The following is a 55433-nucleotide window of genomic DNA, read 5'->3' as shown; positions in this document are numbered from 1 at the left end:
AGCGAGATCGACGGCGTGGAGGGGCTGGAGAACGTCATCGTCATCGGCGCCTCCAACCGGGAAGACATGATCGACCCGGCCATCCTGCGCCCGGGCCGGCTTGACGTGAAGATCAAGATCGAGCGGCCGGACGCCGAGGCGGCCAAGGACATCTTCTCGAAGTACATCCTCTCCGGGCTGCCGCTGCACCCGGACGACCTGGCCGAGCACGGCAGCGACCCGCAGGCCACCGTCGCGGCCATGATCGACGCGGTCGTGCTGCGGATGTACTCGGAGACCGAGGAGAACCGCTTCCTCGAGGTCACCTACGCCAACGGTGACAAGGAAGTGCTCTACTTCAAGGACTTCAACTCCGGCGCGATGATCCAGAACATCGTCGACCGGGGCAAGAAGATGGCCATCAAGGAGTTCCTCACCTCGGGCCGCAAGGGCCTGCGCCTGCAGCACCTCCTCGACGCCTGCGTCGACGAGTTCCGGGAGAACGAGGACCTGCCCAACACCACCAACCCGGACGACTGGGCCCGGATCTCCGGCAAGAAGGGCGAGCGGATCGTCTACATCCGCACGCTCGTCTCCGGCGGCAAGGGCACCGAGGCCGGCCGCTCCATCGAAACGGCGAGCAACACCGGCCAGTACCTCTGACGGTCCAGGCCGGCGGGGCCCGTGGCGCGACACGCGCCGCGGGCCCCGCGACCAGGTCACCACCGGTTCACCCTGCCGGGTCCGCACCTCGATGGGCGAAATGCCGGGCCGATCGGTAAGCTGCGTTCGCCGCTTCGTCGAACCGCCGAGGACCCGCGTGCCGTCCGAGCTCACCGTCATCGACCCGCCGGTCCCCCCGGCGGCCGCTGCGCCACAGCCCTCGTCGCCCGCCCGCCGCTGGCGCATGCCCGCGTTGGTGGCAGCGGCCCTGCTGGCTGCCTGGGCGGTGCCCGTCGCGGCGCATCTGCTGCACCGCGACTGGCTGCTGCCCCCGCTGGTCCTGCTCACCACCGCCAGCCTGCTGCGCGGCGGCCGCACCCTGCTCGACCGGCTGATGCTGGCGACCATGCTCCTGCTGGGTGCCACCACCGGCGTCGGACTGCTCTTCGCGGTCTGGCCGTGGGGACTGCACCCGGTGCCGGTCGCCGGCACCGCGTTGACCGTGCTCGTCGGCGTCGCCCTCGGCACCCGTCGCCGCCCGAAGCTGCCCCGGCCCGGCTGGCCCGACCTGTTCTGTGTCCTCGGCACCGCCGCGCTCGTCGTTTACCTCGCCCAACCCCTGCTGCGCGCCGGCGACCTCGCCACCCAGCTGACCCTGCTGGGCCGCGGCGAGGACAACTACCGCCACCTCGCCCTCTTCGACGCCATCGGCCGAGCCGGCGGCTACCTCTTCGTCGACCCCGCCGCGGCCCGCGAACAGATCGTCTCCGCCCTCGTCTACTACCCGCAGGGCTGGCACCTGGTCACCGCCCTGCTCGACGGGCACCTGACCCCGATCGACGGCGCCCCTGGCGGCACCCACGTCGCCGGGCACTACCTGTGGTGGTGCATCGCCGGCTTCGGCCTGCTGGCACTGACCATGCAGTGGGCCGCCCAACGGATACCCGGCCCGCTGCACCCGCTGCACCGCACGGTGCTCACCGTCGTCGTCGGCGCACTCATCCTCGGCACCCAACTGCCCCGCCTGCTCATCGCCGGCTACCCCGCCGAGGTGCTGGGACTGGCGTTCACCGTCGCCCTGGCCGGCCTCGTCGCCCGCCCGTTGGGCGGCACGCGGGAGCAACTGGTGCTGCTGGGCGCCCTGCTGACCGGCATCGGCTTCACCTACTACCTGTTCCTGCCGGCCGCCGCCGTCCTGGCGCTCTGCTGGTTCGCCGGCCACTGGCGGGAGGCGCTGCGGGTCTGGCCGACCCTGCTGGCCGTCGCCCTTGCCACCGTCGCCCTCGCCTCGACCGCGCCCCTGCTGGGGGTGCTGCGCGCCGGCCAGACCGAGGCGCTCACCGCCCTGATCGGCCGGAACGTCACCCAGACCTGGCGCGCCCTGCTCTGGCTGGGCGGCGTCGTGGTGTTCGCCCTGGCCGTGCAGGTCCGGCGCACCGACCGCGCCTGGCGCCGCACCCTGCTCGTGATGCTCGTCGGCATCCTGTTCGCCCTCGTCATCGCGCAGCTCAGCATCAACTCCGGCGGACAACCCGCGTACTACTTCAACAAGGCGGGCCACCTGGCCACCGTGCTGCTGATCGTCGGCACGGTCGGCCTGGTCCGGCTGTTGCCCGCCCCGCAGCGCGGTCGGGGCCTGCTCCGGCGGATCCTCACCACCGCCGCGGCCATCCTCACCGCGGTCGCGCTCGCCGTCACCGCCGTGGCCGTCTGCGGCGTCACCGGCTGGCATTCCAGCGTCCTGCTCACCGACAAGCAGAGCTGGGCCCAACGCTGGGTGCACCAGAAACTCGACCAACCGGTCCGGGCAGCGGTGGTCTGCCAGGAGGCCAGCCGTCGCTACCCGCCGGTGCCCTGGGCCACCACGCTGGTGCTCGACCGCGGCCCCTACCGCTCCTACCTCGAAGGGCTCTGCGTCTCCGCCCTGCAGGGCACCACCGCGCAGACCGAGCACGGGGTCTACGGCATGGTGTTCTTCGAACCGGACCGGACCCGGGAGATGCTGCGCCGGGTGCCCGGCCCGGTCCGGTTCGTGGTGTCCGACCCCGGCTCCCGGCGCCGCGTCGAGAAACTGCTCGAGGCTGAACCGGAGCTTCGCCCCCGGGTCACCGTCGAGGTCATGATCATCGCCGACCCGTACAGCTGAGCTGCCCGCCACCGCGCGACCGCGACACCGCGACCGACCGCACCGCCACGCCCCCATCCGCCGTGCGGCCGACTACGCTCGACGGGACGGGGGACCGGACGGGCGAGCGGGAGCGGGCAGTCGATGAGCGTTAGACGGATCATGGGCACCGAGGTCGAGTACGGCATCTCCGTGCCCGGCCAGGCCGGGGCCAACCCGATGGTCACCTCCTCGCAGGTGGTCAACGCCTACGGGGCGCGCCCGGAACTCAACCGTGGTGGGCGGGCCCGTTGGGACTACGAGGAGGAGTCGCCGCTGCGCGACGCCCGCGGCTTCACCTACTCCGGCGCCGCCTACGACCCGGCCGAGGCGCTCGCCGACGAGGACCTCGGGCTGGCCAACGTGATACTCACCAACGGCGCCCGCCTCTACGTCGACCACGCCCACCCGGAGTACTCCACTCCCGAGGTGACCAACCCGCTGGACGTGGTGCGCTGGGACAAGGCCGGCGAGCGGGTGATGGCCGAGGCGTCCCGCCGGGCCGCCACCATCCCCGGCACCCAGCCGATCCACCTCTACAAGAACAACACCGACAACAAGGGCGCCAGCTACGGCGCGCACGAGAACTACCTGATGCGGCGGCAGACCCCGTTCGCCGACATCGTGGCGTACCTGACCCCGTTCTTCGTCACCCGGCAGATCGTCTGCGGCGCCGGCCGGGTCGGCATCGGGCAGGACGGCGGCCAGAACGGCTTCCAGATCTCCCAGCGGGCCGACTTCTTCGAGGTCGAGGTGGGTCTGGAGACCACCCTCAAGCGACCGATCATCAACACCCGCGACGAGCCGCACGCCGACGCGGACAAGTACCGGCGGCTGCACGTCATCATCGGCGACGCCAACCTCTCGGAGATCTCCACCTACCTCAAGGTCGGCACCACCGCCCTGATCCTCAGCATGATCGAGGAGAAGGCGCTCGGCGCGGACCTGGGCATCGCCGACCCGGTCGGGGAGCTGCGGGCGGTCAGCCACGACCCGTCGCTGACCCACCTCATGCGGCTGCGCGACGGGCGGCGGTTGACTGCGCTGGACGTGCAGTGGGCGTACCTCGAACGGGTCCGGTCCTTTGTCGACGACCGGTACGGCGCGGACGTGGACGCGCAGACCGCCGACGTGCTGGACCGGTGGGAGAGCGTGCTGGACCGGCTCGGCCGCGACGCGTTCCTCTGCGCCGACGAGCTGGACTGGGTGGCCAAGCTGCGGCTGCTGGAGGGCTACCGGGAGCGCGAGCAGCTCGGTTGGGGCTCGCACAAGCTCCAGCTTGTCGACCTGCAGTACTCCGACGTCCGCCCGGAGAAGGGCCTCTACCACCGGTTGGTAACCCGTGGGGCGATGAAGACGCTGCTCAGCGACGAGGAGACGCGGGCCGCGATGACCGAGCCGCCGGAGGACACCAGGGCCTACTTCCGCGGTCGCTGCCTGGCCCAGTACGCCTCGGAGGTGGTGGCGGCGAGCTGGGACTCGGTCATCTTCGACGTCGGCCGCGAGTCGCTGGTCCGGGTGCCGATGATGGAGCCGGAGCGTGGCACCCGCAAGCACGTCGGCGCGCTCTTCGACCGGTGCCCGAGCGCGAAGGACCTGCTCGAGACGCTGACCGGGGGCTGACCCGCGCCGCGAGGGCCCGTCGTACGCCGACAACGGCGCGCGGCGGGCCCTTTCGTCACTCCCGCGAGGTAAGTTTCTCGCAAGAGATCGTGGAGGAGGCAGCAGATGGCCACTCGTGACAGCGGCGGTCAGTCGCAGTCGGGCAAGTCGCGCCAGGGCGAGGAGATCGAGGACGTCACCACCGAGGCGAACCCGGAGGTCGCCGAGCGGCACGCCGAGATCACCGAGGACGTCGACGACCTGCTCGACGAGATCGACTCCGTCCTGGAGGAGAACGCCGAGGAGTTCGTCCGGGGCTATGTGCAGAAGGGCGGTCAGTGAGGCATATGTCCGGTTCGTTGTGAACGCCGGACGAGATGTGCCCTCATGGCGGAAAGTCGCCCCCCGCGTCGGCCTTCCGCCGCAACACGCGTCGGGTCGACGGGCCCGCGCTCTACTGTTGAGATCTGTGCGGCGGCCCGCTCCGAGGCGAGCCGCCGCAAGCGCGGGGTGGCCCAGCCACGCCGGGCCGCCGACCGGGTCGGGGAGGGTCTCAAGTGGTGCCCGGGCTGCCGGCAGGCAGCGGCCGCACGGTGGCAGCCGTGAGGACCACCTGTGCTGGCGTTCCAGCATCGGGCAGCGAGAGTTCGACGAGCTGCTGGCCGGGCAGGGCGGGGTCTGCGCGGTCTGCGGCGACCCCGATCCGGAACATGTGGACCACGATCATCGCACCGGATGGGTGCGCGGGATACTCTGCTTCAACTGCAACGGTGGTCTTGGCCAGTTCCGTGACAGTCCCACGAGGCTGGCCAGGGCGATCACGTACCTGAGAGGAACCACGTGGCAGCGGGCTTTGATCCATCCGGGCGTCTACCAGATGTGTTCACCAACGCGGGGACGTCCTCCTTCACCACGTTTCTGAGCAGAGTGGCTCCCGAGATGCTGCCCGGACGCCGGCCGCTGCCCCCGGGCATGGCCGCCGACATGGCGCCGCACGCGACCACCATCGTGGCCATCGCCGCCGCCGACGGTGTGGTGATGGCGGGCGACCGGCGGGCCACCATGGGCAACCTGATCGCCCAGCGCGACATCGAGAAGGTGCACCCGGCCGACGCCTACTCGCTGGTGGGCATCGCCGGCACCGCCGGCATCGGCATCGAGCTGATGCGACTGTTCCAGGTGGAGCTGGAGCACTACGAGAAGATCGAGGGCGCGATGCTCTCGCTCGACGGCAAGGCCAACCGGCTCGCCTCGATGATCCGGGGCAACCTCGGCGCGGCGATGCAGGGCCTCGCGGTTATTCCGCTCTTCGCCGGCTTCGACCTGGCCGCCAGTGACCCGGCGCGGGCCGGCCGGATCTTCAGCTTCGACGTCACCGGCGGTCCCTACGAGGAGACCGGCTACGACGCGATCGGCTCCGGCTCGCTCTTCGCCAAGTCGGCGTTGAAGAAGCGGTTCCGGGCCGGGCTGTCGACCGACGAGGCCGCCCGGCTGGCGGTCGAGGCGCTCTACGACGCCGCCGACGACGACACCGCCACCGGTGGCCCCGACCTGACCCGCCGCATCTACCCGGTGGTGATGACCGCGACCGCGGAGGGCACCCACCGGCTCACCGACGCCGAGACGGCGGCGATCGCGGAGAGCGTGGTCTCCAGCCGGATGGAGAACCCGGGCGGCTGAACCGCCGTTCGCACCGTCAGCAGTCGTCCGCACAGCGCTAAGGAGAACCAGCCGCCGTGGCCATGCAGTTCTACGCCTCGCCCGAGCAGATCATGCGCGACCGCTCCGAGCTGGCCCGCAAGGGCATCGCTCGGGGGCGCAGCGCGGTGGTCCTCAGCTACGAGGGCGGGGTGCTCTTCGTCGCCGAGAACCTCTCCAGCGCCCTGCACAAGGTCAGTGAGATCTACGACCGGATCGGGTTCGCCGCCGTCGGTCGCTACAACGAGTTCGAAAACCTGCGCCGCGCCGGCGTCCGGATGGCCGATCTCAACGGCCTCAGCTACGACCGGCGGGACGTCACCGGCCGGGGCCTGGCGAACGCGTTCGCGCAGACGCTGGGCGCGATCTTCACCGAGCAGTCGAAGCCGTTCGAGGTGGAGATCTGCGTGGCCGAGGTGGGCGCCACCGCCGACGCCGACGAGCTCTACCGGCTCACCTACGACGGCTCCGTCAACGACGAGCCGGGCCGGATGGCGATGGGCGGGCAGGCCGAGTCGATCACCGGCGTGCTCAAGTCCGAGCACCGCGCCGACATGTCGCTCGGCGAGGCGATCCGGGTGGCCGTACGCGCGCTGGGCAGCGTGGGCGGCGAGAACGGCGCCGCCCGGACCATCGCCGCCAACCAGCTCGAGGTGGCCGTGCTCGACCGCCGCCGGGTGGGCCGGACGTTCCGCCGGATCACCGGTGCCGCGCTGACCGCGCTGCTGGACGGGGAGGCGGCGAAGGCCGAGGGCCCCGCCGCCGGCGGTCCGGAGACGCCGGCGACGCCGACCGAGGAGGCGCAGAAGCCGACCACCTCCGCGGCCTCCGCGGACCTGGAGGACAAGCCCGGCAACCAGGCCGAGTAGACCGTCGCACTGCCGCCGGGGTCCGGGTCCGCCCGGGCCCCGGCGTTCGTGTCCTGGCACCGCGTCGTCCTGGGGCCACTGCCGAGCAGGGTGGGTGAGCGTCGGCCGGCCTCGACCAGCCCGCAGGGAAGGCCAGGAGGCCCTTGCCGGCCCTCGCCGGGCGGCGCCAGCGAGCGGCCTGTGGGAGCCCTCAGCGCGGTCTGAGCGAGCCCTCAGCGCCGTCTGTGCGAGCCCCCAGCGCGGCTTGCGCGAGCCTCAGAGCGGCCTGCCAGGGTCACACGGCGGCCGCGAAGGCCCGGGTGACACCCCGGCGGATCAGCGGGCGCCTGCCGGGTCTGAGGCGTCGGCAGGGGCGGCGCAGCGGGTGGCCCGGACCCGGGCCACCCGCGGACGGGTCAGCGGCGGCGCAGGAGCGGCTTGGCCAGGGCCCAGTAGCCGGCCGCGACCGCGTTGAAGATCCCCATGCCGGGGGGCGAGTCGACGTTCGAGGGGGCGACCCGGGCGGTCATCAGCTCGGCGATGACGCCGTCCGGGACGGTGCGTTCGGTCTGCAACTGCCGCCGGCGGGCCCGCAGCCAGCCCCGGTTGCTCCAGAGCCAGCCCCAGCCCCGGAACTTCTGCTTCGGCCAGCCACCGGCGAGGGCCGCGGCCAGCATCGCGGCCTCGGTCAGCAGCAGCACCGGGGCGAGCACCACCAGGGTCCGCGTCTCGTACGCGGTGAGCAGGGTGACCAGCCGGTTCCGCTCCACCAGGTAGAGCTTGAGCTGGTTGCGGGAGAACTCGTAGTGGTGCCGGACGACGGCGTCGGGCACGTACTCCAGGCGCAGCCCGCGCTGCCAGAGCCGGAGGCTCAGCTCGGTGTCCTCGTGGTAGGCGAAGTACTCGGCGGCGAAGCCGTCGAGCTCCTGCCAGCGCTGCCGGCTGATCACGAAGCAGCAGCCGCTCAGCGACGGCACGCTGGTGCGCACCGCGTGCGCGGTGGCCGGCTCGCCGTTGCCGCCGGCCCAGGAGAGGCCGGTGAAGTGCAGCGGGTTGCCGGAGGTGTTGATCAGCTCGGGGGTGTCGGCGAGCCGGATGGACGCCATCGCGGCGCCGACCCCCGGCTCGGCGGCGACCGCGACCGTCTTGGCCAGGGCGTCCGGCGCGACGATCGCGTCGGAGTTGACGAAGGCGAGCCAGTCGCCGGTCGCCTCGGCGGCACCGACCCGGCAGCCGCCGGAGTAGCCGGTGTTCTCCTCGGGCCGCAGCACCCGGACGCCGGGGAGGCCCTTGACGATGTCGATGCCGTCGCCGGTGCAGCCGTTGTCGACGACGATCAGCTCGACCTCGATGTCGGTGCTGACCAGCACCGCCTGGGCGGCGTCGACCAGGTACGGCTCGGCGCCGTAGGCGAGCATCACTGCGGTCACCTGTGGGCGGGTCATCGGATGCCTCCGGATACGGCGGGGGTGACGGCGTCGGCGGGGGACGGGGTGGGGGTGGTGGGTCGGCGGACGCCACCGCGCAGCATCGCCGCCATGGTGGCGGCGACGATGACGGAGCCGATGGCGTACGCCAGCTCGACCCGGAGGACCACCGGGGCGGGGAGCAACGTCACGGCGATCAGTGCGGCGACGCCGGCGGTCCAGGCGATGGCCTGGGCGCGGTGCCGGTCGAGGGCGAGCAGGGCCTGGCCGAGCACCATCGCCCACAGGTAGGCGAGGGTGGCGGCGGCCAGCCAGGCGAAATCGCCGTGGCCGAGGACGCCGGGGGCGTCGAACAGGGCGCCGACCAGCCAGGGGCCGAGCAGCACGGCGCCGAGGGCACCGGTGAGGCCGAGTGCGGTGACGATGCCGAGGGCGCGGCGCAGCAGGCTGTGGAAGCCGGCCTGGTCGCCGGTGGTGGCGGTGGTGGCCAGGCCGGGTAGCAGGGACGCCTGCATCGAGCCGAAGACGAACAGCGGGATGCGGACGAGCACGAGGGCGGAGAGCAGCGCGCCGGCGGCGGCGGTCTGGGTGGGCGCGAGCAGCTGCACGTTGATCACGCCGATGTTGACCACGACCTGGGAGAGCAGGCTGGAGGCGGTGAGCAGGCCGAGGCCGCGCAGCAGGGTGGTCCAGGCCACTGGTGTTCCCCCGCCGATGGCGCGGAGCACCGGGGGCAGGGTGAGCAGGACGCTGACCAGCGGGGCGGCGACGAGGACGACGCCGTACCAGACGGGCGAGGTCACTCCGGCGAGCCCGAGCAGGGCGACCATGACGATGCGCAGGCCGCCGTCGATGCCGAGTTGGGTGCCGTACCAGGGGAAGAGTTGCAGGCCGGAGAGGACGCCGCGGGTGGCGTAGGCGACCGCCATCGCGGCGAGCGCGCCGACGAGCACGGTGACCATGGTGCCGTCGCCGCCGAAGAGTTTGTCGGCGAGGAGGTGGCGGCCGGCGGTGACGGCGAGCACCAGCACGGCGAGCGTCACGGCGGCCACTGTGACACCGCGGGCCAGCACCGGCCCCGGGGGCAGCCCCTGGCTGTGCCGGGCGGCGACGACCCGGGCGACCTCCTGCTCGATCGGCATGAACACGCCGATGCCGAGGGTGAACACGATCGACCAGAGCACCGACAGGGAGTTGTAGTCGGCCGCGGTGAGGCTGTGGCCGGCGACGGCGAGGTGGACGTAGGAGGCGAGGCCGAGAAGACCCAGCCCGGCACCAACAGCGATGGTGCCGGGCGGGATCAGGCGCAGGAGACGACGGATCACCGGCGGATGAGCGCCAGGGTGAGCACGGCGAAGGCCCGGCCGAGGTAGATCATCGCCTTGGCGGGGGAGTGGCTGGGCGTGCCGGCCATCCGCTTGCGCATGGCCACCGGCACCTGACGGATCCGGTAGCCGCGCCGGGCGGTGTGCACCAGCGTCTCGACCGTGTCGCCGAGGTACTCCACCGGGTACCAGGTGGCGAACATGTCGATGACCCGCCGGTTGGCGGCGCGGAAGCCCGAGGTGGTGTCGGTGAGCTTGGTCTTGGCGACCCGGGAGAGCACCGCGGAGAGCATCACCATGGCCCAGCGGCGGGGGCCGCGGACCGAGTAGTCGCCCTCGCCGGCGAACCGGGCGCCGATCACCAGGTCGTTCTCGTCGAGCAGGTCGACGAGCTTCGGCACGTAACGGGGATCGTGCTGGCCGTCGGCGTCGATCTGGATGGCGACGTCGAAGTCGTGCTCCCGGGCGTACCGGTAGCCGAGCCGCATGGCCCCGCCCACCCCGAGGTTGTAGGGCAGCTGGGCGACGCGGGCGCCGGCGGCGGCCGCGACGGCCGCGGTGCGGTCGGTGGAGCCGTCGTCGACCACGAGCACCTCGACGCCGGGCAGCTCGCCGCGGACCTCGCCGACCACGTCGGCGATGGATCCGGACTCGTTGAGCGCCGGAATGATGATCAGGACGCGCTTGCCGTTAACCATCGTTGGACACCAGTTCGTTCCGGGCCGCCCGCTCGGCGTCGATCTCGGCGCGGAGCAGGGCGAAGTCTTCGGCCAGGGTGCGGGTCTCCTCCTCGAGAGCACTGACCTCCCAGCTCAGGTGCACGCACACCAGCAGCAGGAAGACGATGCCGAGGAAGAGCACGAGGCTGACGCCGGCGGCGACGCCGAGCAGCTCGGCGACGTTGTCCAGCAGTCGGGGGAAGAGCGACAGCGGGATCACGATCAGCAGGACGCCGAGCCAGAGCATGCCGTACTTCTCGCGGAGCTGGCGGCGGCGCAGCAGCTCGACGATGGTTGCCAGCAATATCAGGCCGGTCAGACCGGTGACAAGGGTGAGCTTCATGTGACCTTCCACGGGGGAGCGGAGGGGGCAAAGGCGGCTGCCAGGGTGGCTTGCCAGTCCGGCATCGCTGACAGGCCCGCGGCGTTCCAGCGGCTGTGCCCTAGCACACTGTACGCCGGTCGGGGTGCGGGACGCGGAAACCGGTCGCTCGTGGTGGGGCGGATCCGCTCGGGATCGAGCCCGTGCAGGGTGAACGCGGCCCGGGCCAGCCCGTACCAGGTGGTCTGGCCGGAGCAGGTGCCGTGGTAGATCCCGGGCGCGGCGCGGCCGGCGAGCGCCGCGTCGGCGAGCGCGACCAGTTGGGTGGCGAGGGCGTACGACCAGGTGGGCTGGCCGTGCTGGTCGTCGACCACGTCGAGGTGCTCACGTTGCCGGGCCAACCGCAGCATGGTGGCCACGAAGTTCGGCCCGTGCGCGCCGTAGAGCCAGGCGGTGCGCACGACGTAGCCGGCGTCGGGCAGCAGCCGGGTGACGCTCTGCTCGCCGACGAGCTTGCCGCGGCCGTACGCGTTGACCGGCGCGGTGGGCGCGTCCTCCGGGTAGGGCTGGTCGGCGTCGCCGGCGAAGACGTAGTCCGTGGAGACCTGGATGAGCCGCGCGCCGGTGTCCGCGCAGGACCGGGCGAGGTGGGTCACGGCGTGGCCGTTGACCGCGGTGGCGGCCTCCTCCTGCTGCTCGGCGCCGTCGACGTCGGTCCACGCCGCGCAGTTGATCACCACGTCGTGCCCGGTGACGGCGGCGCGGACCGCGTCGCCGTCGGTGATGTCGACCTCGGCTCGGGTGGCGGCGGTCACCTTCAGGTCGGGCCGGTCGGCGAGCACGTCGAGCAGGTCCCGGCCGAGCATGCCGCCCGCGCCGGTGACGAGCACCCGGGTCATGCGGCCGGCGCCGACTTCAGCGGCTCCCACCAGGCCCGGTTCTCCCGGTACCAGCGCACGGTCTCGGCGAGCCCGCGGTTCAGGTCGATGCTCGGGGCGTACCCCAGCTCGTCGCTGATCTTGGTGATGTCCAGCGAGTAGCGGCGGTCGTGGCCCTTGCGGTCGGCGACCGGGACGACCCGGTCCCAGCCGGCGCCGCAGGCCTCCAGGAGCAGGCCGGTGAGCTCCTTGTTGGTCAGCTCGGTGCCGCCGCCGATGTTGTAGACCTCACCGGCGCGGCCCTTCTGCTGGGCCAGCGCGATGCCCCGGCAGTGGTCGTGCACGTGCAGCCAGTCCCGCACGTTCCCGCCGTCGCCGTAGAGCGGCACGGTGCCGCCGTCGAGCAGGTTGGTGACGAAGAGCGGGATGACCTTCTCCGGGAACTGGTACGGCCCGTAGTTGTTGGAGCAGCGGGTGACCACCACGTCCATCCCGTGGGTGCGGTGGTAGGCCAGGGCGAGCAGGTCCGAGCCGGCCTTCGACGCCGAGTAGGGCGAGTTCGGCGCCAGCGGCCAGGTCTCCGTCCAGGAGCCCTCGTCGATCGAGCCGTAGACCTCGTCGGTGGAGACGTGCACGAACCGGCCGGTGCCGTGGCGCAGCGCGGCGTCGAGCAGGGTCTGGGTGCCGAGCACGTTGGTGGTGACGAACGGCGCGGCGCCGGCGATCGAGCGGTCGACGTGCGATTCGGCGGCGAAGTGCACGATCACGTCGTGCCCGGCGACCACCTCGTCGACCACCTGCGGGTCGCAGATGTCACCCTGCACGAAGCGGAACCGCGGGTCGTCGCGGACCGGGTTGAGGTTCGCCAGGTTGCCCGAGTAGGTCAACTTGTCGAGCACGGTGACGGTGGCTGGCTCGATCGTGGGTACGTCGGCGGCGCTGCCCAGGGGCTTGCCCAGCAGCAGGCGAACGTACTCCGACCCGATGAATCCGGCTCCGCCGGTGACGAGGATCCTCACGGGTCCGGAAGTGTACGCGAAGTGAACCGGCGGCCGGGGGACGGCGACCCCGGTGTCCGATTGCTGGCGTGGCCGGTAGGCTCCCCCGGTGCGCGGAATCCTACTCGCCGGCGGCACCGGATCTCGGCTCTGGCCGATCACCCGGGCGGTCTCCAAGCAGCTGATGCCGGTCTTCGACAAGCCGATGATCTACTACCCGCTCTCCACCCTGGTGATGTCCGGGGTCCGGGAGATCCTGGTGATCACCACGCCGGAGGACCAGGACCAGTTCCGCCGGCTGCTCGGCGACGGCAGCCAGTGGGGTCTGCGGCTGGAGTACGTCACCCAGGCCCGGCCGGAGGGCATCGCGCAGGCGTTCGTGCTCGGCGCGGACTTCATCGGCGACGAGGCGGTCGCGCTCGTCCTCGGTGACAACATCTTCCACGGGGTCGGTCTGGGCCGGCAGCTCACCGCGCACGGTGACCTGGTCGGTGGCCGGGTCTTCGCGTACCCGGTGGCCAACCCGGAGGCGTACGGCGTGGTCGACTTCGACGCCGACGGCCGGGTGCTCTCGATCGAGGAGAAGCCGGCCCGGCCGAAGTCCCGCTACGCGGTGCCGGGGCTCTACTTCTACGACAACCGGGTGGTCGACATCGCCCGCAAGCTCACCCCGAGCGCGCGGGGCGAGTTGGAGATCACCGCGGTCAACGAGGCCTACCGCGAGATGGGTGAGTTGTCGGTCACCGTGCTCGACCGGGGCACCGCCTGGCTGGACACCGGCACCTTCACCTCGATGATGCAGGCCGCCGAGTTCGTCCGGGTTATCGAGGAGCGGCAGGGTCTGAAGATCGGTTGTGTGGAGGAGGTGGCCTGGCGGGCCGGCCTGCTCGACGACGCGCAGCTGCGGTCGCTGGCCGAGCCGCTGACCAAGAGCGGCTACGGCGACTACCTGCTCGGGCTGCTGACCGAGAAGACCGAACAGGCGCTGATCAAATGAAGATCGCACCGCTGAGCATCGAGGGCGCCTGGGAGATCATCCCCCAGCAGCACGGTGACCCGCGTGGGCTGTTCATGGAGTGGTACCGCTTCGACCGGCTGGCCGAGGCGGTCGGGCATCCGATGCGGCTGGCGCAGGCCAACCTCTCCGTCTCCGCCCGGGGCGTGGTCCGCGGCATCCACTTCGCCGACGTCCCGCCCGGTCAGGCCAAGTACGTCACCTGCGTACGTGGGGCGGTGCTCGACGTGGTGGTCGACCTGCGGGTCGGCTCGCCCACCTTCGGTCGGTGGGAGGGCGTGCGGCTGGACGACGTGGAGCGCCGCGCGGTCTACCTCAGCGAGGGGCTCGGGCACGGCTTCTGCGCGTTGAGCGACGACGCCACCCTGAGCTACCTCTGCTCGGCCACCTACAACCCGACCGGCGAGCACGCGGTGCACCCGCTCGACGAGGAGCTGGGCATCGAGTGGCCGGCCGACGTCGCGCAGTTGTCCGCCCGGGACGCCGCGGCGCCCACGCTGGCCGAGGCGCGCGAGTCCGGCCTGCTGCCGGACTACCAGGCCTGCCGGGCGTTCGTGGCGTCGCTGGGCCCGGACGGTATGTCGCACTCGGACGGTATTTGACCGTAGCGCCGGCACGACCTGTGGTGTGACAGTGACGAACGGGGCCTCCGGGCGGCTAATGTCACACCATGGAGCGGCGAATCTTCGGCCTCGAGACCGAGTACGGCGTCACCTGTACCTATCGCGGACAGCGGCGGCTGTCCCCTGACGAAGTCGCCCGATACCTCTTCCGTCGAGTGGTGTCCTGGGGCCGGTCCAGCAACGTGTTCCTGCGCAACGGGGCCCGGCTCTACCTGGACGTCGGTTCCCACCCGGAGTACGCCACCCCCGAGTGCGACTCCGTGGTCGACCTGGTCGCCCACGACCGGGCCGGTGAGCGGATCCTGGAAGGGCTGCTCGTCGACGCGGAGAAGCGGCTGCACGACGAGGGCATCGCGGGCGAGATCTACCTGTTCAAGAACAACACCGACTCGGCCGGCAACTCGTACGGCTGCCACGAGAACTACCTGGTCTCCCGGCACGGCGAGTTCGGCCGGCTGGCCGACGTGCTGATCCCGTTCCTGGTCACCCGGCAGCTGATCTGCGGCGCCGGCAAGGTGCTGCAGACCCCGCGGGGGGCGGTCTACTGCCTCTCCCAGCGCGCCGAGCACATCTGGGAGGGCGTCTCGTCGGCGACCACCCGCAGCCGCCCGATCATCAACACCCGCGACGAGCCGCACGCCGACGCCGAGCGCTACCGGCGGCTGCACGTGATCGTCGGCGACTCCAACATGAACGAGGTCACCACCCTGCTCAAGGTGGGTACGGCCGACATCGTGCTGCGGATGATCGAGGCCGGGGTGGTGATGCGCGACCTGTCGCTGGAGAACCCGATCCGGGCGATCCGCGAGGTGTCGCACGACATCACCGGCCGGCGCAAGGTGCGCCTCGCCTCCGGCAAGGAGGTCAGCGCGCTGGAGATCCAGCAGGAGTACCTGGCCAAGGCGACCGAGTTCGTCGAGCGCCGTGGCGGCGACCAGACCGCCAAGCGGGTCGTCGAGCTGTGGGGCCGGGTGTTGAACGCGGTGGAGTCCGGTGACCTGGAGCCGGTCTCCCGCGAGATCGACTGGGTGACCAAGCTGCGGCTGATCGAGCGCTACCAGCGCAAGCACGACCTGCCGCTGTCGCACCCCCGGGTCGCCCAGATGGATCTCGCCTACCACGACGTGCGCCGCGGCCGCGGCCTCTACGGGCTGCTGGAGCGCCGCGGCGAGGTGGACCGGGTGGCCACCGACCCGGAGATCTTCGAGGCCAAGGAGACCCCGCCGCAGACCACCCGGGCCCGGCTGCGGGGCGAGTTCATCCGGCACGCCCAGGAGAAGCGCCGCGACTTCACCGTCGACTGGGTGCACCTGAAGCTCAACGACCAGGCGCAGCGCACCGTGCTGTGCAAGGACCCGTTCCGGGCCTACGACGAGCGCGTCGAGCGGCTGATCGCCAGCATGTGACCCGGCGGACCGGGCCGGCGGCGGTGGCGCCCGTCACCGGCCCGGCCGGCCCGGTAGGCTGGCCGGGCCATGACGACGTCTCCGAGCCCCGAGCCCACCGAGGGCGGCCGCCAGCGACAGAACTGGGTCGAACGCCGCCGCGAGAAGATCCGCGCCGAGATCGAGCGCAACCGGCGCGGTGAGTACACCGTGCCCACCTGGGTGCTGGCTCTCGCGCTGGTGCTGATCGTGGGCGCCTGGCTCGCCCTGATCTTCCTCGCCTGACCCCGCCCGCGCCGGGTCGCCCACAGCCGGGCCCGCCCGCCGGGCCGGCGTCTGTGTCGGGTGACCCGCGCGGGCCAGCGGTTGGCCCGGCCGGGTCGCCGCCGCGGGTACCCGCCCGGCGTCGCCGCCGCGGTTCCGCGTTCCCGTACACCCGCGTCGGCGGTCACCGGGACGCGACGACGCGGGAGGCGATCATGGACGACGACACGAGGGTGCCGCAGCCGGTGCGCGGCGGCAAGGGCTGGCGTGACCCCGGGCCACGCGACGTCACGCGGGACCGGGAGAACCCGGACCTGCTGGTCCCACCGGTCACCGACGCGGGCACGCTGCCCAACATGCGGTTCTCCTTCGCCGACGCGCACACCCGCATAGAGCAGGGCGGCTGGACCCGCGAGATCACCCAGCGGGAGCTGCCGATCGCCACCGAGCTCTCCGGGGTGGACATGGCCCTGGAGCCGGGGGCGTACCGGGAGCTGCACTGGCACAAGCAGTCCGAGTGGGCGTACGTGCTGAGCGGCAGCTGCCGGATCAGCGCCGTCGACCAGGAGGGGCGCAACTTCGTCGACGACGTGCGCGCCGGGGACCTGTGGTTCTTCCCCCAGGGCGTGCCGCACCACATCCAGGCCCTCGACGAGGGGGTGGAGTTCCTGCTGGTCTTCGACGACGGCGCGTTTTCCGAGAACGGCACGTTCCTGATCAGCGACTGGTTCGCGCACACCCCCCGGGACGTGCTGGCGAAGAACTTCGGCTGGGCTCCGGAGCTGCTGGATCGGCTGCCCGAGCGGGAGAAGTACATCTTCGCCGGGCAGGTCCCACCGTCGCTGGACCAGGACCGGGTGATCAGCCCGACCGGCAACGTGCCCAGCACGTTCAGCCACCGGATGCTGGCCCAGCAGCCGCAGCGCTTTCCCGGCGGCACGGTCCGGATCGCCGACGTGGCGAACTTCGCCGCCGCGACCACCATCTGCGCCGCGCTGGTCGAGATCGACCCGGGCGGGCTGCGGGAGATGCACTGGCACCCCAACGACGACGAGTGGCAGTACTACATCTCCGGGCAGGGCCGGATGGGCGTCTTCGCCAGCACCGGGGTGGCGCGGACGTTCGACTTCCGCGCCGGCGACGTCGGGTACGTGCCGTTCGCCTACGGCCACTACATCGAGAACCTCGGGTCGGAGCCGCTGGTCTACCTGGAGATGTTCCGCAAGCCCCGGTTCGCCGACATCTCGCTGACCCAGTGGATGGCGAACACCCCGGCCGAGGTGGTGGCGGACACCCTCAACCTGCCCCGGGAGGTGATCGCCGGGCTGCCCCGCGACAAGCGCCCGGTCGTCCGCTGACCGCCGACGTGGGGGTCACTCCCCGCCGAACAGGGCGGCGGCGTGTCGACCGGCGGCCGCGGCGGCGAGGAAGTAGGCGTAATCGGCGTCCAGGCCGCGGCCCATGGTGGAGAGCGGCACGGCGCTGGCCCGCAGCGCGGCGTCCAGCCCGTCGGTCGGCACCCGGACGATCCGGTGCCGCGTCGCGAGCGGGACGAGGGCCGCGTCGACCTCGGCGGCCAGCGCCGGGTCGAGGCCGTCGGGCACCACCAGCTCCGCGGCGGCAAGCGCCACCCGGCCGTACGCGGTGAGGCTGTGGTGCGACACGCCCCGGTGCCGTGGCCGGGGGTCGGCGGCGGAGACGCGCAGCGAGCCGACCGGCCGCCCGCCCAGCGTGGCGACCGCGTTGACCGCCTCGCCGACCACCACCCCGGAGAAGCCCCAGCGCGTGCCGGTGCCGAGGTTGCCCGGCCCCTGGGCGACGATCGCCACGTCGGCGTCCAGCACGTGCCGGGCGGCGAGCAGCCCGCTGTGCAGGGTGCTGGCCTCCAGGTCACCGCCGAAGGCCTGCCCGACGCTGATCGTGCCGACCAGTTCGTCGCGCAGCCCGGCGAGGGTCCGGGAGAACCAGGCCGGCAGGGCGCCGCCGTCGGTGAGCAGGTACGCCACCCGGGCGTGCGGCGCGTCGGCGCGCACGCCGGCCAGGATCGCCGGCAGGGCCGAGTGCAGGTCGGCGGTGACCACCGGCAGCCCGCCGAGGTCCTCGGCGGTCTCCAACACCGCCCGGTGCGGCGAGGCTTCCTCGTCCACTCCGAGCAGGATCGGCTGCAGCGGCGTGTAGCGGGCCTTCACCAGGTGCCCGCCGTCGCGGCTGTCGCCGGACACGGGCGGGTCCGGCGGTAGCCGGTCGGGCAGCGCGACGACCAGCGCGTACCCGCCGGTGCCGAGCCCCATCAGCAGCGCGCCGGCGTTGAGCAGCACCCGGTCGCCGGGTTCCGGTCGGCCGACCAGCTCCGGGTAGGCCAGCGCCCGCATGGTCGAGCCGTCGGGCAGCGCCACGTCCAGTTCCACCGCCCCGGCCCATCCTCGCCGCAGCGCCGTCACCGTCCCGGACCGCCATCGCACCATGACGGGCACGCTAGTCGGCGCGTCCACCACGGCCCGCGCCCGGGTCGGGGCGCGATCGGCTCAGCGCGGGTCGGTCTCGGCGGGCCCGTCGTCCGGGAAGGGTCGACCGGTCGACTGGGCCGGTGGGTCGGCCTCGGGCAGCGAACCGGTCGGGTCGAGGAAGAGGTAGCGGATCTCCGGGTAGCGTTCCCGCAGCCGCCGCTCCGCCTCGTCGGCGCTGGCCTCGATGGCCGCGCCGGTGGCCTGGTCGTTGAAGTCGACCTTGGCGGCGACCAGGATGTCTGTCGGGCCGAGCTGCATGGTGAGCAGCGTGCCGACCTGCCGCACCTCGGGCAGCCTGGCCAGCGAGTGCTCGATCTCGCGCCGCAGCCGGTCCGACACTCCCCGCCCGACCAGCAGCGACAGGTTGCTGTAGGCCAGGATGCCCGCGACCACCAGCAGCAGCAGGCCGATCAGGACGGAGGCGACGCCGTCCCAGAGCTCGTCGCCGGTGAGCTCGGAGAGGCCCACCCCCAGCCCGGCCAGCAGCAGCCCGATCAGCGCCGCGCTGTCCTCGAGGAAAACCGCCTTGACCGTGGTGTCGGCGGTCAGCCGCAGATACCGGCGCGGGGTTGTCCGCCAGCGCCGCGACTCGCGGCGGACCTGGCGTACCGCCCGGGCCAGCGAGATCGACTCGATCGCGAAGGAGACCGCCAGCACCAGGTACGAGACCAGGTAGTCGCCGCTGTGCTCGTGCACCAGGATGGTGGTCACGCCGTGGGTGATCGCGAAGCCGGCGCCGGCGACGAAGGTGAACAGGGCCGCGAAGAAGGCCCAGATGTAGCTCTCCTTGCCGTAGCCGAAGGGGTGCCGGGCGTCCGGGGGCCGGGCGCCGCGGCGCAGCGCCATGAAGAGCAGCACCTCGGTGGTCGTGTCGGCGACCGAGTGCGCGGCCTCGGAGAGCATCGACGCGGAACCGGAGATCAGGCCGGCGATCAGCTTGGCCACGGCGATGGCGAGGTTCGCCGTGCCGGCGACGACCACGGTGCCGACGCTCTCGCTCTTGACCTCCGGCTGGGACATGAGGCAACCCTATGGCCGCCCGGGGCCACCCGCCGGCCGAGCCGGAGGTGACCGGGCGACAGGACCGGTTCGACGTACCACTCGGCGCGCCCGCGTGGGTGCACGGCTACGGCGCGTCGGCTGCTAGCGTCTACCCGTGTCCCGGACCCGTACCGAACGCCTGGTCAACCTGGTGATCTGTCTGCTCTCCACGCGCCGGTTCCTGACCGCCGCGCAGATCGCCGCGACCGTGCCCGGTTACGAGCACGACCCGAACGACGCCCGCGACCACGAGGCCTTCCAGCGCAAGTTCGAGCGGGACAAGGCCGAGCTGCGCGAGCTGGGCGTCCCGCTGGAGACCGGCACGGCCAGCGTCTTCGACGCCGAGCCCGGTTACCGCATCGCCCCGCGCGAGTACGCCCTGCCGGACATCCCGCTGGAGCCGGACGAGGCGGCCGCGGTGGGCATCGCCGCCCGGCTCTGGCAGCACGCCGGACTGGCCGCCGCCGCGTCCTCCGGGCTGGCCAAGCTGCGCGCCGCCGGGGTGGACGTCGACCCGCAGGCGACCCTCGGCCTGGAGCCGATGGTCACCGTCGACCCGGCCTTCGCGCCGCTCACCGCCGCCGCCCGGGACCGCCGGGAGGTCGGCTTCGACTACCGGGTGCCCGACCGGGACGCGCCGACCCGCCGCCGGCTGCAGCCGTGGGGCGTGGTCTGCTGGCGCGGCCGCTGGTACGTGGTCGGCCACGACCTGGACCGGGCCGCCACCCGCTGTTTCCGGCTCTCCCGGGTGGTCGGCGCGGTGCGGGTCACCGGCGATCCCGGCGGCTACCAGCCGCCGGCCGGGGTCGACCTGATCAGCCACGTCGCCCGCTGGTCGGGCCCGGTGGAGCGGACCGGGCGGGCGACCGTGCTGGCCGCCCCGGGCCGGGCCGCCGGGCTGCGCCGCTGGGCCGTCGATGTCGCCGCCGGGCCGGACGGCGACCGGCTCGTCCTGCCGTACGCCGACCCGGACTCGCTCGCCAGCCAACTCGTGGGCTACGGCCCGGACGTGCGGGTGATCGACCCGCCGGAGGTGCGTGAGGCGGTCATCCAACGGCTGAAGGAGATCGCGGTGCGGCACGACGAGCTGGCGGTGGCCGGGGGCGCGCGGTGACCCGGCCCGCCGCCCGTGGCGGCTCCCGCGCCTCCGCCGACCGGCTGGCCCGGCTGCTCAACCTGGTGCCCTACCTGCTGGCCCGCCCCGGCATCGAGGTCGCCGAGGCGGCCGACGACCTCGGGGTCACCGAGCGGCAGCTGCGTGAGGACCTGGAGCTGCTCTGGGTCTGCGGCCTGCCCGGCTACGGCCCGGGCGACCTGATCGACATGGCCTTCGACGGCGACCGGGTGACCATCACCTACGACGCCGGCATCGACCGGCCGCTGCGGCTCACCCCCGACGAGGCCCTCGCGCTGGTGGTGGCGTTGCGGATGCTCGCCGAGACGCCGGGGGTCACCAACCGGGAGGCGGTGGAGCGGGCCCTCGCCAAGATCGAGGACGCGGCCGGTGACCTGGTCGGCGCGCCGGTGGAGGTGCGGCTGCCGGCGGACACCCGCCGGGTGGAGGCGCTGCGGGCCGCCGTGGAGGGCGGCCGGGCGCTGCGGATCACCTACTACACCGCGGCCCGGGACGAGACCACCGAACGGACCATCGACCCGCTGCGGATGCTGATGGTCGGTGGCCGGGCGTACGTGGAGGCCTGGTGCCGCCGGGTCGAGGCGGTCCGGCTGTTCCGGGCCGACCGGATCGACGCGGTGACCGAGCTGGACGAGCCGGCCGTGGTCCCGCCGCAGGCGCGCCCGCACGACCTCACCGACGGGGTGTTCCGGCCCTCGCCGGACCTGCCGCTGATCACCCTGCGGGTCGGCCGGGGCGAGCGGTGGATCACCGAGTACTACCCCTGCGAGCGGGTGGAGGCCGGCGACGGCGACCACTGGCTGGTCTCGCTGCGGGTCACCGACCTGGCCTGGGCGCGCCGGTTCGTGCTGGGCCTCGGCCCGGACGTGACCGTGGTCGCCCCGGCCGAACTGGCCGAGCAGGTCCGGGCGGCGGCGACGGCGGCGCTCGACGCGTACGCCCGTCCCGCTCCCGCCGCCCGACAGGGTGCCCCAGACGCCGCCGCGCCGCCGGCCGCCGATCCGGCGGTGGCCGCCGGACCCCGGTAGGCTGACCGCCGTGGTGAAGTGGATCGTGCTCGCGGTGGTGCTGTTCGCCCTCCTCGTGCTGGCCCTGGCCGTCCGGGCGGTGCTGGCCCGGCTGCCCGGGCTGCGCCGGGCGGCGGTGGCGTTGCAGCGCCGGCAGGCCGAGGCGGAGGCCCTCGCGGGGTCGGCCGAGGCGCTCCAGGTGCGGGCCGACGCGGTCTCCCGGCAGCTAGCAGACGCGCAGCACCGGGTGGAGCTGATCAGGGCCAAGCGGGGCGACTGATCGACGGGCGTCGCGCCGCCGGGCGGTGCGACGATCGGCCTTGATCGAATCCCGGCCCGAGCGGGTCCGGCATGGGCCGAAACCGACCGGCGACGCCGGTTGACGGAACATCCCAGGTTGGTCAAGACTTCACCGGCCGGGATCAACCATCACCGCCCCGGCGGGTGGCAACGGGCCGATACGCACGTACGATGGGCTCCGACACACCCCACGCTGTCTCACATTCGACTGGAGCTTCCCATGGGTGCCCTCAAGCCGTGGCACATCGCCATTCTCGTGGTCGTGCTGATCCTGCTCTTCGGCGCGAAGCGGCTCCCCGACGCGGCCCGCTCGCTGGGCCGCTCGCTGCGGATCATCAAGGCGGAGACCAAGAGCCTGCAGGACGACGACCGCGACCTGGCCGAGAAGGCCGACGCGCAGGCCGGCTACCAGCCGCTCCCGCCGTACGCGGGTCAGCAGCAGCCGCAGCAGGCCCCGTACCAGGCCCCGCCGCAGCAGCCGGTCGCCGACCCGGTGCAGCGCGTCCGCGACAACTGACCGAAGGGCCCGACGACCGTGGCCTTGGCACTGCGTAAGCGCGGCCCGAGCAAGTTCCAGCAGGCCGCCGACGGCTCGATGACGCTCATCGAGCACGTGCGCGACCTGCGCAACCGGCTGTTCCGCGCCTCCCTGGCGATCGTGGTCGGCTTCGGCGTCGGGATCACCTTGCTGGCCCAGCCCGTGCTGCACGTGTTGCAGCAGCCCTACTGCGACCTGCCCAACTCGCGGCTCGCCGACGGTCGGTGCAACTTCGTCCAGCTCGGCCCAGCCGACCTCTTCCTGCTCAATCTGAAGATCGGGCTCTGGATCGGGCTGATCGTCGCGGCGCCGATCTGGCTTTACCAGCTCTGGGCGTTCATCGCGCCGGGTCTGCACAAGCACGAGCGGCGCTACGCGTACATCTTCACCGGGCTCGCCGCGCCGCTCTTCGCGGCCGGCGCGGTACTGGCCTACTTTGTCACCTCCAAGGGCCTGGAGTTCCTGCTCAACGTCACCAACAGCGAAGAGATCACCACGACGCTGGACATCACCCGCTACATCTCGTTCGTCACCAACCTGATCCTGCTGTTCGGGGTGGCGTTCGAGTTCCCGCTGCTGGTGCTGATGCTCAACTTCGTCGGCATCGCCAGCGCCAAGCGGCTGCTGAGCTGGTGGCGGATCGCGGTCTTCGTGTTCTTCGCCTTCTCCGCGGTGGTCACCCCCACCCCGGACCCGTTCGGCATGACCGCGCTGGCGATCTGCCTCTGCGCGCTCTACTTCGCCGCTGTCGGGGTCGCGTTCATCAACGACAAGCGGCGCGGGCGGGGCAAGGAGGTCTACGCCGGCATCGGCGACGACGAGGTGTCGCCGCTGGAGTTCGACCCGGAGCCGGTCGAGGCCGGGCAGCGGGTCGACGCGACCGCCCCGGTGGCCGCGCCGGACCCGATCGCCGCGCCCGCGCCGATCGACCGCCGCTACGACGACATGACCTGACGTACGGTAGCCACCGCCGTACCGGCCGAAGTGCCGGTCCGGCACGCTGACGAGTGAACGCCGCCCGGCTCGGGCGGCGTTTCTCGTGCCGGTAGGTTCCTCGCCGTGACCGCAGAAGTTCACCCCTCCGTCACCCCCGACGGTCCCGTCGCGGTGCTGGCCAATCCCACCGCCGGCCGGGGCCGGCATCGGGGCCTGTTGACGCCGCTGCTGTCCCGGCTCGCCACCGGCGGCCGGCCGGTCCGGCTGCTGGAGGCGCACACCGCCGACGAGGCCGAGGCCGTCTGCCGCGACGCGGTCGCCGAGGGGGTCGCGGCCCTGGTCGCGGTCGGCGGCGACGGCACGGTGCACCGGGGGATCCAGGCGGTCGCCGGCACCACGATCCCGTTCGGCCCGGTGCCGGCCGGCACCGGCAACGACTTCGCCGCCGACACCGGCTTCCCCACCGATCCGCTCGCCGCCGCCGAGGTGATGGCCGCCGCGCTGCGCGACGGCCGCAGCAGACCGGTGGACCTGGCCCGGATGACCGGCCCGACCGGCCCGCCACGCTGGTACGGGGCGGTGCTCGCCGCGGGTTTCGACGCGATCGTCAACGAGCGAGCCAACCGAATGAGCTGGCCGCGGGGCCCGCGCCGCTACGACCTGGCGATCATGGTCGAGCTGGCCCGGCTGCGCCCGCGCCGGTACAAGCTGCGCCTCGACGGCGAACCGCACGAGGTCGACGCGGTGCTGGTGGCGGTGGGCAACTGCCCGAGCTACGGCGGCGGGATGCGGATCTGCCCGGACGCCGACCCGACCGACGGCCTGCTCGACGTGGTGGTCGGCGGCCGGTTGAACCGGCGCACCCTGATCCGGGTCAAGCCGAGCATCTACCAGGGCACCCACCTGCGGCACCCGCTGGTGCACAGCTACCGGGTCCGCACCGTGGAGCTGGCCGCCGAGGGCATCACCACGTACGCCGACGGGGAGCGGTCGCTGGAGCTGCCGCTGACGGTCACCGCCGTGCCGGGCGCCCTGCGGCTGCTGCGTTGACCCGGACCGCGCCGATGCTGGCCGCGATCACCAGGGCGATGGCCAGCACCTCCACGACGGTCAGCTGCTGCCCCAGCACCAGGTACCCGGCGAGCGAGGCGATCGCCGGACCGAGGCTCATCATGACCGCGAAGGTGGCGGTCGGCAGCCGGCGCAGCGCCAGCAGTTCGAGGGTGTAGGGCAGCCCCGAGGCGAGCACGGCGAGGGCGGCCCCGAGCGCCAGCACCGCCGGGTCCAGCAGCACCGTACCGGCGGTCGCCAGCCCGGGCGGCAGGGTCACCACGGCGGCGACGGCCAACGCCAGGGCCAGCCCGTCGGCGCCCCGGAAGCGGGCGCCGACCCGCGCGCTGAGCACGATGTACGCCGCCCAGAGCGCGCCCGCGGCCAGCGCCAGTCCGGCGCCGAGCGGGTCCAGCCGGTCGAAGCCGCCCTGGCCGAGCAGGGCCACCCCGGCCAGCGCCACCGCCGCGCAGGCCCAGCTGGCAGCCCGGCGGGCGGCGAACACCGACAGCGCCAGCGGGCCGAGCACCTCCAGGGTCACCGCCAGGCCGAGCGGGATCCGCTCGATGGCCTGGTAGAAGATCGAGTTCATGCCGGCCAGGACCAACCCGAACGCGCCGGCCGCCACCCAGTCGGCCCGATCGTGCCCGCGCAGCCTTGGCCGGCAGACGACCAGCAGCAGCACCGCGGAGATGGCCAGCCGCAGGGTGACCGCGCCGAACACGCCGGTACGGGGGAAGAGCAGGGCAGCCACCGCGGAGCCGAACTGCACCGACAGCGCCCCACCGAGCACCAGCCCGACCGGGCCCAGCCCACCCTGCCGGGCCGGCGGGGTGCTGGCGGCAGTCCGGTCGGGAAGCAGCGTGTCGGTCACCCCTGCGACGCTATGAGCCGGCGCACTGCCAGGGAAATGCCGGTTCCGCTGCGCTTATGCTCCCCGGTTATGACCGTCGAGCTGCGGCACCTGCGCGCCTTCCTCGCCATCGCGGAGGAGGGCGGCATCACCCGGGCCGCCGCCCGGCTGCGGGTCAGTCAGCCCGCGCTGTCGCGCACCCTGCGCCAGCTCGAGGACCATCTGGGCGTACGGCTGGTCGAGCGCTCCACCCACCACCTGGCGCTCACCGTGGCCGGCCGCTCGTTCCGCGACCGGGCCGCCGTGGCGGTCGCCGCGGTCGACGACGTGCTGACCCCCGGGCAGGGCGTCGGCTGGCCGCTGCGGCTCGGCCACGCTTGGTCGGCGCTCGGCGGGCACACCGTCACGCTGCTGCGTCGGTGGCGGCAGGAGTACCCGCAGACACCGCTGGAGCTGTTGCGCATCGACGACCGGACGGCCGGGCTGGCCCGGGGCGCGGTGGACGTCGCGGTGCTGCGCCAGCCGGTCGAGCTGCCCGACGTGCGGACGGTGCGGCTGCTGGCCGAGGCGCGGCTGGCCACCGTGCCGGCGGACAGCCCGCTCGCCGGCCAGGCCGAGCTGACCCTGGCCGACCTGGTCGACCAGCCGATCGCGGTGAACAGCGAGACCGGAACCACCACCCTCGGGCTGTGGCCGAACGGCGCCGCCCCGGCCACCGTGGTGCCGGTGGCCAACACCGACGACTGGCTGGCCGCGATCAGCTCCGGCCGCGCCGTCGGGGTGACCACCACCGCCACGGCGGCCATGTATCCCAGCCCGGCGGTGGCGTACCGGCCGCTCGTGGACGCGCCCGCGGTGCCCGTGCTGCTCGCCTGGCGGCACCCGCCGAGCCACCCGGCCGTGCCCGACCTGGTGGCCCTGACCCGGGAGGTCGTGCGCGACTGAGCCTCGTCGGTGGGTGGGTCAGGCCGGCAGGGCCAGGTCGAGGACCGCGCCGAGGCCGTTCTCCCGGCCCGGCTCGGCGGCCGGCAGCACCAGCACCGCGCAGCCGGCGGCGGCCGCGCCCGCGTCGGCCGGGGTGTCACCCACCATCAGCGTCTGCTCCGGGTCGACACCGAGCATCCCGCAGGCGCGCCAGAAGATCGCCGGATCGGGCTTGCAGCGGCCCACCTCGTAGGAGAGCACGAACGCGTCGACCAGCTCGGTGAGCTGCCACGCGTCGAACATCGGCCGCAGGTCGAAGCCGATGTTGCTGACCACCGCCACCTGTATGCCCGCGTCGCGCAGCGCGGCGAGCGTCGGGGCGGCGTCGGGGTAGGGAACCCAGCCCTCGGGGACCAGCACCCGGTCGTAGAGCGCGTCGGCGAACCCCTCGATGCCGGCGTCGACCGCCTCGGCCAGCCCGGTGTAGGCGGCGCGGTGCGCGTGCGGGTAGAGGTCGCGGGTGGACCAGTGCTCGGCCAGCCGGGGCGGCACCCGGGCGGGCAGCGGCCCACCGGCCCGCCCGGCGGTGAGCAGCCGGTCGGCCAGCGCCGTCGCCCGGACCCGCTCCAGCTCGACCCCGCACGCCGCCGCGGCCTGGAGCACCCACTCGCGCGGCTCCTCCACCTGGGCGAGGGTGCCGTGGAAGTCGAAGAGCACCGCCTTGACCTGCCGGCGCGACGGCCGCGACGGGCGGCCGGCGTCGGCGCGGCCCGGGACAGGAGGCTGGGTCGGTTCGGGTTGGTCCGGCACGTCGTGCACCCTACCGACCGCCTCCGACGGCCCTTCCGGTCGGCCTTGTCCGATGTCCGGTCCGGGTACGCATTAATCTTGGTGGCATGTCGAGCCCCGCCGAGCGGTACGCCGCGGCGCGCCGCCGGGCCGCGCAGGCCTCACAGTTCCCGGCGCTGGAAGAGTTCGCCCTCGACCTGGGGTTCGATCTCGACGACTTCCAGCGGGAGGCGTGCCAGGCGTTGGAGCGCGGCAGCGGCGTGCTCGTCTGCGCGCCCACCGGCGCCGGCAAGACGGTGGTCGGTGAGTTCGCCGTACACCTGGCGCTGACCGGTGGGGCGACGACGCCGGCCGACGGCGCCCAGCCCGCGCCCGGCGGCGCCCGGCGCAAGTGCTTCTACACCACGCCGATCAAGGCGCTCTCCAACCAGAAGTACCACGACCTGGTCAACCGCTACGGCGCCGAGCAGGTCGGGCTGCTCACCGGCGACAACGCGATCAACGGCGACGCGCCCGTGGTGGTGATGACCACCGAGGTGCTGCGCAACATGCTCTACGCCGGCTCCAGCACCCTGGAGGGGCTGGCGTACGTCGTGATGGACGAGGTGCACTACCTCGCCGACCGGTTCCGGGGCGGCGTGTGGGAAGAGGTGATCATCCACCTGCCCGCCTCGGTCACCCTGGTCTCGCTCTCGGCGACCGTCTCCAACGCCGAGGAGTTCGCCGACTGGCTGGTCACCGTGCGCGGCGAGACGGCGGTGGTGGTCAGCGAGCACCGGCCGGTGCCGCTGTGGCAGCACATGCTGGTCGGCAAGCGGATGTTCGACCTCTTCCACGACGCCGACGCGGCCCGCAAGCACGACGTGCACCCGGAGCTGCTGCGCTACACCCGGGAGACGGCGCGCCGGCTGGAGCTGGGTGAGGGGCGCAGCGCCGGTCCGGGCGGCGGCCGGCGCGGGCCGCGCTGGCGCGGCCCGCTGCGACCGGACATCGTCGAACGGTTGGACCGCGAGGGGCTGCTGCCGGCGATCCTGTTCATCTTCAGCCGGGCCGGCTGCGCCGCGGCGGTGCAGCAGTGCCTCGCCGCCGGCCTGCGGCTCACCTCGCCCGAGGAGCGGGCGGAGATCCGTCGGGTGGTCGAGTCCCGGGTCACCGCGATCCCCGGCGAGGACCTGACCGTGCTCGGCTACTGGGAGTGGCTCGACGGGCTGGAGCGCGGCCTCGCCGCCCACCACGCCGGCATGCTGCCGGTGTTCAAGGAGATCGTCGAGGAGCTCTTCGTCCGGGGCCTGGTCAAGGCGGTCTTCGCGACCGAGACGCTGGCCCTGGGGATCAACATGCCGGCCCGCTGCGTGGTGCTGGAGCGGCTGGTCAAGTACAACGGCGAGGCGCACGTCGACCTCACCCCGGGGGAGTACACGCAGCTCACCGGGCGGGCCGGGCGGCGGGGCATCGACGTCGAGGGGCACGCCGTGGTGGTGTGGTCCCCGGAGACCGACCCGCGGCACGTGGCGGGGCTGGCCTCCACCCGCACCTACCCGCTGCGGTCCAGCTTCCGGCCCTCGTACAACATGGCGGTGAACCTGGTCGGCACGGTCGGCGCGGATCCGGCCCGGGCGCTGCTGGAGTCCTCCTTCGCCCAGTTCCAGGCGGACCGCTCGGTGGTCGGCCTGGCACGGCAGGTGCAGCGCAACACCGAGACCATCGAGGCGTACGGCGCGGAGGCGGCCTGCCACCACGGCGACTTCGACGAGTACTTCGCGCTGCGAGTGGCGATCGCCGACCGGGAGCGGGCGATCGCCCGGCAGGGGCAGAGCCAGCGCAAGGCGGCCGCCGTCGCGTCGCTGGAGCGGCTGCGCGTCGGCGACGTGATCCGGGTGCCCTCCGGGCGGCGGGCCGGCCTGGCGGTGGTGCTGGACCCGGCGACCGGCGGGTTCGGCGAGCCCCGGCCGCTGGTGCTCACCCAGGACCGCTGGGCCGGGCGGGTCAGCCCGGGCGACTTCACCACCCCGGCCGAGGTGCTCGCCCGGATCCGGGTGCCGAAGCACTTCAACCACCGCTCGCCGGCGGCCCGGCGCGACCTGGCCGCCGAGGTCAGTGGCACCGGCCTGGACCGGCACGCCGGGCGCCGGGGCGGTCGGTCCCGGCAGCCGGTGGGCGAGGACCACCGGCTCACCCAGCTCCGCTCGGAGCTGCGCCGGCATCCGTGCCACGCCTGCCCCGAGCGGGAGGAGCACGCCCGCTGGGCCGAGCGGCGGCGCCGGCTGGAGCGGGACACCGAGGAGCTGCGGGAGCGGGTGGCCGGGCGGACCGGTTCGCTGGCCCGTACCTTCGACCGGATCGTCGCGCTGCTCACCACCCGGGGCTACCTGACCTCCGACGGGACGGTCACCGACGCGGGTCGGATGCTCGGTCGGATCTGGACCGAGGCGGACCTGCTGGTCGCCGAATGCCTGCGCCGGGGCGTCTGGGACGGGCTCTCCCCGGCGGAGCTGGCCGCCGCCGTGTCGGTGGTGGTCTTCGAGGCCCGCCGGGATGTCGACGAGCGGGCGTCGCTGCCGCGCGGCCCGGTCGCCGACGCGGTCGATGAGACGTTGAAGCTGTGGAGCGACATCGAGGCCGACGAGGCCGCCCGGGGGCTGGCGGTGACCCGGGAGCCGGATCTCGGCTTCGCCTGGCCGATCTACCGGTGGGCCCGGGGCGAGGCGCTGGCCAAGGTACTCGCCAGCGGTCACGAGCTCGACGGCGAGATGCCGGCCGGCGACTTCGTCCGCTGGTCCCGCCAGGTGGTCGACCTGCTCGGTCAACTCGCCGACTCCGGCGGGGCGTCGGCCGAGCTGAGGTCCACCGCCCGGCAGGCGATCGCCGCGGTGAACCGCGGGGTGCTGGCCTACCACACCGCCGCCTGAGCGGCCGGAAACGGAAACCACCGGCCCGGCCCCGAGCGCGCTCGGGGCCGGGTCACGTCTTGGCCGGGTCGGGCCGGCCGGGTCAGCTCCGGCGGGGGCAGGGGTCGCCCGAGGTCAGGGGGCGGCTCGGGGTCAGGGGTGCCCGGCGAGCGCGTCGACCAGCCGCCGGGTGGAGCCGGCCAGGTTCCACCTGCGGGCCAGCTCCAGCAGGCCGTCGGGGTCGACCGGGGCGCTCGGCAGCGCGGTCGGCAGCTCCGGCAGCGGCACGTCGAGGGCGACACGGACCACCTTCGGGGCCACCGCCAGGTAGTCGCCGGCCGCGGCGAGCTTGGCGCGCAGCCCTGGCGCGAAGCCCGACGTCGGATCGTCGAGCGCGGCGAGGATGCCGGCCAGGTCGCCGTAGCGCTCGATCAACCGGGCGGCGGTCTTCTCACCGACGCCCGGCACCCCGGGCAGTCCGTCGCTGGGGTCGCCGCGCAGCGCCGCGAAGTCGGCGTAGCTCGCGGCGGGCACGCCGTAGCGGGCCCGCACCGCGGCGTCGTCGCAGTCGTCCAGCTTGGCCACCCCCCGGCCGACGTAGAGCAGCCGCACCGGCCGGGCGTCGTCGACGAGCTGGAACAGATCGCGGTCGCCGGAGACCACCTCGACGGGCGCCGGCTGGGTGACCGAGAGCGTGCCGAGCACGTCGTCGGCCTCGTAGCCCGCCGCGCCGACGGTGGTGATGCCGATGGCGGTGAGCACGTCGAGGATCACCGGCACCTGCGGGGTGAGCGTGTCGGGCACCACCTCGCCCCCCTCCGGCGCGAGCCGGTGCGCCTTGTAGGACGGCAGCAGCGCCACCCGCCAGTCGGGCCGCCAGTCGAAGTCCATCGCGCAGACCATCCGGTCGGGCCGGCGGGTGCGGATCAGGGTCGCCAACATGTCGAGGAAGCCGCGCACCGCGTTGACCGGGGTGCCGTCCTCGGCCCGGGCGGCCGACTCGGGGATGCCGAAGTAGGCCCGGAAGTAGAGGCTCGGGGAGTCGATCAGCAGGATCGGGGGTCGCTGTGCCACGCCGGACAGCCTGGCACAACCCACCGACGAAACGACAGCGCGGCGCGGCAGGGACGAGCCCCGCGTTCAGCGCCCGTCGCCCGCCCCTCATGGTCGGGGTCGTCTCCGGTGGGACGGCGGAACCGGGCTGCGGCTCGCGCCGGGCGGAGGCAGACTGCCTGACGTGGCGTTTCTCCCCGGCCTGACGCTGGCCCGCCGGTACCACGACGAGGTGCTCGGGCCCATCCTGCGCCGGCGCTGCCCCGACCTGCGGTACGCGGCCGGGCGGCTCGACGGCGGCTCGGAGCTGCTCGGCCTGGACACCGCCCGCTCCACCGACCACGACTGGGGCCCCCGCGCGCAGCTCTTCGTCGCGGCGGGCGCCGCCGGGCGGATACCGGAGGTACGCGCCGTGCTGGAGGCCGAGCTCCCGGCGGAGTTCCTGGGCTGGCCGACCCGGTTCGCGGGAGACGACGCGCGGCTGGGCGTCGTGGACCCGGCGGGTACCCGGCACGGGGTGAGCGTGACCGAGCTGGGCGGCTGGTGGCGCGAGCGGCTCGGGTTCGACCCGGCGGCCGGGGTCGGTGTGGAGGACTGGCTGGCCACGCCGACGCAGCGGCTGGCCGAGGTGACCGGCGGCGCCGTCTTCCACGACGGCCTGGGCGGCGCGCTCACCGCCGGCCGCGCCGCGCTCGCCTGGTATCCGGACGACGTCTGGCGGCACGTGCTCGCCGCCGGGTGGACCCGGGTCGCCCAGGCCGAGCACCTGCCCGGCCGCTGCGCCGAGGTCGGCGACGAACTGGGCAGCCGGGTGGTCACCGCCGGCCTGGCTCGAGACCTGATGCGGCTCGGTCTGCTGCTGCGCCGCTGCTGGCCGCCGTACGACAAGTGGCTCGGCACCACCTTCGCCCGGCTGCCGGGCGCGGCGCCGGTGGTCGCCGCGCTGGCCGATGCGCTCGGCCCCGGCGACTGGGCGCGGCGGCAGTCGGGGCTGGTCGACGCGCTGGAGGCGTTGGCCGGGTGGACCGACGAGACTCACCTGGCCGCCCCGGTGCGCGCCCGGGCCCGGACCTTCCACAGTCGCCCGTTTCTCGTGCTGGACGCCGGCCGGGTCGCCGCCGCCCTGCGCGCCGAGATCACCGACCCTGGGCTGCGGGAGCGTCCGCTGCTCGGTGCGGTGGACCAGTATCTGCACAACGTCGACGTGCTGACCGACGTCCGGCACGTCCGTCGGCTGGCCGGCGCTCTGCGTCCGGAGGAGTCCGGGGCGGGGTGACCGGCGGTGGCGGTCAGCCGCCGAGGGCACCCGCGGCGATCAGGCTCATCGGGAAGGGCGTGGCGTCCAGGACGGTCGGCGCGGTCAACGGCAGCGCCACCGCACCGACCGCCGACCCGACCTGACTGGTCGTGCCGGCGGTCCACCAGCGCCAGAACACCCCGGCCCGCCCCACCGACGTCCCTGTCGTCCGCCCCCGTTCCGCGCGAGCCAGTTAGTTCCAGTCTGAAACGGACTATAGTCGAGGCGGAGCGACCGGTGGAGGTGGGAAGTGCGGCGGGGTGACCTCGGAGACGCGGACTGCGGCATCGCGCAGGCCCTCGGTGTGCTGGGCGACTGGTGGACCTTCCTGATCGTGCGCGACATCGCTGGTGGGACGACCCGCTTCGACGCCCTCCAGCGGGAGCTGGGCGTCAGTCGGCGGGCGTTGACCGAGCGGCTGGCCGCGCTGGTCGGGCACGGCGTGCTGCGACGCCGGCCCTACTCGCAGCACCCGCCCCGCTACGACTACCTCCTCACGCCGACGGGCGAGGGGTTGCTGCCGGTGCTCGTCGCGCTGCAGGACTGGGGCACCCGGCACCTGATGGGCGACGGCGAACTCACCGCGACCGCCGACGCGTCCTCGGCCGAGGCGCGGCGGACGCACGAACTTCTCGGCCGGCGGCTGCCGGACGTGCTCCTGCCCGGGTCCGACGGGCGACCGGTGCCGCCGGCCGATGCGGACGGCTGGAACGTCCTCTACTTCTTCCCCGGGGCGTACGCCCCGGACAGCGGCGGTTATCCGCCGGGCTGGGCGGAGATCCCCGGCGCCCGTGGCTGCACCCTGGAGTCGACCACCTACGCCGGGCGGCACGCGGACTTCCGGGCCGCCGGGGCGCAGGTCCGCGGCATCAGCACCCAGCGCCCCGACCAGCTCGCCGACTTCGTGGCGTACGCCCGGCTGCCCTTTCCGCTCCTGTCCGACCAGGACGGACGGCTCGGCGCGGGCCTGCTGCTGCCCACCTTCCGGGCCGGTGGGGTGGAGCGGTTCAAGCGGCTGACCCTGCTGGTGGGGCCGGGCGCGGTGATCCGCGCGGTGCAGTTCCCGGTGACCGATCCGGCCGGCTCGGTCGACGAGATGCTCGACCTGGTCCGGCGGCACGCCGGCGCGGCACCGGCGGTCCCGGCCCGCACCGACTGACCGGCGCGACCCGACCCTGTGGGCGGCGGACCGGCGCCTCACCCGGGCCCGGCACCCCGACGCCCCGGGCTGCGGACCCCACCGCGATGAGGCAGAGTGGCACCGCGCCGGGACCGCACCGGCACGAGCGTCAGCGGAGGGGCGGTGGCCGTGGAGGGTCCGACCGGGGTGGTGTTTCCCCGTACCGGTGAGGGACGCAGCACGAGCGCGCTGGGCCGGGCGGTCGTCGCGGACGCGCTGCGCGCGGTCGACCCGGTCGGGGCGCGGGCGGCGGAGCACGAGACCAACTGGCGGCACGGCTACCTCGGGCACTTCCGCCGGCTGGTCGAGGCGGGGCTGCTCTCCCGCGACGCCGCGCTCACCATCGCCCGGGACGGGCTCGCCTCGCTGCACTCGCGGATGAGCGTGGTCGACGCCGACGGTCGGGAGACCGGGCTGGCGCAGGTCTTCGACGCGCCCGCCGGCGACGACGCCCTCGAGACGGCGACGGTCACCGGCACCGGCGAGGTCGACCGGGAGCTGTCCGTGCCCTACCGGGGGCGGCGGCTGCGCGGCGACGAACTGCGCCGCCAGCTCGACGCCTGGGTGAGCGCCGGGGTCGTCGAACCGTCCTGTGCCGAGGCGGTCGGCGCGGTGCTGGCCAATCCGGGTTGGCTGGACCTGCGCGATCAGCGGGTGGTCGTGCTCGGGGCGGGCGCGGAGATGGGCCCGCTGCCGTCCCTGCTGCGCTGGGGTGGCGACGTGGTCGCGGTCGACCTGCCGCGTCCGGAGCTCTGGCGGCGGGTGCTGCAGACCGCGCACCGCCTCGGCGGCCGCCTGCACCTGCCGGTCAGCGCCACCGTCAGCGCCACCGCCACCGCCACCGCTGACGCGGCCGACGACCGCGCCCTGGCCGGCCGGGCCGGCGCCGACCTGCTGCATCGCCTGCCGCAGGTCGCCGCGTGGCTGACCGGCCTCGACGGCCGACTCGTGCTGGGCAACTACGTCTACGCCGACGGCGCGACCAACGTGCGGGTCGCGATGGCGGTGGACGCGCTCACCTGCCACCTGCAGCGCGAGCGCGACGACGTCGCGCTGGCCTTCCTCGCCACCCCCACCGACGTCTTCGCGGTGCCGGCCGAGGCGGTGCGGCACGCCGAGCGCGGCTACGCGGCCCGCGGGTTGGCGCGCAGGTCGCTGCGCCTGCTCTCCGGCGGCCGGCTGCTGCACCGCAACTATCCGCCGGACGCCGACCCCGGCATCAACGACAGCCTGGTCCCGCAGCAGGGGCCCAACTACGCCCTGGCCAAGCGGTTGCAGCGGTGGCGGGCCACGGCCGCCCGGGCCGCGGGGTCGACGGTGTCGTTCACCGTCGCGCCGCCCACCCGCACCCGCTCGGTGCTGCGCAACCGGGCGCTCGCCGCCGCGTACGCCGGGGCGCACCGGTTCGGCATCGAGGTCTTCGAGCCGGCGACCAGCAACACCCTGATGGCCGCGCTGCTCGTGCACGATCTGCGCACCGGTGGTGGCCCGGCGTTGGAGCACCCGTGGCAGGACGAGGCGTACGCGGCGGCGCACGGTGGGCTGTGGCGGGTGCCGTACGCGCCGCGCAGCGCCCTGGGGTTGGCCGTCCTGCTCGGCCTCGGCGGCGCGCGGGCCTGACCGGCCCGGCCGGCGGACCTGGCGCTGCCCGACGTGGCGCACGCCCCGGCGCCGGAACGACAGAGCGGCCCCCGCCACGCTGTACGGGCGCTGACGGGGGCCGTCGCTGACCGAGCTCAGGCGGGCAGGCGCCAGACCTGGTTGGCACCGCCGAAGCAGTCCCAGATCTGCAGCCGGGTGCCGTCGGCGGAGCTGTTGCCGGTGGCGTCCAGGCACTTGTTCGACGCCGGGTTGCGCAGCGTGCCGTTGGACTGGGCCTGCCAGACCTGGGCGCCGCTGCCGTTGCAGTCCCAGAGTTGGATCTTGGTGCCGTTGGCGGTGCCGGCGCTGGTCACGTCGGCGCACTTGCCCAGCGCCCGCAGGCTGCCGTCGCTGGCGACGGTCCAGTTCTGCGCGTTGGTGCCGTTGCAGGTGTAGAGCTGCACGGCGGCGCCGTTGGCGCTGCTGGCCGCGGCGACGTCCACGCACTTGCCGGCGATGCCGGTGATCGGGCCGGTCCGCCCGGTCGGCGGCGGGGTGGTGCCGCCCATGACGGTGTCGTAGATCGCGCTGACCAGCGAGGTCGAGCCGGTGGTGTCCTGGGTGAGTTCCCAGTTCATCATGCCGCCGGCGTTGGCCAGCGCCCACTGGGTCTTGCGCTTGACGGTCGGGATGCCGTTGTAACACTCCTGGACGCCGTTGATCGTCGTGCAGTCCCGGTTGGCGTTGGCCGGGTCCCGGGCGACCAGCTGGGCGTAGGTCTGGTAGCCGGGCCGGCTGTAGAAGGGCACGCCGAGCACCGCCTTGCTGGCGGGCAGGCCGCGGGCCTTCCAGCCGTTCACGCTGGCGATCGACCAGTCGTAGTTGGCGTGCGGGGTGCCGCCGTCGTAGGCCATGATGTTCAGCCAGTCGACGTAGCCGAAGACCGCGGGCGGCACGCCCTGCAGGTAGTAACCCTCGGAGACGACGGCGGCGGTGAGCAGCTTGCCCTGCGGGCGCAGCGCGTTGCTGAGTTGCTGCATGAGCGCCGAGTAGTTGTTGGCCGACGTGCCCGGATCCGGGTACTCCCAGTCCATGTCGACGCCGTCCAGGCCGTACTGGTTGACGAAGCTGACCACGCTGTTGACGAACGTGGTGCGGGAGCCGGCGTTGGCGGCGAGCGCCTCGAACGCGGAGTCGTCGCCGTTGTTCCAGCCGCCGATCGCGATCGACACCTTGACGTTGTTGGCGTGCCCCTGCGACACCAGCGAGGAGAGCTTGCTCGGGTTCTCCACCGCGCGCAGGGTGCCGTTGCTGTTGGGCAGCACGAACGCGTAGTTGATGTGGGTCAGCTTGCTGTACTGGATCGTGTTGACGTTGCCGGCCCAGGACGGCATGTAGCCGACGCTCTTGAAGTTGTTGGGCAGCACGACGGCTTCGGCGGCGGCCGGGGCGAGGGCGAGGGTGGCGCCGGCGGTGGCCAGCGCGAGCAGGCCGGCGGCGAGTGCCGAGCGGCGGCGGGGACGTGGTGAGGACATCGAGGGCCTTCCCGTGGGCGAGTTGCGGCGCCGTGCGGCCGTGGCGGCGGCTGGGTCGGCCAGCCGCCAAACCGGGCGTACGGGTGGGACAGGGGACGTACTTCCTCGAGGCAGCCAAATCTTAAAGAGTGTTAACTGTCCGCGTCAATGATGTCGTTCGATGAACGGGAGAGCGCTTCCCGCCCGCGCGGCCGGCTAGGTCGGTGCCCAAACGACCGTTAAGCTGACCGGGTGGGAATCGACGACCTCTACCCCCCGGAGCGGCTGGCCGCCGCCCGCCGCGCCACCGCCGCCGCCGGGCTGGACGCGCTGCTGCTCACCCCCGGCGCCGACCTGCGCTACCTGACCGGCTACGACGCGCACGTGGGGGAGCGGCTGACCTGCCTCGTGCTGCCGGCCGAGGGAGAGCCGACGCTGATCGTCCCGACGCTGGAACGCCCCGCCGCCCAGGCGTCCCCGGCCCCGGGCACCGGGGTGCGCATCGTCGACCACGCCGACGGCACCGACCCGTACCCGCTGGTGAGCGCCGCCCTCGGCGGGCCGGTGGCCGCGGTCGGGCTGGCCGACCGGATGTGGGCCGAGCAGGTCCTGGCGCTGCGCTCCGCGCTGCCCGGCACCGCGCAGCGACTCGCCGGGGAGGTGCTGCGCGAGCTGCGGATCCGCAAGTCCCCCGCCGAGGTCGCGGCGCTCGCCGAGGCCGGCGCGGCGATCGACGACGTGCACCGGCGGATGGGGCAGTGGTTGCGCCCCGGGCGTACCGAGGCCGAGGTGGCCGCCGACATCGCCGCGGCGATCCGGGCGGCCGGGCACGTCACGGTCGACTTCGTCATCGTCGCCGCCGGCCCGAACGGGGCCAGCCCGCACCACGGCACCTCCGACCGGCCGATCGGAGCCGGCGAGCCGGTGGTGGTGGACATCGGCGGCACCATGGCATCGGGCTACCGCTCCGACTGCACCCGCACCTACGTCGCCGGCGGGCCGGCGCCGGCCGAGTTCGTCGACTACTACACCGTGCTGCGCGACGCCCAGGCGGCCGCGGTGGCCGCGGTGCGCCCGGGGGTGAGCGCCGAGGCCGTCGACGCGGCCGCCCGTACGCCCATCGCCGACGCCGGGTTCGGCGCCGAGTTCCTGCACCGCACCGGGCACGGCATCGGCCTGGACGGCCACGAGGAGCCGTACGTGGTGGCCGGGAATCCGCGCGCCCTGGAACCGGGCATGGCGTTCTCCATCGAACCCGGCATCTACCTGGCGGGTCGCCATGGCGCCCGCATCGAGGACATCGTCGTCTGCACCACGGACGGCGTGCAACGGCTCAACACCACCCCCACGGAGCTCATCGCGCTATGACTGTCGACCGGATCCTGCCGACCGACGAGGCCCACGACCTGCTGGACCTCGCCACCGAACTCGCCGACCGGGAGCTCGCCCCGAGGGCCGCCGAGTTCGAGGAGCGCGCCGAGTTCCCCCGCGAGGTGCTGCGCACCCTGGGCCGTGCCGGGCTGCTCGGCCTGCCCTACCCCGAGGAGCACGGCGGGTCGGCCCAGCCGTACGAGGTCTACCTGCAGGTGCTGGAGATCCTCGCCAGCCGCTGGCTCGCGGTCGCCGAGGCGGTCAGCGTGCACACCCTCTCCTGCTACCCGGTCGCCGCGTTCGGCACCGACGAGCAGCGCAAGCTGCTGCCCGACATGCTCGGCGGCGAGCAGTTGGGCGCGTACTGCCTCTCCGAGCCGCAGGGTGGCTCGGACGCCGCGTCGCTGACCACGAAGGCGGTGCGCGACGGCGACGCGTACGTCGTCTCCGGCACCAAGGCGTGGATCACCCACGCCCGGGTGGCGGACTTCTACAACGTCTTCTGCCGCACCGGTGGGCCCGGCCCGAAGGGCGTCTCGCTGCTGCTCGCCGACGCCGGCACGGCCGGGATCATCCCGCAGGCCGCCGAGCGGACCATGGGCCTGCGGGCCTCGCCGGTGGCGCAGCTCGCGTTCGACGAGGCGCGGGTGCCGGCCGAGCGGCTGATCGGCGGGGAAGGTCGGGGCTTCACCATCGCGATGTCCGCGCTGGACTCCGGGCGGCTCGGCATCGCCGCCTGCGCGGTCGGGTTGGCCCAGGCCGCGCTTGACTACGCGGTCGACTACGCGAAGCAGCGGCGGCAGTTCGGCCGCTCCATCATCGATTTCCAGGGCCTCGGCTTCACCCTGGCCGACCACGCCACCCAGATCTCCGCGGCCCGGGCGTTGACCCTCGCCGCGGCCCGGCTGCGCGACGCGGGCCGGCCGTACGCGATCGAGGCGGCCAAGGCCAAGCTCTTCGCCACCGACGTGGCGATGCGGGTGAGCACCGACGCGGTGCAGGTGCTCGGCGGCGCGGGCTACGTCGCCGACCATCCGGTGGAGCGGTACATGCGCGAGGCGAAGGTGCTCCAGATCGTCGAGGGCACCAACCAGATCCAGCGGGTGGTGATCTCGCGGGCGCTGGCGAAGGGCTGAGCGGACCGAGTGTCGTGGGCCCGGTGCGCTGCGTGCGGAGTTGCGCGCCGCCCGGGCCCGGGGCGCGGCGCCTCGTCGCCGTGCGGCGTTTTTACCGGTAGGTTGCACGCCGTGGAGGAGACCGACCGTGCCATCGTCGCCGCGTTGACCGCCGACGGCAGGCTGTCGTACACGGACCTGGCGGAGAAGGTGGGCCTGTCGGTCTCCGCCGTGCATCAGCGGGTGCGCCGGCTGGAGCAGCGCGGCGTGATCAAGGGGTACGGCGCACGGGTCTCCTTCGAGGCGCTGGACCTGCCGCTGACCGCGTTCGTGGCGATCCGGCCGTTCGACCCGTCCCAGCCGGACGACGCGCCGGAGCGGCTCGCCCACCTGCCCGAGATCGACTCCTGCTACTCCGTGGCGGGGGAGGACTTCTACATGCTGCTCGTGCGGGTGGCCGGCCCGGCCGACCTGGAACGGGTGCTCCAGGAGATTCGCACCGCGGCGAACGTCACCACCCGTACCACGGTGGTGCTCTCCACGCCGTACGAGAACCGGCCGCCGAAGATCAGTACCGAGCCGTCGGGTCGACGGTCCCGGGCGCCGGAGGAGCGGGCTGGTTCCAGCGCAGGATGACCTGCCGCTGGTGTTCGTAGCCGAGCACGCTGACGGTGGCGGTGTCCAGCCGCAGCCGTCCGCCGGCCGAGGGCGGCATTCCGATCCAGCGGGCGCCGAGCACCCGCAGGCTGTGCGCGTGGCCGACCAGCCCGACGGTGCCCCGGTCGAGCAGGGGAGCGACCCGGCTGAGCACCCGGTCCAGCCGGTCACCGACCTGGCCGGGTGACTCCCCGCCGGGGCAGCCGTCGGTCCAGATGTTCCAGTGCGGGTCGTCCTGGTGGATGTCCACCGTGGTGCGCCCCTCGTACTCGCCGTAGTTCCACTCGGCGAGGTCCTCGTCGACCGCGTCGACGGTGAGACCGGCGAGCTGGGCGGTGCGCAGCGCCCGCGCCCGGGGACTGGCCAGCACCGTGACGAACCGTCGGCCGGCCAGGAACGCGGCGAGGGTGCGGGCCTGCCGCTCGCCGTCGGGGGTGAGCTCCAGGTCGGTGTACGAGGTGTGCCGGTGGCCGGCGCTCCAGGTGGTCTCGCCGTGCCGGATCAGCAGGAGCTCTCCCATGGGCCCAGTTAACCATCGCGCCGTGGTCCGGCCCCGCCGGGCTGCGAACCCCAGATCCTATCTTCCTAGGATGCCTTAGCGGGTGTGCCAGCCGGCACACGAGTGCGTTTGGCACCCGGACCACCGGGCAAGCGACCTGGACACTCGCCAGAGACGGAGGAGGCGGCATGAGCTTCGCCGACAAGACGAGGAACAAGATGGAAGAGATGACCGGTGCCGCTAAGGAGCGGATCGGCGACATGACCGACAACGAGCGGATGCGCGCCGAGGGCGCCACGCAGCAGAGCGAAGCGCGCGCCAAGAAGGCCGGGGAGAGCGCCAAGGACGTCGGGCGCAACGCGCGCGACGCCTTCCGCGGCTGACGATCGGCTCGTTCGGGCGGCGGGGGGGGGGGGGGGGGGCCCCCCCCCCCCCCCCCGGGGGGGGGGGGGGGGGGGGGGGGGGGGGGGGGGCCGGGGCCCCCCCCCCCCCCCCCCCGACCGGATCCGGGCCTGTCGATGGGCTAGGCTGCCCGACCGTGACCGACGACGCCGCTGCCGCACCGACCTGCCTGGCCCGCCCCCTCGCCGGACCGGACGACTCCCCCACCGGGTGCGCCGCGTCGCGCGGGCTGGACGGCCGGCCGCTGCACGCCGCGGCGCTGAAGTTCTTCTGGGGGCCGATGGACTGCGGGAAGTCCACGATGGCGCTGCAGATGAACTACAACCACGCCCGGCAGGGACGCCGGGGCCTGGTCACCACCCGCATCGACCGGTCGCTGGGTCCGCAGGTCACCACCCGCATCGGCCTGGCGCACACCGCCATCGAGGTCACCGACGACCTCGACCTGCGGGCGCTGGTGCGCGGCCGGTGGGCCGAGGGGGTACGCGTCGACTACCTGATCTGCGACGAGGCCAGCTTCTACACCGTCGAGCACGTCGAGCAGATGGCCGAGCTGGTGGACAGCTACGACGTCGACGTCTACGCCTTCGGGCTGGCCACCGACTTCCGCTCCTGCCTCTTCCCCGCCGTGCAGCGGCTGTTCGAACTGGCCGACGAGGTGGCCCGCATCCAGGTCGAGGTGCTCTGCTGGTGCGGCCGGGAAGGGCTGCTCAACGCCCGGGTGGTCGAGGGGCGGGTGGCCCGCGAGGGCGAACAGGTGGTGATCGGCGACACCGTGGACAGCGCCGACGTGCGCTACCAGGTGCTGTGCCGCCGGCACTACCGCAGCGGCGACCTCGGCCCGCGCCGCTGAGGCGACCACCGCCCCGGTAGCCGGTCGGCCACGATCACGCCGACCGTCACCAGCAGCGCCACCGCCGCGGCCGCCGCGAGCGGCACCCGTAGCGCCGCCGCCACCGCCGACATCGCCAGCAGCAGCAGCGCTCCCGCACCCCGGCTGGCCCACCCGGGCTGCCCGAGCACCGCCTGGTAGGCGGCGTGCCCGGCGAGGAAGAGCGCCGGACCGCCCAGCACCACCAGCGCCCTCGCCACGTCGGCACGCTCACCCGGGCCGCTGAGCAGCCGTTCGTCGCCGACCGCGGTGACCACGATCCCGGCGACCAGCAGCGGGTGCAGGTAGTTGAAGGCCAGCCGGCCCAACCGCCCGGTCCGCTCGCCCGCGCCGGCCAGCACCGCCACCCCGGCCGGCGCCGACCGGTCGAAGTACACCCACCACAGGGCCACCGAGCCGGCGAAGGCGAGCAGGAACGCCGCGATCGTCACCCGGTCCAGCCGCTGCGTCAGGGTGCCGCCGGTGACCAGGATCGACTCGCCCAGCGCGATGAGGATGAACGCCTGGCAGCGTTCGGCCAGGTGCCCGCCCTCCACCTCCCAGTGCTCCGGTCGGGCGCGGCCCAGCCCCGGCACCGGGAACCCGATCGCCAGCCCGACCACGTCGATGACGATCACCGCGGTCCAGATCAGCTCCCGTGCCGGCACGTCCACCAGGCCGCCCGTGACCGCCAGCGCGCCGGTACCGACCATCCAGACGACAGACTTGCGGAAGCCGTCACTGAGCCGGGCCTGACCGCGTACCGCCCACAGGGCGAACACCGTGCGTCCCACCTGCACGACGGCGTAGGTCGCGGCGAAGAGCAGGCCGCTGCCGGCGAACGCGGCCGGCAGCGCCGCGGAGAGCAACAGGCTGCCCAACGCCACCCCCAGCAGCATGGCCCGTACCGGCGTGCGGTCCGGCTGCAGCCAGTTGCCCACCCAGACGGTGTAGATCCAGACCAGCCAGACCAGACCCAGCAGCACCCCCGCCCGGGCGACGCCCTGCCAGTCCAGGTGCTCCTTCAGATAGTGCGACAGCTGGGTGATCGTGAAGATGTAGACCAGGTCGAAGAAGAGCTCGATGGAAGTGGTCGGCTCCACCCCGCGGCGCTGGCGCAGCAGCTCCGGGTGGGCCGGTCCGTCGCCCGGCTCAGCGCCCGCCGCGCCGCTCAGAGCGGGTCACCGCAGACCCGCCACTGGCCGTCCTCGCGCACCACCGGCAGCTTGCGCTCCTCGGTCGCGCCGCTGTCGCGGGTCAGCTCGACGGTCACGGTGCCCCGGGGGCGACCGCCGCGGGTCGTCACCGACACGTCCGTGATCTCGTAGTCGCGGACCATCGGCGGGGTCCGCATCCAACTGGTGAACCCGATCTCGCTCCACCGCCCGCGGGCGTCCGCGCAGAGCCGCTCGTAGGCCCCGTCGGTGTCGCCGACGGTCACCGAGCGCATGAACTCGTCGGTGGTCTCCCGCACCGGACCGGCGGCCTGGGTGACCAACTGCAGGTTCCACACGCCCAGGCCGGACACACCGACGCAGCACAACGCCACACCGATCCCGGTGAACGCCAGCCCGGTGCGCATCGGGCGGTGCCGCCGGGCCGGCCGACTCCACGACTGCCCAGCCCCCACGATTCGACGGTAGAGAAACCCGCCCCTCCGCGGGCGGCAAACCGGCTCTGTCGCCGGTACGACCGGATCGTCTACCGTCGGGCGCACCACCCCCCGAGCACCGCCAGGAGCGAGACCATGACCCGCTACGTGCAGCCGGTACCCGCCCCCGCCGACCCGTACGCCGGTGACGCGCTGCTGCGCTCCTGGCTGGAGCGGCAGCTCGGCGCCGCCGGGCACGCCGCGGCCAAGGGGCGGCTGGCCGATCTGGCCGCCGACGTGGTGGGGCCGCTGCGCGCGGCGCACGCCGACGCCGAGGCGCACCCGCCCACGCTGGTCCGCTACGACCCGTGGGGGGCCCGGGTCGACCGGATCGACACCTCGGCCGGCTGGCAGGCGCAGCGCGCCGCCGCCGCCCGGCACGCCGTGGTCGCCTTGCCCTACCTGGAGTCGGCGCGTGGCACCTGGGGCGCCGCCGCCCGGGTCGTGCAGCACGCCCTGCTGCACCTGTACGGCCCGGAGTCGGCCACCTTCTCCTGCCCGGTGGCGATGGCCGACGGGGCGGCGGCGTTGCTCAGCCTCCCCGAGGTCGACCCGGGTGTGCGCGACGCCTGGCTGCCCCGGCTGATCTCCACCGACCCCGCCACGGCGATCACCAGCGGACAGTGGATGACCGAGTCGACGGGCGGCTCCGACCTGGCCCGCTCCACCACCACCGGCCGCCCCGCCGCGGACGGCTCGTGGCGGCTGACCGGCGAGAAGTGGTTCTGCTCGGCCGCCGACGCGGCGATGGCGGTCGCGCTGGCCCGGCCGGAGGGCGCCGGGCGGGGCAGCCGGGTGCTCGTCCCGTTCCTGGTGCCCCGCTACGCCGCCGACTCGCCCCTCGCGGGCGGCGCCGCCCCGGACACGCCCGCGCCCGGCGTCACCGTGCACCGGCTCAAGGAGAAGCTCGGCACCCGGGCGCTGCCCACCGCCGAGATCGGGCTGCGCGACGCGTACGCGCTGCCGCTGGGTGACCCGGCGCGGCCCGGCCTGGTCCGGGCGATGACCCTGGTGGTGGTGACCCGGGTGCACAACGCCGCCGCGGCCGCCGGCGGGATGCGCCGCGGGCTGGCCTACGCCCGGGCCTACGCCTCGGCGCGGCACGTCGCCGGCGGAGCGCTCGCGACCTCCCCGCTGCACCGGGCCACCCTCGGCACGCTCGCCGTCGACGCCGCCGGCGCGTTCGTACTGGCCGGGCACGCCTTCGCGCTGCTCGGCCGGGTCGAGGTGGGCGCCGACCCCGATGCCGCCGCCGAGCTGCGCATCGTGGCGCCGCTGGCCAAGCTGGCCACCGGCCGGCTCGCGGTCAGCTCCGCCAGCGAGTACGTGGAGAGCTTCGGCGGCGCGGGCTACGTGGAGGACACCGGCGTGCCCCGGCTGCTGCGCGACGCCCAGGTGCTGCCGATCTGGGAGGGCACCACCAACGTGCTCGCCCTGGACGTGCTGCGCGCGGTGAGCCGCGAGGATGCTGGTGAACCGTTGCTGCGCCGGCTGGCCGTCGCGGCCGAGCTGGCCCGGCCGCTCTCCCCCGCGCTGGCCGACACGCTGGCCGCGGTCACCGCCGAACTGCGCGACACCCTCGCCGGGATCACCGCCGACCCGCAGTCCGTCGCGCTGCTCGCCGGCGCGCGCGGGCTGGCCCTGCGCCTGGCGCACGCGCTGACCGCCGCGCTGCTGGTCGAGCACGCCGCGTGGGGCGACGAGCAGGCCGAGCTGGCCGCCCGGCTGTGGACCCGGCGCTGGCTGCGGCACGAGGACATCGCCGAGGACGCCCACCACCACCTGGACCTGCTCGGCTGAACATCCGGCGACGAGCCGAGGCGGGCGGGGCCGGTGCAGACGTTGATCGAGTTGGGTGCCGACCGGGGCGCCCCGGAGCTGGACCGGCCCAGGCCGCCGACGCCGCGCTGGGGGCGGGCGGTGGCGCTGCTGCTGATGTGCGCGCTGCTGGCCGCGGCCGCCCCGCCGGCCCGGTTGCCGGCGCTGACCGGGCCGGTGCTGCCGGAGCGGGCCGTGCTGTTCGGGGCGGGTCCGCTGCTGATGGTCGCCGATCCCGGCGTCGACCCGCCGACGCTGGCCGCGTACGACCCGGTGGCGCCGCGGCGCACGGCGCGTTGGCTGGTGGACGTTCCGCCGGCTGCCGGCTGGTCCGCCGAGGTCAGCGGCGATCTGGTGCTGGTCACGGAGCGGGATCCGGTGCGGCAGGTGGTGGCCACCACCGCCCGCTCCGCGCGCACCGGCGAGCCGCGCTGGCGCCGCCCCGACCGGGTCTACGCGGCCGGCGGCGGCGCCGTCGCGGTGACCGAGGTGCGCAGCGTCGCCGACCCGGGGCGCCGCATCGAGGGCGTCGTGCACGGTGTCGACCTGGCCAGCGGGGCGACCCGCTGGTCGGTGCCGGTGCCGTCCACCGCTGTGCTGATCGCGTTGCCGGGCCTGCCCGGTCGGGTGCTGGTGCTGCGCGACGACGGCCTGGCCCGGTCCTACGACGTCCGGGACGGCACGGTGCGCGGCGTGGGACGACTACCTCCGGCGGACTACGCGCCGGACAACCCGCAGGTGATCGGGGAGCAGCTGGTGCTGCGCCACCCGGTCCCGGGCGGCGACGAGCTGCTCGGCTACGACCTGTCCACGCTGTCGGTGCGCTGGCGGGCGCCGGCCCCCGGCGGTGAGGTGACGATCCGGGGCTGCCAGGGTCTGCTCTGCGGCGCCGACCGGTGGGACCGGTGGGCGCTCGACCCGGTGACCGGGGAACGGGTGTGGACGTGGCCGGGCGGGGCGGGCTGGCGCGCCGTCCCGGGCGCCCGCGGCGGCGGGCCGCAGCTGCTGCTGCGCGGGGAGCGGGACGGCCGGCGCGACCTGGTGGCCGTCGCGGGCCGGGTCGCACCTCGGGTGACCGGGGTGCTGCCGGGCGGCACCCGGGACTGTCGTGCCGTCGCCGCCGCGCTGGCCTGCCGGGACAGCGCCGGACGGCTCACCGTGTGGCCGACAGCGGCCGCCGGGCGTACCTGACAGTGGGTGGCAGGTACCGGGGCAAGACTGCCGGCATGACAGTCAACGCCGACCTCGCCATGGTCAACCTGGACAGCTCCGACCCGGCCGCGCACGCCGCCTTCTACCAGCGGGTGCTCGGCTGGGAGGTCACCCACAGCCAGCCCGAGTACGCGATGCTCACCGGCGCTGGGGTGTCGATCGGCTTCGGCCTGGTCGACGGCTGGCAGCCACCGTCCTGGCCGGACCCGGCCGGCGGGAAGCGCTACCACCTCGACCTCTACGTCGACGACCTCGCCCGGGCCGAGAAGGAGTTCGTCGCCGCGGGCGCGGCGAAGCCGGAGTTCCAGCCCGGCGGCGAGCGGTGGGTGGTGCTCACCGACCCGCTCGGCCAGCCGTTCTGCATCTGCCCCCGACCGCAGGGCTGAGCGCGGTCCGGGCCGGCCGTACGGGGCTGCGGCCGGCCCGGCGCGCGGTCGGACACTTTCCGGCCGCGCCTTGCCGGTCGCTGACGAGCCTGGTCACCGCAGCGGGCCGCGGGCGACCGCGGCCCGCATCGCCGCCGCGTCGCCGGCCGGGACGTACTCCAACCACCAGGTCGCCCCCGCGGCGGCCAGCTCGGCGAGGTACGCGCGCTCCGCGCGTTCGTCGGGCCGGCGCCGCCGACCACCGACCGCCACGTCGAAGGGTTCCCCGTCGGCGCGGGTCGCCGGCAGCGCCCGGGCAAGCTCGTGCACCTCGTCCGGGGTGAAGTCGGCCCAGTCGTCGGTGTCGGTCAGTTTGTAGGGCACGATCCCGTCGGCGCGTGACGCGCGGCGCCGCACCGCCCCGGCCTGGACGCTCCCGCCGACCCAGACCGGCACCCGGGGCCGCTGCACCGGCAACGGCCGCAGCGCCAGCCCGTCGGCGTGGTAGTGCTCCCCGTGGTGACGCACCGGCTCGCCGCCGAGCAGGCCGGTGAGCAGGTCGAGGCCCTCGTCGAGCCGGGCGGCCCGGGTGGCCAGATCGGTCGGTTCGCCGAACGCCGCCAGCCCGCGGTCGCCCGGGTCGCCGACGCCGACCGCCACCGCGGCCCGCCCGGCGGAGAGGTGGTCGAGGGTGAGCACCTCCCGGGCCAGCTTCACCGGGCGGCGCCGCGGCAGCGGCGTGACGGTGGTGCCGAGTCGGATCCGGTTGGTGCGCCCGGCGATCGCCGCGAGCACCAGCCACGGGTCGTAGGTGGGTGGATCGTCGCCGGCGTGATGGACGAGGTAGTCCTCCAGGAACACCCCGTCCCACCCGGCGCGCTCGGCCAGTTCGCCCAGCCCGACCAGGGTGGACACGGCGACCGACGCGCCACCGCAGCAGATCTCCAGTCCGTGCCGCATGAGCGGACCGTACGGCCGCGGTGTGACGATGCTCAGCCGCGCCGGCGGGAGCGGGCCGCCCAGATGACGTACGCCGGGTCCCGGTCGAGGTTGTGCCGGTCCCGGTCGTAGCGGCGGGTGGTGCGCGGATCGGCGTGCCCCATGGCGTCCTGCACGTCCTCCAGCGGCACTCCTTCGGCGCGGGCCGTGGTGGCGAAGGCGTGCCGCAGCGAGTGTGGGGAGAGTTTCTCCCAGGCCGGGATGCCGGCCGTCCGGGCCAGTCGGCGCACCAGGCGGAACACCGAGTGCCGGTCCAGCCGGGCGCCGGTCGTGGTGACCAGCAGCGCGCCGGTCAGATCGGGCACCGCCACGTCCTGGGCGGCGGCGCGCTGTGCCAGGTAGGCGTCCACCGCGTAGGCGGTGCCGGGGGTGAGCGCGCGGCGGCGCGGCTTGCCGCCCTTGCCGACGAAGCGCACACTGCGGTGCCCCCGCTCGGCGCCGAGGTCGCTCACGTCGAGGGAGACCAGCTCCCCGACCCGGAGGCCGAGGTCGGCCAGGAGCGCGATGGCGGCCCGGTTGCGGGCCGCGGTCGGCCCGTTCTCCGCCTCCGCGGCGGCCAGCAGCGCGTCGACCTCGTCGGGGGTGAGCCCGACGGTGGCCGAGTGGTCCCGGTCGACGCGGGGGCGGTCCGCGCCGGCGACCGGGTTGGCGTCGACCGCCCGCAGCTTGACCAGGAAGTCGTACCAGCTGGACAGCGCGGAGAGCTTGCGGGCCACGGTGGCCGGGGTGAGTGGCCGTCCGGTGCGCGCGCCGACGGTGGACTCCAGGGCGCGGGCGTACTCGTTGACGTGCAGGAAGCTGACCCGCAGCGGGTCCAGCTCCTGGCCGGCGCACCAGGCGAGCCAGCCGGCGATGTCCCGCCGGTACGCGTCCCGGGTGTGCGCCGACAGCCGCCGGTTGCGCAGCCACGCCTCGGTGAAGTCCACCGGGGCGTCGGGCAGCGCGGGGCCGGTCGACGGGCGGGCCAGCACCGGGGCGTCGGGGAAAACCATGTGAAAAAGGTTCTCAGCTCCGGGTGCGGAACGGGGTGCGGCGCGCCCGACGACGATCAGGTCGGACCGCCCGGTTACCGTCGGGCGGTGCGCGCCAGTCGGCTGGTTTCCCTACTGCTGCTCCTGCAGAACCGCGGCCGGATGACCGCCCAGGAGCTGGCGGCGCAGCTGGAGGTGTCGGTCCGGACGGTCTACCGCGACGTCGAGGCGCTCGGCGCGGCCGGCGTGCCGGTCTACGCCGAGCGCGGCCCGGCCGGCGGCTACCGGCTCGTCGACGGCTACCGCACCCGGCTGACCGGGTTGACCGCCGGGGAGGCTGAGGCGATCTTCCTGGCCGGCGTCCCGGGCCCCGCCGGTGAGCTGGGGCTCGGGTCGATGCTGAGCACCGCCGAGCTGAAGCTGCGGGCCGCGCTGCCGGCCGAGCTGGCCGACCGGGGCGGGCGGATCCGGCAGCGCTTCCACCTGGACGCGCCGACCTGGTTCCGCGAGCCGGAGCCCACCCCGCACCTGGCCGCGCTCGCCGAAGCGGTCTGGGCGGACCGGCAGGTGCGGGTGCGTTACCGCCGGTCGCGGGGACCCCGCGAGGTGACCCGCACCCTCGCGCCGCTGGGTCTGGTGCTCAAGGCCGGGCGCTGGTACCTGGTGGCCGCGGTCGACGACCAGGTGCGCACCTACCGGGTCGCAGCGATTCTGGAGCTGACCGTGCTGGACGAGCCGGTCGACCGGCCGGACGGGTTCGACCTGGTCAGCTGCTGGCAGGAGCACGCCGACGGCTACGAGCGCAGCGTCTACCGAGCCGAGGCCCGGGTGCGGATGAGCGTGGCGGCGCTGGAGCTGATGGCGTACGTCTTCCCGCCGGCGATGAGCCGGGCGGCCCGGGCGGCGGCCGGTGAACCGGACGCCGACGGCTGGCTGCTCACCACGGTGCCGATCGAGTCGGTCAAGCACGGTCACATCGAGCTGCTCAAGCTCGGCGCCGAGGTGCAGGTGCTCGCCCCCGCCGAGCTGTGCGAGCGGTTCACCGCCACCGCGCACCGGCTCGCCGCGCTCTACCCGGCCCCCGTCGCGGTCGACCCGGTGGCGGACGAGGGGTCTGGCTGACGCCGGTCAGGTCCGCGCGCCGACCGGGGCGTTGAGGCCGGCGAGGCGGGCCAGCGCCGTCGCGACCGTCGCGTCGTCGGGCGGCAGCAGCGGCAGCCGTACCGTGGCGGTGGGGATCCGGCCCTCGGCGTGCAGGACGGCCTTGACCACGGTCGGGTTGGGCGCGGCGAAGAGCGCGGCCGACAGCGTGCAGAGTCGGTGGCCGAGCGCCCGGGCCCGCCCCGCGTCGCCGGCCTGCCAGGCGTCGACCAGCTCTACGAAACCGGCGGTGGCGAGGTGCGCGGAGGCGAGGATGCCGCCGTGCGCGCCGAGCGCCAGCAGCGGCGAGATGACCACGTCGTCGCCGCCGAGCACCGCGAAGCCGCACGGCGGGTCGGCCAGCAGGTCGACGGCATCGGTGTCGAGCGCCCCGACGGCGAGCTTGACGCCGATCACGCCGGGCAGTTCGCCGAGGCGTCGCAGGGTGTCGGGGCGGAGTTGCTGGCCGGTGCGGTACGGCACGTGGTAGACGACCAGCGGGAGCGGGCTGGCCGCGGCGAGCGCCGCGAAGTGCGCCACCACCCCGGCTTCGCCGGGGCGGACGAAGGGCGGCACCAGGCTGAGCGCGGCGGTCACCTCGGGGCGCCCGCCCAGGGCCGTCACCGCCGCCGGGGTGTCCGCGCCGACCAGCAGGGGTGCCTGGCGCTCCCGGCAGACCCGGGTGAGCGTGTCGAGCACGTCCCGCCGTTCCGCCGGGTCCAGCGAGGCCGGCTCGGCGGTGGTGCCGAGCGCGACCAGGCCCGCCACGCCGGCGTCCAGCACCTGGTGTGCGAGAGCTTCCAGCGCGGTGTGGGCGACCGCGCCGGCGTCGTCGAACGGGGTGATCAGCGGTACGTACACACCGGAGAGCGTCATGACCTCAGCGTCCGACACCAGGACCGGTAAGGTCCAGTTCACATTTCTGGGCAGATGCGTAAGCTGAGCTGATGCTCGACGTGCGCCGGCTGCGCCTGCTCTGCGACCTGTCCCGCCTCGGCACCATCGCCGCCGTCGCGCAGGCGCACACCTACACCCCGTCGGCGGTCTCCCAGCAGCTCGCGGCGCTGGAGCGGGAGGCCGGGGTGCCGCTGCTGGAACGCACCGGCCGCCGGGTCACCTTCACCGCGGCGGGGCGGGTGCTCGTCACGCACGCCGAGGCGGTCCTCGCCGCGCTGGAGCAGACCACCGCCGCGCTCGCCGCCGTCGCCACCGGGCTGACCGGTCCGCTGCGCATCGGCGCCTTCCCGACCGCGGTCCGTACGCTGCTGCCGGCGACCCTGGTCGCGCTGGGTCACCAGCACCCGGGCCTGGAGCTGACCGTCACCGAACTGGACCCGGTCGCCGTCCCGGCGGCGCTGCGCGAGCGGCGGCTCGACGTCGGGCTGCTGCAGGACTACGACGTGGCGCCGGCCGAGGCGGACCCGACGCTTGACGCGGTGCCGCTGCTCGACGAGACGGTCTTCCTCGCCATGCCCGCTGCCACACCGGCCGGCGACGACGCCGACCCGCTACCGGCGACGCGAAACGCCGGCTGGGTCATGGCCAGCCCGGGCACTCTCTGCCACGCCGTCACGCTGCACGTCTGCCGCAGCGCGGGCTTCGCGCCCCGGGTGCGCCACCAGGCCGACGACTTCGCCACCGTGCTCGCGCTGGTCGCCGCCGGGCAGGGCGTCTCGCTGGTGCCGCAGCTCGCCGCCGCGGACCCACCCGGCGGAGTCCGGCTGCTGCCGTTGCCGACCCGGCGGCGCACCCGGGTCGCCTACCGCAGGGGCGCCGCCGCCCATCCGGCCGTGGCCGCCTTCGTCACCGCGATCCGAACGGCGACCGACGAGTTCCTGGCCCGCTGACCGGCAGAGTCTCTGGCGCGCTGACCGGGAAGCGCGGTCGGGACGACCCGGTCCGGCCGCCCCGACCGCGCTCGCCGGTCAGGCGTTGATCTGCTTGCGGCCGTTGCCGTTGCGGGTGATCGGCACCCGCCTCGGCTTCGCCCGCTCCGCCACCGGAATCCGCAGCGTCAGCACACCGTTCTCGTAGCCGGCCTCGAGGTTGTCGGCGTCCAGCGTGTCACCCAGGAAGACCTGTCGGGTGAAGGTCCCCATCGGACGCTCGGCGGCGACGAGCTCGACATCGTCGCCGGTGGGCCGGCGCCGCTCCGCCCGGACGGTGAGCACGTTGCGCTCTACCGTGCAGTCGATGCTCTCCGGGTCGACGCCCGGCAGGTCGAACGCCGCGTAGAAGTAGTCGCCGTCGCGGTAGGCGTCCAGGTGCATGACCGCCGGACGGGTGGTGGTGCCGAAGAACTGCTCGGCGAGGCGGTCGATCTCACGGAACGGGTCGGTACGCATCAGCATTGTTCTGCCTCCTCGGTTCTCCTGGCCGAAGGTTTCGGGTTGAGTCTGGGAGACTCAAGTTCTATCTCTGTATTTAGCGCGTCCGGCCGCAGTCGTCAACCGCTCAGAGCAACTTCTCGAACCAGTGCTCGGCGTACTCGTCCCGGGAGTACGCCGGGATCTCCACATAGCCGTGCCGGGCGTAGAGCGCCCGGGCCTCGACCAGGTCGCTGCGGGTGTCCAGCCGGATCCGGTCGGCGCCGGCGGCCCGGGCGTGCGCCTCGGCCGCGGCGAGCAGGGCCGCGCCACCGCCGCGTCCGCGTTGCTGCGGGCGGACGTAGACCCGGGTCAGCTCGGCCCAGCCGGGCCGGAACCGCAGCCCGGCGCAGCCGGCCAGGCCGCCCTCGTGCCGGGCCACCAGGAAGATCCCGGTCGGGGCGACCAGATCGTCGCTGGGAAACTCGGCCATCGCGGCCTCGACCTCGCCCGCTCGCAGCGGGCGGCGGTAGTAGCGCGCCACGATCTCCTCGTAGTACTCCCACAGCATGCTCGCGGCGTCGGGTTGGTCGGGCCGGGCCGGGTCCACCACCCAGGCCGCCTGGAAACCTGTCGTCGTCACCCGCCGATCGTCACCCACCGGTCAACGGAGTTTCGGCACCGACCGGTGCGGGCGGTCGGCCCCGGCTCGGCCATTGTCGGTGGGATGCCGGTGGCGGGGTCGAGCCAGCGCCGCCGGCCCGCCCACCGTGGGCCGGAGGTCGCGTAGCAGCTGGTCGAATGCCCACCAGGGGTCGGCGAGGTCAGCGGCGGCGGGTTGGCAGAAGGAGGATCAGCGCGGCGGCCACCGCGAGGTGCATCGCACCGAGCGTGAGCTTCGCGCCGCCGGTGGCCTCGGTGCCGAAGACCGGCGCCAGCGAGATCAGCGCCACCACGACAGCCAGCACGGTCCAAACGACGGCTGCCCGCCGGGTGAGGCGTTCCAGGACGGCGAGCGCCGCCCAGCCGAGCAGGGCCGCGCCCAGGGAGGCGGTGACGACCGCGCCGGGCCCGATCACCTGGGCGGGCTGCTCCGGGTACTCGACGGTGAAGTCGACCCCGGCCAGCTCTCCGACGGCCCAGATCAGGACGCAGGCCAGCACGGCGGCGGCCACGCCTGCGGCGCGCCGCCGCAGCGACGAGGTGGTGGTGGGGGTGGACGTGCTCGCGGGCGGTGCGGTCGCGCTCATGGCGCCTCCTCGGTCGGCAGCAACGAACAACTGCGACCGTAGCAGATAGTCTTATGCGGGACTATCTTTCCCGGAACTATTGGACGGGGTTCGCCGGCCCGCACCCCGGGGCGCCGGCGAAGCGGCCCGTCACCAGGGTGCCGAGGGCGCGCAGCAGGGCTTCCCGGTCGCCGTCGGGCAGGGCGGCGAGCACGTCGTCCTGGATGCGTCGGGCGATCTCCCTGGCCCGCTCCAGGACCCGCTCCCCCTCCGGGGTGACGGCGATCAGTCGGGCCCGCCGGTCGGTCGGCGAAAGTCGACGCTGCGCGAGGCCCGCGGCCTCCAACTGGTCCAGGGTCACCACCATGGTGGTCTTGTCCACTCCGCACAGATCGCCGATCTGGCGCTGGGTGAGCTCGCCGCCCTGCGCCTGCCGGAGCACGCAGTGCGCCCGCGGGGAGATGTTCAGCTCGGCCAGGGCCGCGGCCTGCTCGGCCATCAGCGCGTGGCTCGCCCAGGAGAGCAGGAGCAGCAGGTCTGGCGTCTTGTCGCCGGCCGAACGGGAGGTCATGCCAGGGAGGCTAACAAGATGGTCCTGGCCGGGATCGTCTCCTCCCGGACCGGCGGCTCACGGCCGCCGGTAGACACCCCGCTCCCGGGTCAGCAGCTGTTCGTCCACCAGGTACCGGCGCAGCGTGACGTGGTCGGACCCGCCGGCCACGCACCAGGGGCGCAACGCCTCGTCCACGGCCCGTTCGGGATACGACGTGTCCGGCTCGAACGACCGGACCGCGATGTGCTCCAGCAGGATCCGCCGCCGCCCCCGTTGCGCCGGCAGGCCGACCAGCACCCCGTCGCGCAGGAACGTCCGCAGCACCGCGTCCCCCGGCTGCTGCTGCGTCGGCCGCTCCGGCCGCGGGGTGCGGGCCAGCTCGCGCAGTCGCCCGGCGTCCACCGCCAGCGTGCCGTCGGCGCCGGTGACCAGGCCGACGTCGGTGAGTCTGCGGACGGCGGTCACCACCTCGCGGGCCGGCAACTCGGCTCGGAGCGCGACCTGTGCCACGTCCGTCGCGCCGAGCACGATCGCGGCGAAGACCCGCCGCCGTCCGTCCTCGGCGAGCGACCCGGCCAGCGCTTGTGTGCTCATGGCGTCACCCTGCCAGCGTCGTCGCGCGCGGCGCCAGGCGATTTCACCGTCGCCCGCCGTCGCAACGCGGGGCGCGTCCCGTCGGCCCGGAGCGCTCGCCGGTCAGTCGTGCGGCTGCTCGGCGACGAGCAGGACGCGGCGCAGCAGGTCGGACAGGAGTCGTCGCTCGTCCGGGTCGAGCGCGCCGAGCAGCCGGTGCTCCTCGGTGCCCCGCGCCTCCATCGCTGCGTGCCAGGCCGCGCGGCCGGCCTCGGTGAGCGCCACGTCGACCCGCCGCCGGTCCGTCGTGGACGGGATCCGCTCGACGAAGCGCCGCCGCACCAACGCGTCGACCCGGGCGGTGACCGAGGCCGGCGCCATGCCGAGGTCGGCGGCGATGTCGCTGGGGGCGGCGCGGCCTCCTCGGCCGGCCAGTGCGTGCAGGGTGTCGTACTCGTGCGCCGGCAGGTCCACGTCGGCCAGCGCCCGTTCCTTGACGGTGCGCAGGTGGCGGGTCAGGCGGCCCATCCGGGTCACCGCGCCCTCGACATCCGGGTCGAGGTCGGGCAGCACCGGCAGCCAACGCTGCACGTGCCGATCGGTGTAGTCCTCGCTGCTCACCGGCCCATGGTACTACGATACCGAATTATTCGTTGCCGAAACATTCGATGTCGAAGTACCTTCTGTCCATGAGCCATCCTCTGCGCCTGCGCACCTTCCGGCTGCTCTTCCTCGGCCGTGCCGTCTCCGCCGTGGGCGACGCCGTGGTCCCCGCCGCCCTGGTCCTTGCCGTGCTGCGCGCCACCGGCTCGACCGCCGCCATCGCCCTCGTCCTCGGGGCGGCGATGGTCCCCCGGTTGCTGCTGCTCCCGCTCGGCGGCGTGCTCGCCGACCGGTTCGACGCCCGCCGGGTTGCGATCCTGGCCGACCTGACCCGCTGTGCCACCCAACTCGTGGTCGGCATCGAACTGCTCGGCGGTGACCCGTCGCTGACGTCGATCACCGTGGCCGCCGCGGTCGGCGGCGCGGCTGCCGCGTTCGCCCTGCCCACCGCGTCCCCGCTGGTCGCCGGAACCGTCGACCCAGCCCAGCGGCAGCAGGCCAACGCGCTGCTCGGGACCACCGCCAACGCCAGCCGCCTCGCCGGCCCGGCCCTGGCCGGCGCGCTCATCTGGACCGCCGGTCCCGGCTGGGCCTT

Annotated in this window: 59 protein-coding genes (2 of these 59 cut by a window edge); 34 read left to right on the top strand and 25 right to left on the bottom strand. The window is 74.0% G+C overall.

Translation table 11 applies throughout. The features are described 5' to 3' along the window. From arc to prcA, 7 genes are all read left to right on the top strand, one after another. Window positions 1-642, top strand: partial view of a proteasome ATPase gene (arc, locus tag ACIP9D_RS30155; RefSeq protein WP_350874307.1) — the final stretch only. It extends 1140 nt beyond the left edge of the window; only the last 642 of its 1782 coding nucleotides appear in the window; its start codon lies beyond the left edge, outside the window; it ends in the stop codon at window positions 640-642. Window positions 643-799: 157 nt separating this feature from the next. Continuing rightward, window positions 800-2788 (top strand): hypothetical protein, encoded by a 1989-nt coding sequence (locus ACIP9D_RS30150; RefSeq protein WP_350874308.1) that lies wholly within the window; start codon window positions 800-802, stop codon window positions 2786-2788. Between the two features lie 123 nt (window positions 2789-2911). Then, on the top strand, window positions 2912-4429 hold the full coding sequence (gene dop / locus ACIP9D_RS30145; protein ID WP_350874309.1) for a depupylase/deamidase Dop: 1518 nt from the start codon (window positions 2912-2914) through the stop codon (window positions 4427-4429). Between the two features lie 105 nt (window positions 4430-4534). Next, window positions 4535-4750, top strand: coding sequence for a ubiquitin-like protein Pup (locus ACIP9D_RS30140; RefSeq protein WP_067366797.1), 216 nt, complete (start codon window positions 4535-4537; stop codon window positions 4748-4750). Beyond that, window positions 4728-5330, top strand: a complete 603-nt coding sequence (locus tag ACIP9D_RS30135; protein WP_400451327.1) for an endonuclease VII domain-containing protein — start codon at window positions 4728-4730, stop codon at window positions 5328-5330. The genes ACIP9D_RS30140 and ACIP9D_RS30135 overlap by 23 nt, the downstream gene beginning before the upstream one ends. Further along, on the top strand, window positions 5249-6088 hold the full coding sequence (prcB, locus tag ACIP9D_RS30130; RefSeq protein ID WP_350874310.1) for a proteasome subunit beta: 840 nt from the start codon (window positions 5249-5251) through the stop codon (window positions 6086-6088). Before ACIP9D_RS30135 ends, prcB begins: the two co-directional genes overlap by 82 nt. Window positions 6089-6144: 56 nt before the next feature. After that, complete coding sequence (gene prcA / locus ACIP9D_RS30125) at window positions 6145-6975, top strand: proteasome subunit alpha (RefSeq protein ID WP_350874311.1); 831 nt, start codon at window positions 6145-6147, stop codon at window positions 6973-6975. A 395-nt stretch (window positions 6976-7370) separates the two neighbouring features. On the opposite strand, the gene ACIP9D_RS30120 is transcribed toward prcA, so the two are convergent. Genes ACIP9D_RS30120 through rfbB form a run of 6 tightly spaced genes read right to left on the bottom strand, consistent with a single transcriptional unit; the run spans window position 7371 to window position 12644 of the window. Beyond that, window positions 7371-8399 (bottom strand): glycosyltransferase family 2 protein, encoded by a 1029-nt coding sequence (locus tag ACIP9D_RS30120; protein WP_350874312.1) that lies wholly within the window; start codon window positions 8397-8399, stop codon window positions 7371-7373. Then, a complete protein-coding gene (locus tag ACIP9D_RS30115; RefSeq protein ID WP_350874313.1) occupies window positions 8396-9706 on the bottom strand; it encodes a polysaccharide biosynthesis protein in 1311 nt (436 codons plus the stop codon). The genes ACIP9D_RS30120 and ACIP9D_RS30115 overlap by 4 nt, the downstream gene beginning before the upstream one ends. Beyond that, window positions 9703-10404: a glycosyltransferase family 2 protein gene (locus tag ACIP9D_RS30110; RefSeq protein ID WP_350874314.1), complete on the bottom strand. Its 702-nt coding sequence runs from the start codon at window positions 10402-10404 to the stop codon at window positions 9703-9705. The genes ACIP9D_RS30115 and ACIP9D_RS30110 overlap by 4 nt, the downstream gene beginning before the upstream one ends. Continuing rightward, the gene (locus ACIP9D_RS30105; protein WP_350874316.1) at window positions 10397-10768 is read right to left on the bottom strand and encodes a DUF2304 domain-containing protein; all 372 of its coding nucleotides are present in this window, start codon (window positions 10766-10768) and stop codon (window positions 10397-10399) included. The genes ACIP9D_RS30110 and ACIP9D_RS30105 overlap by 8 nt, the downstream gene beginning before the upstream one ends. Further along, on the bottom strand, window positions 10765-11646 hold the full coding sequence (rfbD, locus tag ACIP9D_RS30100; RefSeq protein ID WP_350874510.1) for a dTDP-4-dehydrorhamnose reductase: 882 nt from the start codon (window positions 11644-11646) through the stop codon (window positions 10765-10767). Before rfbD ends, ACIP9D_RS30105 begins: the two co-directional genes overlap by 4 nt. Then, window positions 11643-12644, bottom strand: a complete 1002-nt coding sequence (gene rfbB, locus ACIP9D_RS30095; RefSeq protein WP_350874317.1) for a dTDP-glucose 4,6-dehydratase — start codon at window positions 12642-12644, stop codon at window positions 11643-11645. Before rfbB ends, rfbD begins: the two co-directional genes overlap by 4 nt. Window positions 12645-12732: 88 nt before the next feature. Here rfbB and rfbA point away from each other — a divergent pair, with 88 nt between their 5' ends. From rfbA to ACIP9D_RS30070, 5 genes are all read left to right on the top strand, one after another. After that, window positions 12733-13620 (top strand): glucose-1-phosphate thymidylyltransferase RfbA, encoded by an 888-nt coding sequence (gene rfbA / locus ACIP9D_RS30090; RefSeq protein ID WP_350874318.1) that lies wholly within the window; start codon window positions 12733-12735, stop codon window positions 13618-13620. Next, on the top strand, window positions 13617-14240 hold the full coding sequence (rfbC, locus tag ACIP9D_RS30085; protein WP_350874319.1) for a dTDP-4-dehydrorhamnose 3,5-epimerase: 624 nt from the start codon (window positions 13617-13619) through the stop codon (window positions 14238-14240). The genes rfbA and rfbC overlap by 4 nt, the downstream gene beginning before the upstream one ends. Window positions 14241-14308: 68 nt before the next feature. Then, window positions 14309-15667, top strand: coding sequence for a Pup--protein ligase (gene pafA / locus ACIP9D_RS30080; RefSeq protein WP_350874320.1), 1359 nt, complete (start codon window positions 14309-14311; stop codon window positions 15665-15667). A gap of 69 nt (window positions 15668-15736) precedes the next feature. Further along, a complete protein-coding gene (locus ACIP9D_RS30075; protein WP_350874321.1) occupies window positions 15737-15931 on the top strand; it encodes a hypothetical protein in 195 nt (64 codons plus the stop codon). A 194-nt stretch (window positions 15932-16125) separates the two neighbouring features. Further along, window positions 16126-17268, top strand: a complete 1143-nt coding sequence (locus ACIP9D_RS30070) for an oxalate decarboxylase family bicupin (RefSeq protein ID WP_350874322.1) — start codon at window positions 16126-16128, stop codon at window positions 17266-17268. 15 nt (window positions 17269-17283) lie between these two features. Here the strand turns inward: ACIP9D_RS30070 and ACIP9D_RS30065 are convergent, their stop codons facing one another. Both ACIP9D_RS30065 and ACIP9D_RS30060 read right to left on the bottom strand, forming a co-directional pair. After that, window positions 17284-18375: a DUF3866 family protein gene (locus tag ACIP9D_RS30065; RefSeq protein ID WP_350874323.1), complete on the bottom strand. Its 1092-nt coding sequence runs from the start codon at window positions 18373-18375 to the stop codon at window positions 17284-17286. 60 nt (window positions 18376-18435) lie between these two features. Next, window positions 18436-19437, bottom strand: a complete 1002-nt coding sequence (locus tag ACIP9D_RS30060; protein WP_350874324.1) for a cation diffusion facilitator family transporter — start codon at window positions 19435-19437, stop codon at window positions 18436-18438. Window positions 19438-19573: 136 nt separating this feature from the next. On the opposite strand from ACIP9D_RS30060, the gene ACIP9D_RS30055 reads away from it, so the two are divergent. The 6 genes from ACIP9D_RS30055 to ACIP9D_RS30030 all read left to right on the top strand — a co-directional run bounded on the left by ACIP9D_RS30055 (window position 19574) and on the right by ACIP9D_RS30030 (window position 24424). Further along, on the top strand, window positions 19574-20572 hold the full coding sequence (locus tag ACIP9D_RS30055) for a WYL domain-containing protein (RefSeq protein WP_350874326.1): 999 nt from the start codon (window positions 19574-19576) through the stop codon (window positions 20570-20572). After that, a complete protein-coding gene (locus ACIP9D_RS30050; protein ID WP_350874327.1) occupies window positions 20569-21621 on the top strand; it encodes a YafY family protein in 1053 nt (350 codons plus the stop codon). Before ACIP9D_RS30055 ends, ACIP9D_RS30050 begins: the two co-directional genes overlap by 4 nt. 10 nt (window positions 21622-21631) lie before the next feature. Further along, window positions 21632-21880, top strand: coding sequence for a hypothetical protein (locus ACIP9D_RS30045; protein WP_350874329.1), 249 nt, complete (start codon window positions 21632-21634; stop codon window positions 21878-21880). Between the two features lie 240 nt (window positions 21881-22120). Further along, window positions 22121-22417 carry a Sec-independent protein translocase subunit TatA gene (tatA, locus tag ACIP9D_RS30040; protein WP_350874330.1) on the top strand — a complete coding sequence of 99 codons (297 nt, stop codon included), beginning with the start codon at window positions 22121-22123 and terminating at the stop codon, window positions 22415-22417. Between the two features lie 18 nt (window positions 22418-22435). After that, a complete protein-coding gene (gene tatC / locus ACIP9D_RS30035) occupies window positions 22436-23392 on the top strand; it encodes a twin-arginine translocase subunit TatC (protein ID WP_350874331.1) in 957 nt (318 codons plus the stop codon). A gap of 105 nt (window positions 23393-23497) precedes the next feature. Further along, window positions 23498-24424: a diacylglycerol kinase family protein gene (locus tag ACIP9D_RS30030; RefSeq protein WP_350874334.1), complete on the top strand. Its 927-nt coding sequence runs from the start codon at window positions 23498-23500 to the stop codon at window positions 24422-24424. Here the strand turns inward: ACIP9D_RS30030 and ACIP9D_RS30025 are convergent. Next, window positions 24387-25298 carry an EamA family transporter gene (locus ACIP9D_RS30025; RefSeq protein ID WP_350874335.1) on the bottom strand — a complete coding sequence of 304 codons (912 nt, stop codon included), beginning with the start codon at window positions 25296-25298 and terminating at the stop codon, window positions 24387-24389. The genes ACIP9D_RS30030 and ACIP9D_RS30025 overlap by 38 nt on opposite strands. Window positions 25299-25367: 69 nt before the next feature. On the opposite strand from ACIP9D_RS30025, the gene ACIP9D_RS30020 reads away from it, so the two are divergent. Beyond that, window positions 25368-26222 carry a LysR family transcriptional regulator gene (locus ACIP9D_RS30020; protein ID WP_350874336.1) on the top strand — a complete coding sequence of 285 codons (855 nt, stop codon included), beginning with the start codon at window positions 25368-25370 and terminating at the stop codon, window positions 26220-26222. A gap of 18 nt (window positions 26223-26240) precedes the next feature. Here ACIP9D_RS30020 and ACIP9D_RS30015 read toward each other — a convergent pair whose 3' ends face one another. Next, window positions 26241-27011: an HAD-IA family hydrolase gene (locus ACIP9D_RS30015; RefSeq protein WP_350874337.1), complete on the bottom strand. Its 771-nt coding sequence runs from the start codon at window positions 27009-27011 to the stop codon at window positions 26241-26243. Window positions 27012-27097: 86 nt separating this feature from the next. Here ACIP9D_RS30015 and ACIP9D_RS30010 point away from each other — a divergent pair, with 86 nt between their 5' ends. Further along, window positions 27098-29899, top strand: a complete 2802-nt coding sequence (locus ACIP9D_RS30010; RefSeq protein WP_350874338.1) for a DEAD/DEAH box helicase — start codon at window positions 27098-27100, stop codon at window positions 29897-29899. Window positions 29900-30031: 132 nt separating this feature from the next. Here the strand turns inward: ACIP9D_RS30010 and ACIP9D_RS30005 are convergent, their stop codons facing one another. Next, complete coding sequence (locus ACIP9D_RS30005; RefSeq protein WP_350874339.1) at window positions 30032-30952, bottom strand: 5'-3' exonuclease; 921 nt, start codon at window positions 30950-30952, stop codon at window positions 30032-30034. A gap of 163 nt (window positions 30953-31115) precedes the next feature. Between ACIP9D_RS30005 and ACIP9D_RS30000 the strand changes: the two genes are divergently transcribed. Then, window positions 31116-32207: a DUF4037 domain-containing protein gene (locus ACIP9D_RS30000; protein ID WP_350874340.1), complete on the top strand. Its 1092-nt coding sequence runs from the start codon at window positions 31116-31118 to the stop codon at window positions 32205-32207. A 13-nt stretch (window positions 32208-32220) separates the two neighbouring features. Here the strand turns inward: ACIP9D_RS30000 and ACIP9D_RS29995 are convergent, their stop codons facing one another. After that, entirely contained in the window at window positions 32221-32382 is a 162-nt protein-coding gene (locus ACIP9D_RS29995; RefSeq protein WP_350874341.1) for a hypothetical protein, read from the bottom strand. 96 nt (window positions 32383-32478) lie between these two features. Between ACIP9D_RS29995 and ACIP9D_RS29990 the strand changes: the two genes are divergently transcribed. After that, window positions 32479-33387 carry a winged helix-turn-helix transcriptional regulator gene (locus tag ACIP9D_RS29990; protein ID WP_350874342.1) on the top strand — a complete coding sequence of 303 codons (909 nt, stop codon included), beginning with the start codon at window positions 32479-32481 and terminating at the stop codon, window positions 33385-33387. A 144-nt stretch (window positions 33388-33531) separates the two neighbouring features. Beyond that, a complete protein-coding gene (locus ACIP9D_RS29985) occupies window positions 33532-35028 on the top strand; it encodes a hypothetical protein (RefSeq protein WP_350874343.1) in 1497 nt (498 codons plus the stop codon). Window positions 35029-35144: 116 nt separating this feature from the next. On the opposite strand, the gene ACIP9D_RS29980 is transcribed toward ACIP9D_RS29985, so the two are convergent. Beyond that, window positions 35145-36524: a glycosyl hydrolase family 18 protein gene (locus ACIP9D_RS29980; protein WP_350874345.1), complete on the bottom strand. Its 1380-nt coding sequence runs from the start codon at window positions 36522-36524 to the stop codon at window positions 35145-35147. Window positions 36525-36755: 231 nt separating this feature from the next. Between ACIP9D_RS29980 and ACIP9D_RS29975 the strand changes: the two genes are divergently transcribed. The 3 genes from ACIP9D_RS29975 to ACIP9D_RS29965 all read left to right on the top strand — a co-directional run bounded on the left by ACIP9D_RS29975 (window position 36756) and on the right by ACIP9D_RS29965 (window position 39625). Continuing rightward, window positions 36756-37871 carry a Xaa-Pro peptidase family protein gene (locus tag ACIP9D_RS29975; protein ID WP_350874346.1) on the top strand — a complete coding sequence of 372 codons (1116 nt, stop codon included), beginning with the start codon at window positions 36756-36758 and terminating at the stop codon, window positions 37869-37871. Continuing rightward, window positions 37868-39010, top strand: coding sequence for an acyl-CoA dehydrogenase family protein (locus ACIP9D_RS29970; RefSeq protein WP_350874347.1), 1143 nt, complete (start codon window positions 37868-37870; stop codon window positions 39008-39010). The genes ACIP9D_RS29975 and ACIP9D_RS29970 overlap by 4 nt, the downstream gene beginning before the upstream one ends. 111 nt (window positions 39011-39121) lie before the next feature. Further along, a complete protein-coding gene (locus ACIP9D_RS29965; protein WP_350874348.1) occupies window positions 39122-39625 on the top strand; it encodes an Lrp/AsnC family transcriptional regulator in 504 nt (167 codons plus the stop codon). On the opposite strand, the gene ACIP9D_RS29960 is transcribed toward ACIP9D_RS29965, so the two are convergent. Further along, a complete protein-coding gene (locus ACIP9D_RS29960; RefSeq protein WP_350874349.1) occupies window positions 39558-40166 on the bottom strand; it encodes a histidine phosphatase family protein in 609 nt (202 codons plus the stop codon). The genes ACIP9D_RS29965 and ACIP9D_RS29960 overlap by 68 nt on opposite strands. Before the next feature lie 167 nt (window positions 40167-40333). Between ACIP9D_RS29960 and ACIP9D_RS29955 the strand changes: the two genes are divergently transcribed. Together ACIP9D_RS29955 and ACIP9D_RS29950 are read left to right on the top strand one after the other, a co-directional pair. Beyond that, window positions 40334-40528 (top strand): CsbD family protein, encoded by a 195-nt coding sequence (locus ACIP9D_RS29955; protein ID WP_350874350.1) that lies wholly within the window; start codon window positions 40334-40336, stop codon window positions 40526-40528. Window positions 40529-40683: 155 nt separating this feature from the next. Then, window positions 40684-41400, top strand: a complete 717-nt coding sequence (locus tag ACIP9D_RS29950; RefSeq protein ID WP_350874414.1) for a thymidine kinase — start codon at window positions 40684-40686, stop codon at window positions 41398-41400. Here ACIP9D_RS29950 and ACIP9D_RS29945 read toward each other — a convergent pair. Continuing rightward, window positions 41367-42521, bottom strand: a complete 1155-nt coding sequence (locus tag ACIP9D_RS29945) for a low temperature requirement protein A (RefSeq protein ID WP_350874413.1) — start codon at window positions 42519-42521, stop codon at window positions 41367-41369. The genes ACIP9D_RS29950 and ACIP9D_RS29945 overlap by 34 nt on opposite strands. Before the next feature lie 68 nt (window positions 42522-42589). Then, window positions 42590-43000 (bottom strand): hypothetical protein, encoded by a 411-nt coding sequence (locus ACIP9D_RS29940; RefSeq protein ID WP_350874516.1) that lies wholly within the window; start codon window positions 42998-43000, stop codon window positions 42590-42592. A 165-nt stretch (window positions 43001-43165) separates the two neighbouring features. Here ACIP9D_RS29940 and ACIP9D_RS29935 point away from each other — a divergent pair, with 165 nt between their 5' ends. From ACIP9D_RS29935 to ACIP9D_RS29925, 3 genes are read left to right on the top strand one after another with little or no spacing between them, the layout of a single operon-like run. After that, window positions 43166-44869 carry an acyl-CoA dehydrogenase family protein gene (locus ACIP9D_RS29935; RefSeq protein ID WP_350874412.1) on the top strand — a complete coding sequence of 568 codons (1704 nt, stop codon included), beginning with the start codon at window positions 43166-43168 and terminating at the stop codon, window positions 44867-44869. A 33-nt stretch (window positions 44870-44902) separates the two neighbouring features. Further along, window positions 44903-46078, top strand: a complete 1176-nt coding sequence (locus ACIP9D_RS29930; protein ID WP_350874411.1) for a hypothetical protein — start codon at window positions 44903-44905, stop codon at window positions 46076-46078. 35 nt (window positions 46079-46113) lie between these two features. Further along, window positions 46114-46485 (top strand): VOC family protein, encoded by a 372-nt coding sequence (locus ACIP9D_RS29925; RefSeq protein ID WP_350874410.1) that lies wholly within the window; start codon window positions 46114-46116, stop codon window positions 46483-46485. A gap of 93 nt (window positions 46486-46578) precedes the next feature. On the opposite strand, the gene ACIP9D_RS29920 is transcribed toward ACIP9D_RS29925, so the two are convergent. Both ACIP9D_RS29920 and ACIP9D_RS29915 read right to left on the bottom strand, forming a co-directional pair. Beyond that, window positions 46579-47424 (bottom strand): LLM class flavin-dependent oxidoreductase, encoded by an 846-nt coding sequence (locus ACIP9D_RS29920; protein ID WP_350874409.1) that lies wholly within the window; start codon window positions 47422-47424, stop codon window positions 46579-46581. 32 nt (window positions 47425-47456) lie between these two features. Then, window positions 47457-48455 (bottom strand): tyrosine-type recombinase/integrase, encoded by a 999-nt coding sequence (locus ACIP9D_RS29915; protein WP_350874408.1) that lies wholly within the window; start codon window positions 48453-48455, stop codon window positions 47457-47459. Between the two features lie 87 nt (window positions 48456-48542). Between ACIP9D_RS29915 and ACIP9D_RS29910 the strand changes: the two genes are divergently transcribed. Then, window positions 48543-49556: a YafY family protein gene (locus ACIP9D_RS29910; RefSeq protein ID WP_350874406.1), complete on the top strand. Its 1014-nt coding sequence runs from the start codon at window positions 48543-48545 to the stop codon at window positions 49554-49556. Window positions 49557-49562: 6 nt separating this feature from the next. Here ACIP9D_RS29910 and ACIP9D_RS29905 read toward each other — a convergent pair whose 3' ends face one another. Then, the gene (locus tag ACIP9D_RS29905) at window positions 49563-50450 is read right to left on the bottom strand and encodes a dihydrodipicolinate synthase family protein (RefSeq protein WP_350874404.1); all 888 of its coding nucleotides are present in this window, start codon (window positions 50448-50450) and stop codon (window positions 49563-49565) included. A 71-nt stretch (window positions 50451-50521) separates the two neighbouring features. Between ACIP9D_RS29905 and ACIP9D_RS29900 the strand changes: the two genes are divergently transcribed. Then, window positions 50522-51421 (top strand): LysR family transcriptional regulator, encoded by a 900-nt coding sequence (locus tag ACIP9D_RS29900; protein ID WP_350874403.1) that lies wholly within the window; start codon window positions 50522-50524, stop codon window positions 51419-51421. Window positions 51422-51499: 78 nt separating this feature from the next. Here the strand turns inward: ACIP9D_RS29900 and ACIP9D_RS29895 are convergent, their stop codons facing one another. The 6 genes from ACIP9D_RS29895 to ACIP9D_RS29870 form a co-directional block, all read right to left on the bottom strand. Then, complete coding sequence (locus ACIP9D_RS29895; RefSeq protein ID WP_350874401.1) at window positions 51500-51925, bottom strand: Hsp20/alpha crystallin family protein; 426 nt, start codon at window positions 51923-51925, stop codon at window positions 51500-51502. A gap of 103 nt (window positions 51926-52028) precedes the next feature. Continuing rightward, window positions 52029-52523, bottom strand: coding sequence for a GNAT family N-acetyltransferase (locus tag ACIP9D_RS29890; RefSeq protein ID WP_350874400.1), 495 nt, complete (start codon window positions 52521-52523; stop codon window positions 52029-52031). 181 nt (window positions 52524-52704) lie between these two features. Continuing rightward, the gene (locus ACIP9D_RS29885) at window positions 52705-53130 is read right to left on the bottom strand and encodes a DUF6069 family protein (protein WP_350874398.1); all 426 of its coding nucleotides are present in this window, start codon (window positions 53128-53130) and stop codon (window positions 52705-52707) included. A 76-nt stretch (window positions 53131-53206) separates the two neighbouring features. After that, window positions 53207-53680: a MarR family transcriptional regulator gene (locus tag ACIP9D_RS29880; protein ID WP_350874397.1), complete on the bottom strand. Its 474-nt coding sequence runs from the start codon at window positions 53678-53680 to the stop codon at window positions 53207-53209. A 57-nt stretch (window positions 53681-53737) separates the two neighbouring features. Beyond that, window positions 53738-54256, bottom strand: coding sequence for a DUF2087 domain-containing protein (locus tag ACIP9D_RS29875; RefSeq protein ID WP_350874396.1), 519 nt, complete (start codon window positions 54254-54256; stop codon window positions 53738-53740). A 102-nt stretch (window positions 54257-54358) separates the two neighbouring features. Further along, a complete protein-coding gene (locus ACIP9D_RS29870) occupies window positions 54359-54856 on the bottom strand; it encodes a MarR family transcriptional regulator (protein ID WP_350874395.1) in 498 nt (165 codons plus the stop codon). A 68-nt stretch (window positions 54857-54924) separates the two neighbouring features. On the opposite strand from ACIP9D_RS29870, the gene ACIP9D_RS29865 reads away from it, so the two are divergent. Next, window positions 54925-55433 carry the beginning of an MFS transporter gene (locus tag ACIP9D_RS29865; RefSeq protein ID WP_350874394.1) on the top strand. Its footprint extends 730 nt past the window's final position, so only the first 509 of its 1239 coding nucleotides appear in the window; it begins with the start codon at window positions 54925-54927; the stop codon falls past the right edge of the window.

Source organism: Micromonospora sp. NPDC093243 (assembly GCF_044753725.1).
GTDB lineage: Bacteria > Actinomycetota > Actinomycetes > Mycobacteriales > Micromonosporaceae > Micromonospora.
Note: the sequence above shows the minus strand (reverse complement) of the source record. Positions and strands in the feature narration are given on the sequence as shown.

Bases quoted from the DNA above. Each gene is read 5' to 3' on its own strand.
- dop (WP_350874309.1), top strand. From the start codon at position 2,912: ATGAGCGTTAGACGGATCATGGGCACCGAGGTCGAGTACGGCATCTCC.
- ACIP9D_RS30140 (WP_067366797.1), top strand. From the start codon at position 4,535: ATGGCCACTCGTGACAGCGGCGGTCAGTCGCAGTCGGGCAAGTCGCGC.
- ACIP9D_RS30135 (WP_400451327.1), top strand. From the start codon at position 4,728: ATGTGCAGAAGGGCGGTCAGTGAGGCATATGTCCGGTTCGTTGTGAAC.
- ACIP9D_RS30120 (WP_350874312.1), bottom strand. From the start codon at position 8,399: ATGACCCGCCCACAGGTGACCGCAGTGATGCTCGCCTACGGCGCCGAG.
- ACIP9D_RS30110 (WP_350874314.1), bottom strand. From the start codon at position 10,404: ATGGTTAACGGCAAGCGCGTCCTGATCATCATTCCGGCGCTCAACGAG.
- ACIP9D_RS30105 (WP_350874316.1), bottom strand. From the start codon at position 10,768: ATGAAGCTCACCCTTGTCACCGGTCTGACCGGCCTGATATTGCTGGCA.
- rfbD (WP_350874510.1), bottom strand. From the start codon at position 11,646: ATGACCCGGGTGCTCGTCACCGGCGCGGGCGGCATGCTCGGCCGGGAC.
- rfbC (WP_350874319.1), top strand. From the start codon at position 13,617: ATGAAGATCGCACCGCTGAGCATCGAGGGCGCCTGGGAGATCATCCCC.
- pafA (WP_350874320.1), top strand. From the start codon at position 14,309: ATGGAGCGGCGAATCTTCGGCCTCGAGACCGAGTACGGCGTCACCTGT.
- ACIP9D_RS30075 (WP_350874321.1), top strand. From the start codon at position 15,737: ATGACGACGTCTCCGAGCCCCGAGCCCACCGAGGGCGGCCGCCAGCGA.
- ACIP9D_RS30070 (WP_350874322.1), top strand. From the start codon at position 16,126: ATGGACGACGACACGAGGGTGCCGCAGCCGGTGCGCGGCGGCAAGGGC.
- ACIP9D_RS30065 (WP_350874323.1), bottom strand. From the start codon at position 18,375: ATGGTGCGATGGCGGTCCGGGACGGTGACGGCGCTGCGGCGAGGATGG.
- ACIP9D_RS30060 (WP_350874324.1), bottom strand. From the start codon at position 19,437: ATGTCCCAGCCGGAGGTCAAGAGCGAGAGCGTCGGCACCGTGGTCGTC.
- tatA (WP_350874330.1), top strand. From the start codon at position 22,121: ATGGGTGCCCTCAAGCCGTGGCACATCGCCATTCTCGTGGTCGTGCTG.
- ACIP9D_RS30020 (WP_350874336.1), top strand. From the start codon at position 25,368: ATGACCGTCGAGCTGCGGCACCTGCGCGCCTTCCTCGCCATCGCGGAG.
- ACIP9D_RS30010 (WP_350874338.1), top strand. From the start codon at position 27,098: ATGTCGAGCCCCGCCGAGCGGTACGCCGCGGCGCGCCGCCGGGCCGCG.
- ACIP9D_RS29980 (WP_350874345.1), bottom strand. From the start codon at position 36,524: ATGTCCTCACCACGTCCCCGCCGCCGCTCGGCACTCGCCGCCGGCCTG.
- ACIP9D_RS29970 (WP_350874347.1), top strand. From the start codon at position 37,868: ATGACTGTCGACCGGATCCTGCCGACCGACGAGGCCCACGACCTGCTG.
- ACIP9D_RS29960 (WP_350874349.1), bottom strand. From the start codon at position 40,166: ATGGGAGAGCTCCTGCTGATCCGGCACGGCGAGACCACCTGGAGCGCC.
- ACIP9D_RS29955 (WP_350874350.1), top strand. From the start codon at position 40,334: ATGAGCTTCGCCGACAAGACGAGGAACAAGATGGAAGAGATGACCGGT.
- ACIP9D_RS29940 (WP_350874516.1), bottom strand. From the start codon at position 43,000: ATGCGCACCGGGCTGGCGTTCACCGGGATCGGTGTGGCGTTGTGCTGC.
- ACIP9D_RS29935 (WP_350874412.1), top strand. From the start codon at position 43,166: ATGACCCGCTACGTGCAGCCGGTACCCGCCCCCGCCGACCCGTACGCC.
- ACIP9D_RS29925 (WP_350874410.1), top strand. From the start codon at position 46,114: ATGACAGTCAACGCCGACCTCGCCATGGTCAACCTGGACAGCTCCGAC.
- ACIP9D_RS29920 (WP_350874409.1), bottom strand. From the start codon at position 47,424: ATGCGGCACGGACTGGAGATCTGCTGCGGTGGCGCGTCGGTCGCCGTG.
- ACIP9D_RS29915 (WP_350874408.1), bottom strand. From the start codon at position 48,455: ATGGTTTTCCCCGACGCCCCGGTGCTGGCCCGCCCGTCGACCGGCCCC.
- ACIP9D_RS29905 (WP_350874404.1), bottom strand. From the start codon at position 50,450: ATGACGCTCTCCGGTGTGTACGTACCGCTGATCACCCCGTTCGACGAC.
- ACIP9D_RS29900 (WP_350874403.1), top strand. From the start codon at position 50,522: ATGCTCGACGTGCGCCGGCTGCGCCTGCTCTGCGACCTGTCCCGCCTC.
- ACIP9D_RS29895 (WP_350874401.1), bottom strand. From the start codon at position 51,925: ATGCTGATGCGTACCGACCCGTTCCGTGAGATCGACCGCCTCGCCGAG.
- ACIP9D_RS29885 (WP_350874398.1), bottom strand. From the start codon at position 53,130: ATGAGCGCGACCGCACCGCCCGCGAGCACGTCCACCCCCACCACCACC.
- ACIP9D_RS29880 (WP_350874397.1), bottom strand. From the start codon at position 53,680: ATGACCTCCCGTTCGGCCGGCGACAAGACGCCAGACCTGCTGCTCCTG.
- ACIP9D_RS29875 (WP_350874396.1), bottom strand. From the start codon at position 54,256: ATGAGCACACAAGCGCTGGCCGGGTCGCTCGCCGAGGACGGACGGCGG.